The 57,671-nt window shown below is 48.4% G+C and carries 58 protein-coding genes, 5 tRNA genes and 2 riboswitches (1 of these 65 running past the window's edge); of the genes, 38 read left to right on the forward strand and 25 right to left on the reverse strand.

Annotated features, from left to right (window positions below; all coding sequences use genetic code 11):
• The first annotated feature begins 217 nt into the window (after window positions 1-217).
• From L2082_RS00005 to L2082_RS00045, 9 genes are all read left to right on the forward strand, one after another.
• Entirely contained in the window at window positions 218-904 is a 687-nt protein-coding gene (locus tag L2082_RS00005; protein ID WP_446009056.1) for a hypothetical protein, read from the forward strand.
• 266 nt (window positions 905-1,170) lie between these two features.
• Window positions 1,171-2,250 carry a hypothetical protein gene (locus tag L2082_RS00010; RefSeq protein WP_446009057.1) on the forward strand — a complete coding sequence of 360 codons (1,080 nt, stop codon included), beginning with the start codon at window positions 1,171-1,173 and terminating at the stop codon, window positions 2,248-2,250.
• Between the two features lie 69 nt (window positions 2,251-2,319).
• Entirely contained in the window at window positions 2,320-2,607 is a 288-nt protein-coding gene (locus tag L2082_RS00015; protein WP_446009058.1) for a type II toxin-antitoxin system HigB family toxin, read from the forward strand.
• On the forward strand, window positions 2,604-3,011 hold the full coding sequence (locus L2082_RS00020) for a helix-turn-helix domain-containing protein (RefSeq protein ID WP_446009059.1): 408 nt from the start codon (window positions 2,604-2,606) through the stop codon (window positions 3,009-3,011). Before L2082_RS00015 ends, L2082_RS00020 begins: the two co-directional genes overlap by 4 nt.
• A gap of 5 nt (window positions 3,012-3,016) precedes the next feature.
• Entirely contained in the window at window positions 3,017-3,142 is a 126-nt protein-coding gene (locus L2082_RS00025; protein WP_446009060.1) for a hypothetical protein, read from the forward strand.
• 138 nt (window positions 3,143-3,280) lie between these two features.
• Window positions 3,281-4,078, forward strand: a complete 798-nt coding sequence (locus L2082_RS00030; protein ID WP_446009061.1) for a hypothetical protein — start codon at window positions 3,281-3,283, stop codon at window positions 4,076-4,078.
• Between the two features lie 362 nt (window positions 4,079-4,440).
• A complete protein-coding gene (locus L2082_RS00035) occupies window positions 4,441-4,731 on the forward strand; it encodes a UPF0175 family protein (RefSeq protein ID WP_446009062.1) in 291 nt (96 codons plus the stop codon).
• Window positions 4,728-5,312 carry a DUF3368 domain-containing protein gene (locus L2082_RS00040; RefSeq protein ID WP_446009063.1) on the forward strand — a complete coding sequence of 195 codons (585 nt, stop codon included), beginning with the start codon at window positions 4,728-4,730 and terminating at the stop codon, window positions 5,310-5,312. Before L2082_RS00035 ends, L2082_RS00040 begins: the two co-directional genes overlap by 4 nt.
• 101 nt (window positions 5,313-5,413) lie before the next feature.
• A complete protein-coding gene (locus L2082_RS00045; protein ID WP_446009064.1) occupies window positions 5,414-5,578 on the forward strand; it encodes a hypothetical protein in 165 nt (54 codons plus the stop codon).
• 32 nt (window positions 5,579-5,610) lie between these two features.
• On the opposite strand, the gene L2082_RS00050 is transcribed toward L2082_RS00045, so the two are convergent.
• Complete coding sequence (locus L2082_RS00050) at window positions 5,611-5,808, reverse strand: hypothetical protein (protein WP_446009065.1); 198 nt, start codon at window positions 5,806-5,808, stop codon at window positions 5,611-5,613.
• 244 nt (window positions 5,809-6,052) lie between these two features.
• Here L2082_RS00050 and L2082_RS00055 point away from each other — a divergent pair, with 244 nt between their 5' ends.
• From L2082_RS00055 to L2082_RS00065, 3 genes are all read left to right on the forward strand, one after another.
• Entirely contained in the window at window positions 6,053-6,490 is a 438-nt protein-coding gene (locus L2082_RS00055) for an Hsp20/alpha crystallin family protein (RefSeq protein ID WP_446009066.1), read from the forward strand.
• 66 nt (window positions 6,491-6,556) lie between these two features.
• Window positions 6,557-7,114, forward strand: a complete 558-nt coding sequence (locus L2082_RS00060; RefSeq protein ID WP_446009067.1) for an Hsp20/alpha crystallin family protein — start codon at window positions 6,557-6,559, stop codon at window positions 7,112-7,114.
• Between the two features lie 107 nt (window positions 7,115-7,221).
• A complete protein-coding gene (locus L2082_RS00065) occupies window positions 7,222-7,899 on the forward strand; it encodes an Hsp20/alpha crystallin family protein (RefSeq protein WP_446009068.1) in 678 nt (225 codons plus the stop codon).
• Window positions 7,900-8,049: 150 nt separating this feature from the next.
• Here the strand turns inward: L2082_RS00065 and L2082_RS00070 are convergent, their stop codons facing one another.
• From L2082_RS00070 to L2082_RS00090, 5 genes are all read right to left on the reverse strand, one after another.
• A complete protein-coding gene (locus L2082_RS00070) occupies window positions 8,050-8,559 on the reverse strand; it encodes a putative metal-binding motif-containing protein (protein ID WP_446009069.1) in 510 nt (169 codons plus the stop codon).
• Window positions 8,469-9,377 carry a DUF3604 domain-containing protein gene (locus L2082_RS00075; RefSeq protein ID WP_446009070.1) on the reverse strand — a complete coding sequence of 303 codons (909 nt, stop codon included), beginning with the start codon at window positions 9,375-9,377 and terminating at the stop codon, window positions 8,469-8,471. The genes L2082_RS00070 and L2082_RS00075 overlap by 91 nt, the downstream gene beginning before the upstream one ends.
• Window positions 9,378-10,112: 735 nt before the next feature.
• Window positions 10,113-10,346 (reverse strand): hypothetical protein, encoded by a 234-nt coding sequence (locus L2082_RS00080; protein WP_446009071.1) that lies wholly within the window; start codon window positions 10,344-10,346, stop codon window positions 10,113-10,115.
• 179 nt (window positions 10,347-10,525) lie between these two features.
• A complete protein-coding gene (locus tag L2082_RS00085) occupies window positions 10,526-10,870 on the reverse strand; it encodes an element excision factor XisI family protein (protein ID WP_446009072.1) in 345 nt (114 codons plus the stop codon).
• Window positions 10,834-11,271, reverse strand: coding sequence for an element excision factor XisH family protein (locus L2082_RS00090; RefSeq protein ID WP_446009073.1), 438 nt, complete (start codon window positions 11,269-11,271; stop codon window positions 10,834-10,836). The genes L2082_RS00085 and L2082_RS00090 overlap by 37 nt, the downstream gene beginning before the upstream one ends.
• A 618-nt stretch (window positions 11,272-11,889) precedes the next feature.
• On the opposite strand from L2082_RS00090, the gene L2082_RS00095 reads away from it, so the two are divergent.
• From L2082_RS00095 to L2082_RS00145, 11 genes are all read left to right on the forward strand, one after another.
• A complete protein-coding gene (locus L2082_RS00095; RefSeq protein ID WP_446009074.1) occupies window positions 11,890-12,954 on the forward strand; it encodes a hypothetical protein in 1,065 nt (354 codons plus the stop codon).
• Window positions 12,955-13,212: 258 nt separating this feature from the next.
• Window positions 13,213-13,395, forward strand: coding sequence for a YgaP family membrane protein (locus tag L2082_RS00100; RefSeq protein ID WP_446009075.1), 183 nt, complete (start codon window positions 13,213-13,215; stop codon window positions 13,393-13,395).
• Window positions 13,396-13,397: 2 nt separating this feature from the next.
• On the forward strand, window positions 13,398-13,808 hold the full coding sequence (locus L2082_RS00105) for a hypothetical protein (protein ID WP_446009076.1): 411 nt from the start codon (window positions 13,398-13,400) through the stop codon (window positions 13,806-13,808).
• 232 nt (window positions 13,809-14,040) lie between these two features.
• Entirely contained in the window at window positions 14,041-14,376 is a 336-nt protein-coding gene (locus L2082_RS00110) for a two-CW domain-containing protein (protein ID WP_446009077.1), read from the forward strand.
• A 49-nt stretch (window positions 14,377-14,425) separates the two neighbouring features.
• Window positions 14,426-15,862 (forward strand): substrate-binding domain-containing protein, encoded by a 1,437-nt coding sequence (locus L2082_RS00115; RefSeq protein ID WP_446011333.1) that lies wholly within the window; start codon window positions 14,426-14,428, stop codon window positions 15,860-15,862.
• Between the two features lie 515 nt (window positions 15,863-16,377).
• Window positions 16,378-16,456, forward strand: a riboswitch (cyclic di-GMP riboswitch).
• A 23-nt stretch (window positions 16,457-16,479) separates the two neighbouring features.
• Window positions 16,480-17,397: a hypothetical protein gene (locus L2082_RS00120; RefSeq protein ID WP_446009256.1), complete on the forward strand. Its 918-nt coding sequence runs from the start codon at window positions 16,480-16,482 to the stop codon at window positions 17,395-17,397.
• Between the two features lie 134 nt (window positions 17,398-17,531).
• Window positions 17,532-17,610: riboswitch (cyclic di-GMP riboswitch) on the forward strand.
• Window positions 17,611-17,634: 24 nt separating this feature from the next.
• Window positions 17,635-18,291 carry a CAP domain-containing protein gene (locus L2082_RS00125; RefSeq protein ID WP_446009255.1) on the forward strand — a complete coding sequence of 219 codons (657 nt, stop codon included), beginning with the start codon at window positions 17,635-17,637 and terminating at the stop codon, window positions 18,289-18,291.
• 345 nt (window positions 18,292-18,636) lie between these two features.
• Entirely contained in the window at window positions 18,637-19,470 is an 834-nt protein-coding gene (locus L2082_RS00130) for a rhodanese-like domain-containing protein (RefSeq protein ID WP_446009254.1), read from the forward strand.
• Between the two features lie 30 nt (window positions 19,471-19,500).
• On the forward strand, window positions 19,501-20,613 hold the full coding sequence (locus L2082_RS00135) for an NAD(P)/FAD-dependent oxidoreductase (protein ID WP_446009253.1): 1,113 nt from the start codon (window positions 19,501-19,503) through the stop codon (window positions 20,611-20,613).
• Window positions 20,614-20,705: 92 nt separating this feature from the next.
• The gene (locus tag L2082_RS00140) at window positions 20,706-21,305 is read left to right on the forward strand and encodes a class I SAM-dependent methyltransferase (protein WP_446009252.1); all 600 of its coding nucleotides are present in this window, start codon (window positions 20,706-20,708) and stop codon (window positions 21,303-21,305) included.
• 15 nt (window positions 21,306-21,320) lie between these two features.
• Window positions 21,321-21,845 (forward strand): hypothetical protein, encoded by a 525-nt coding sequence (locus L2082_RS00145; RefSeq protein WP_446009251.1) that lies wholly within the window; start codon window positions 21,321-21,323, stop codon window positions 21,843-21,845.
• On the opposite strand, the gene L2082_RS00150 is transcribed toward L2082_RS00145, so the two are convergent.
• Genes L2082_RS00150 through queD form a run of 4 tightly spaced genes read right to left on the reverse strand, consistent with a single transcriptional unit; the run spans window position 21,835 to window position 25,404 of the window.
• Entirely contained in the window at window positions 21,835-22,977 is a 1,143-nt protein-coding gene (locus L2082_RS00150; protein WP_446009250.1) for a spore photoproduct lyase family protein, read from the reverse strand. The two genes, L2082_RS00145 and L2082_RS00150, sit on opposite strands and share 11 nt — an antisense overlap.
• A gap of 50 nt (window positions 22,978-23,027) precedes the next feature.
• Complete coding sequence (locus tag L2082_RS00155; RefSeq protein WP_446009249.1) at window positions 23,028-24,305, reverse strand: nucleotide sugar dehydrogenase; 1,278 nt, start codon at window positions 24,303-24,305, stop codon at window positions 23,028-23,030.
• Window positions 24,306-24,365: 60 nt separating this feature from the next.
• Window positions 24,366-25,040 carry a radical SAM protein gene (locus tag L2082_RS00160; RefSeq protein ID WP_446009248.1) on the reverse strand — a complete coding sequence of 225 codons (675 nt, stop codon included), beginning with the start codon at window positions 25,038-25,040 and terminating at the stop codon, window positions 24,366-24,368.
• Entirely contained in the window at window positions 25,033-25,404 is a 372-nt protein-coding gene (gene queD, locus L2082_RS00165) for a 6-carboxytetrahydropterin synthase QueD (protein WP_446009247.1), read from the reverse strand. Before queD ends, L2082_RS00160 begins: the two co-directional genes overlap by 8 nt.
• 241 nt (window positions 25,405-25,645) lie before the next feature.
• Here queD and L2082_RS00170 point away from each other — a divergent pair.
• From L2082_RS00170 to L2082_RS00230, 13 genes are all read left to right on the forward strand, one after another.
• A tRNA-Leu gene (locus L2082_RS00170) sits at window positions 25,646-25,731 on the forward strand.
• 108 nt (window positions 25,732-25,839) lie between these two features.
• Window positions 25,840-27,174 (forward strand): trigger factor, encoded by a 1,335-nt coding sequence (gene tig / locus L2082_RS00175; RefSeq protein ID WP_446009246.1) that lies wholly within the window; start codon window positions 25,840-25,842, stop codon window positions 27,172-27,174.
• A gap of 80 nt (window positions 27,175-27,254) precedes the next feature.
• Window positions 27,255-27,857: an ATP-dependent Clp endopeptidase proteolytic subunit ClpP gene (gene clpP, locus L2082_RS00180; protein ID WP_446009245.1), complete on the forward strand. Its 603-nt coding sequence runs from the start codon at window positions 27,255-27,257 to the stop codon at window positions 27,855-27,857.
• Window positions 27,857-29,128, forward strand: coding sequence for an ATP-dependent Clp protease ATP-binding subunit ClpX (clpX, locus tag L2082_RS00185; RefSeq protein WP_446011334.1), 1,272 nt, complete (start codon window positions 27,857-27,859; stop codon window positions 29,126-29,128). Before clpP ends, clpX begins: the two co-directional genes overlap by 1 nt.
• 111 nt (window positions 29,129-29,239) lie before the next feature.
• Window positions 29,240-31,642, forward strand: coding sequence for an endopeptidase La (lon, locus tag L2082_RS00190; RefSeq protein ID WP_446011108.1), 2,403 nt, complete (start codon window positions 29,240-29,242; stop codon window positions 31,640-31,642).
• A gap of 124 nt (window positions 31,643-31,766) precedes the next feature.
• A tRNA-Val gene (locus tag L2082_RS00195) sits at window positions 31,767-31,842 on the forward strand.
• 10 nt (window positions 31,843-31,852) lie between these two features.
• Window positions 31,853-31,929 (forward strand) — tRNA-Asp (locus tag L2082_RS00200).
• A 60-nt stretch (window positions 31,930-31,989) separates the two neighbouring features.
• A tRNA-Val gene (locus L2082_RS00205) sits at window positions 31,990-32,065 on the forward strand.
• A 10-nt stretch (window positions 32,066-32,075) separates the two neighbouring features.
• A tRNA-Asp gene (locus L2082_RS00210) sits at window positions 32,076-32,152 on the forward strand.
• Window positions 32,153-32,358: 206 nt separating this feature from the next.
• On the forward strand, window positions 32,359-32,985 hold the full coding sequence (locus L2082_RS00215; protein ID WP_446010671.1) for a YncE family protein: 627 nt from the start codon (window positions 32,359-32,361) through the stop codon (window positions 32,983-32,985).
• A gap of 49 nt (window positions 32,986-33,034) precedes the next feature.
• Window positions 33,035-33,895 (forward strand): thioredoxin domain-containing protein, encoded by an 861-nt coding sequence (locus L2082_RS00220; RefSeq protein WP_446010672.1) that lies wholly within the window; start codon window positions 33,035-33,037, stop codon window positions 33,893-33,895.
• A gap of 57 nt (window positions 33,896-33,952) precedes the next feature.
• Window positions 33,953-34,894, forward strand: coding sequence for a PhoH family protein (locus L2082_RS00225; RefSeq protein ID WP_446011335.1), 942 nt, complete (start codon window positions 33,953-33,955; stop codon window positions 34,892-34,894).
• A gap of 60 nt (window positions 34,895-34,954) precedes the next feature.
• Complete coding sequence (locus L2082_RS00230; protein ID WP_446011336.1) at window positions 34,955-35,731, forward strand: ABC transporter ATP-binding protein; 777 nt, start codon at window positions 34,955-34,957, stop codon at window positions 35,729-35,731.
• A 180-nt stretch (window positions 35,732-35,911) separates the two neighbouring features.
• Here L2082_RS00230 and L2082_RS00235 read toward each other — a convergent pair whose 3' ends face one another.
• From L2082_RS00235 to L2082_RS00305, 15 genes are all read right to left on the reverse strand, one after another.
• Window positions 35,912-36,049: a hypothetical protein gene (locus tag L2082_RS00235; RefSeq protein WP_446010675.1), complete on the reverse strand. Its 138-nt coding sequence runs from the start codon at window positions 36,047-36,049 to the stop codon at window positions 35,912-35,914.
• A gap of 237 nt (window positions 36,050-36,286) precedes the next feature.
• Window positions 36,287-36,553 (reverse strand): RNA recognition motif domain-containing protein, encoded by a 267-nt coding sequence (locus tag L2082_RS00240; RefSeq protein ID WP_446010676.1) that lies wholly within the window; start codon window positions 36,551-36,553, stop codon window positions 36,287-36,289.
• Between the two features lie 292 nt (window positions 36,554-36,845).
• Window positions 36,846-38,684, reverse strand: coding sequence for an ABC transporter ATP-binding protein (locus L2082_RS00245; protein ID WP_446011337.1), 1,839 nt, complete (start codon window positions 38,682-38,684; stop codon window positions 36,846-36,848).
• A complete protein-coding gene (locus tag L2082_RS00250; RefSeq protein WP_446007845.1) occupies window positions 38,677-40,605 on the reverse strand; it encodes an ABC transporter ATP-binding protein in 1,929 nt (642 codons plus the stop codon). The genes L2082_RS00245 and L2082_RS00250 overlap by 8 nt, the downstream gene beginning before the upstream one ends.
• A 133-nt stretch (window positions 40,606-40,738) precedes the next feature.
• Window positions 40,739-41,110 (reverse strand): response regulator, encoded by a 372-nt coding sequence (locus tag L2082_RS00255; protein WP_446007844.1) that lies wholly within the window; start codon window positions 41,108-41,110, stop codon window positions 40,739-40,741.
• A gap of 80 nt (window positions 41,111-41,190) precedes the next feature.
• Entirely contained in the window at window positions 41,191-43,530 is a 2,340-nt protein-coding gene (locus tag L2082_RS00260) for a gluconeogenesis factor YvcK family protein (protein WP_446007843.1), read from the reverse strand.
• A gap of 186 nt (window positions 43,531-43,716) precedes the next feature.
• A complete protein-coding gene (gene mdh, locus L2082_RS00265) occupies window positions 43,717-44,643 on the reverse strand; it encodes a malate dehydrogenase (protein ID WP_446007842.1) in 927 nt (308 codons plus the stop codon).
• A gap of 107 nt (window positions 44,644-44,750) precedes the next feature.
• Window positions 44,751-45,515, reverse strand: a complete 765-nt coding sequence (gene kdsB, locus L2082_RS00270) for a 3-deoxy-manno-octulosonate cytidylyltransferase (RefSeq protein WP_446011338.1) — start codon at window positions 45,513-45,515, stop codon at window positions 44,751-44,753.
• A 231-nt stretch (window positions 45,516-45,746) separates the two neighbouring features.
• On the reverse strand, window positions 45,747-48,338 hold the full coding sequence (gene clpB / locus L2082_RS00275; RefSeq protein WP_446007840.1) for an ATP-dependent chaperone ClpB: 2,592 nt from the start codon (window positions 48,336-48,338) through the stop codon (window positions 45,747-45,749).
• Window positions 48,339-48,436: 98 nt separating this feature from the next.
• On the reverse strand, window positions 48,437-48,808 hold the full coding sequence (locus L2082_RS00280) for a hypothetical protein (RefSeq protein ID WP_446007839.1): 372 nt from the start codon (window positions 48,806-48,808) through the stop codon (window positions 48,437-48,439).
• Window positions 48,809-48,810: 2 nt separating this feature from the next.
• Window positions 48,811-49,962: an AAA family ATPase gene (locus L2082_RS00285; RefSeq protein ID WP_446007838.1), complete on the reverse strand. Its 1,152-nt coding sequence runs from the start codon at window positions 49,960-49,962 to the stop codon at window positions 48,811-48,813.
• 39 nt (window positions 49,963-50,001) lie between these two features.
• Window positions 50,002-50,874 carry a hypothetical protein gene (locus L2082_RS00290; protein ID WP_446007837.1) on the reverse strand — a complete coding sequence of 291 codons (873 nt, stop codon included), beginning with the start codon at window positions 50,872-50,874 and terminating at the stop codon, window positions 50,002-50,004.
• 239 nt (window positions 50,875-51,113) lie between these two features.
• Window positions 51,114-51,728, reverse strand: a complete 615-nt coding sequence (locus tag L2082_RS00295; RefSeq protein WP_446007836.1) for a hypothetical protein — start codon at window positions 51,726-51,728, stop codon at window positions 51,114-51,116.
• A 2-nt stretch (window positions 51,729-51,730) separates the two neighbouring features.
• A complete protein-coding gene (locus L2082_RS00300; RefSeq protein ID WP_446007835.1) occupies window positions 51,731-52,879 on the reverse strand; it encodes an AAA family ATPase in 1,149 nt (382 codons plus the stop codon).
• A 113-nt stretch (window positions 52,880-52,992) separates the two neighbouring features.
• Window positions 52,993-57,015: a DUF3418 domain-containing protein gene (locus L2082_RS00305; RefSeq protein ID WP_446007834.1), complete on the reverse strand. Its 4,023-nt coding sequence runs from the start codon at window positions 57,013-57,015 to the stop codon at window positions 52,993-52,995.
• Between the two features lie 103 nt (window positions 57,016-57,118).
• On the opposite strand from L2082_RS00305, the gene L2082_RS00310 reads away from it, so the two are divergent.
• Together L2082_RS00310 and L2082_RS00315 are read left to right on the forward strand one after the other, a co-directional pair.
• Entirely contained in the window at window positions 57,119-57,511 is a 393-nt protein-coding gene (locus tag L2082_RS00310) for a hypothetical protein (RefSeq protein ID WP_446007833.1), read from the forward strand.
• Between the two features lie 20 nt (window positions 57,512-57,531).
• Window positions 57,532-57,671 carry the 5' portion of a hypothetical protein gene (locus L2082_RS00315; RefSeq protein ID WP_446007832.1) on the forward strand. Its footprint extends 139 nt past the window's final position, so the window shows 140 of its 279 coding nt (coding positions 1-140); its start codon is at window positions 57,532-57,534; its stop codon lies off the right edge, out of view.

Below are 57,671 nucleotides of genomic sequence, written 5' to 3' on the forward strand. Positions count from 1 at the left end.
GATTGACAGAAGCGGGCTTTTAGCTTGTTAATTTGGTGACCGATTTTTTTGATTGGTTTTGAAAATGTCATATGTCTCTCTGTAGCTTATTGATGTGAAAATTTCATTATTACAAGAAATCAATAGCCGTGTCAATATGTTATGACATCTGTGGCTAAATTAATTTTCTGAATTCTCAATAAATACAACTCGTTCATAAAGGCCAAGCCTTAAAGTCGTGCCATTAGGATATAGAGGTCATCGCATCGGCTCTTGGCCTGCATCAAAACGGACAAACTGTACTCCCTTTGATCCTTATGTTCATGCAGCTGAACATGCCTATTTTGAGAAATATTATGATGAATTGAATGCCTCAAATGAGCTTGTCCTTAAACAGGAAAAAACCCATGAAAAGTTTTTGATGCCGGTTTCAGCCAATGACATTGCAACGGCTATCAATTCCTTGCCATCTTCTTTTTTTACCGGATTAAAGGGAGTTGTTCTTCTATCCGGCTCAAACAAACAGTTGAAGGTTTCCCGTGGCAATCTTTTTTGCTTTGGAATGTACTATGCACATTGCATTTTTCTCTTTCCGTACCCCAAGGATCAAATGGTTGTTTCTTCACAATCATTACCAGCTCCCCATATTCAAAGGGAATACGAACGAGCAGGTGCATTATATTCGCAAAAAGATAATCAATGGTTGAGGACGTTCACAAAAGAATCATTGAGAACATTCTATGTAAGGGATGTGTTTGTTCATGAGCTGGGGCATCATGTGGACAGACACAAGGACAGGTCAGGAGAAAAATCCGAGATATTTGCGGATTGGTTTGCAACTGAGTATGGTTTTACCCGTGTAAGGGGTGATTACGAACAATCCATTCATGAAGTGAGATCGTCTCAAGCATCGTTATACATATAACGACAGGTTCGTCATACTCGATACGGCAGAATCACATAGTGTATAACGACAGGTTCGTATTGAGTATAACAAAAAAATCGCATCGGGTATCACGACGAATTCGCATTGCGTAGCAAGGAAAAATCGTATCGGGTATCCTTCTCCTGCCTGCTCACCATCCCGCCGCTCTAAAAAACTTCTTGACAAGGCAACAGGCTGGAATTACTCTGCGCAAAGTCGCCATTCTCCTCTCGGCGCAACATCCCACCTCAACATAGGAGTCTCTTATGCAATCAATCCCATGGCGTGTCGAACCCAATTATCTTACTGTTCCCCCGTCCTGGAAAATTCGCTTCGTGCCCCGCGACTCAGCCGGGACAGATGATCTGGCAATCGCAATGAACGAAGAAAACCCAAACTACAGCGTGGAAGATGCCAAAACCGCACTGGCCCTGCTGGATCAGGTCGTTCTGAAAAAAATGCTCAACGGCGAGCAAGTTACCATCAATGGCATGATCTCTTTTGGCTTCTCCTTTACCGGCAGATTGGAATCGCCGGATGACCCGCTACCGCCAGTGGACGAGTGCCTGCATGTCAGCGTTCGGGTGCTCAATCCTTTTCTCAAGGAGATCAGGCAGCAGGCCCATTTCGAGAAACTGCCCATGATTGAAAAGGTGCCGGTGATCGACAGTGTCGAGGATACCCGCCTCCATCTGGCCGATGTGCTGTACAGCAAGGGGGTGCTTCATCTCACCGGTACCAACCTGGCCTTTGACCCGGAGGCCGAGGGGTGTGAATGCGTGCTTGAGGGTACCCGAAGCGGTCAGGCCGTGCAGTACCAGTTCGGACCGATCTCGGATTCCAGTATTGTCCTGGTCCCGGATATCCCTGCTCAGGATGAGCCGTTCAATAACGAATACACGCTCACTGTCTCGACCCGGCCCACTGGCCACGGCAGCCCTCGTGTTGGCACCTACCGCCGCAGACTGCGCTCGCCCCTGCTGCTGACCGGTTTCGGGCAACCCGAGTTCTCTGAGTTCGGCATCCTGACCAACAATGCGACCAGCCCTCTGGTCAGCGTAACCGGCGGTACGGTAAGCGCGGATGAAATGTTGCGCATTCAGGCGGTCTTCGACATCAGAAACAGCGTCCTGCTCCTCAGCCTGCTCGGCATGACCGAGGACGGCCCTGCTGGTGAGACCGTGACCGTCACGGGGCACGGCGAATACACCCTACCGGGCTTTGCCGAATCAGCGGTCACCAGCCTGAGCGTCCGGGTGAATGACTATGCCGCCTTGCTGGACTTGGTGCGGGATCAGTATTACGGACGGCTGGCGGATGTGCTGGATGTGAGGGTTGGGGCGTGAGGAAGCGGGTATATCTTCCGCAGCTCGGAACTGTTTGCCTGAATTATGGAATTCAGGTACCATGAGAATATGCATGTAATTTCCCGTAAACCTTTGCTTGAATTTTCCGGGCAACATCCTGACAGCAAGACAGCTTTGGATGCGTGGTTCAAGATCATGAAGTCAAACCGGTTCGTCAGCTTTGCTGCCCTGCGCAAAGTTTTTCCAAGTGCGGATAAAGTCGGAGACCTTTACGTGTTCAACATCGGGGGCAATAAATATCGACTGGTTGCGGCACTTCATTTCAACCGGCAGAAAGCGTATGTCCGGCAGGTGCTGACGCATGCCGAATACGACCGTGGGAGGTGGAAACAATGACTCTTGCTGTACAACCGCTTACAGCGGCATGGGGGAATCTGCATACGCTTATTCCCTTTTTCCCGATTCGGGATGAGCAGCAGTATGAACAGGCTGCGGAAGCCCTGAACAGTCTGCTGGATATTGTCGGAGAGGACGAAAATCATCCCTTATATGATCTGACAGACACTTTGGGTATGCTGCTTTTTGCCTACGAAGAGCAGCACTTTGCAACGCCTGATGCATCCGGTGCGGATATTCTCCGCTTCCTGATGGACGAACATGGCCTGACTGCCGCAGATCTCCCGGAGATAGGCGACGAATCCCTGCTGACCGACATCCTGGCCGGAACCCGGTCGCTCACAGTGGATCATGTAAAGGCACTGTCCCGCCGGTTCCATGTGGCTGCGGCAACGTTTGTCTGATTGCGGTGCAAAGTATACTGTCCGGCAGCCTTACGGTTAATGTGGCCGACTATGCCGCCCTAGTGAATCTGGTTCGGGATCAGTATTACGGACGGTTGGCGGATGTGCTGGATGTGAGGGTGGGGGATTAAGAAAGGTGGTGGGAGCTTTTCCTCTTCTTGTTCTCAAGATCAGAATAAGAGTGGAAAGGTGATGAGGGGAAGGTTTCTCGCTTTTTGTCTCAATATATAAGCAATAGCGATTAATCATCAAAAGTAGGATCAACATCTATGGGAAAGCAACTTGCCGTTCTTGGGAGCATTGCTTCAATCGTTGGCTTGGCATTTGCTGTTATTCAGTTTTGGCCTTTAAATGATACGACAGAGAATATCTCGAAAACTAGAGCAGCGAATAAGCCGTCACAGTCTGTAAACGTTACCGGAAACTCTGGAAATGTTATTCAAAGCTCTGGAGATAACGCTGTTATAAATACTGGAAGAGTAGAAACAACTATCAGGGTAGGTGATCCTAGAGCGGAATATATTGAGTTTATTGATTTGTTAACACTTTTTACAATTCCTAATTTCGAATCATATAACGTACTCGCATGGGATGCTGGGACGGGGAAAAATAGCCCTATTTCATGGGAGTTTGATGGGATACGAGAAGCCCCTGATTGGGAGAAAGAAAAAGGAGCATATTATCGGGAAGGAAAGGTAGTTATAACAGTCAACGGAAAGATAACTCATCATCAGCTAAAAAAGACACCAGAACCTGTCCCATGGCGAATTATTCTTCACGGTCCTAGGATGGGAGTAACCGGAGTCACGATTGATACAAATATTCTGTCTCGGGAGATGGGGCCTCTCTTGCATGATTCAAAAAGTTTGTTAGCCGTTTCTAGAAAAGTAAAGTGCGAGCCGACTTTCGCTAGTTTCGGATTAGAAATTTATGAAGTAAATATAGCAGGGAGAAATCCTATTTGGCTAGAATTTAGTTGGTCCTGTGGAAGCGCAGGATGTTCATCAGATTTTTTTATAATGTATTCTGAAGCTCAGGCATTTGCTAGAGATTGCGAAGATTATTAACGATCTAATTTCTACGCACCAAAGGGATAGCCATAGAGTGCAATTCCGTATTCATGAAGGCATGATACATGAAACGCACCCTGCATGTGACTGGTAAGTACCTGAAGGACGCTTACGCAAACAATCCCCATCCCTGATTTCGGCATTTCGGCCCCCTAACCCTTACCACCATTGCCTGTGATGACAAGGGTACCCTGGCATGAGACGGTGTTCTCTTACCCGGAGGATAAATATTTCTCAAGAAAGAACTTGCATATTTCCCATCATCCTCCCATGATGACCTTATGATGAGGAAGGATCATAACGCTGTGCCCTGTTCACCGTTGCACAATACTTACTTCAGGATATGAGGCAGGAACACGATGCTTACTGAAATACGATTACAACTTGATGATTCAATATTGCTTTCGCTGAAAGAAGAGAAAGAGCAGTTTGCCAAGGATATGCTCTTCCATCATGCCCTGCGGCTCTATCGTCGGCATAAACTCAGCCTGGGCAAAGCAGCTGAATTGGCCGGATATACGCGCATGGAATTTATTCAGCAGCTCCAGGCGGCACATGAACCGATTTTTGATTATGATGACACCCTGATTGCGGAGATGATCAAGAGTGCGCAACATACCCCGTCTCTTCAGGAGGAGCAGGGGCGATGATTGTCGTCTCCAACAGCACACCGATCATTTCGCTCGCAACGGTCGGGCATATCCCGCTTCTGGGTGCTCTCTTCGGCAGGGTCATGATTCCAAGAGAGGTTGAGCATGAATTGAAATCAAACAGATATCCGGGATATAAAGATATCGACCAGCCGTGGTGTGAGATGAGGGATGTGCAGGGCACGCTGTATGTGGGGTTTCTGTGTCATGACCTTGATCGCGGGGAAGCCGAAGCCATCACCCTTGCGAAAGAACTTCGGGCTGACGTCCTAATTCTTGATGAGCGGACTGGATATCAGGTCGCCAAACAACAGGGGCTTCATGTTATCGGCACATTGACCGTCTTGTTGATGGCTAAACAGCAGGGATTTATCCCATCTGTTCGACCGATACTTGATGAGATGATTCGGAAAGGACGCTGGTACAGTCAATCTGTTTATCACAGCTTTTTGCGCCAGATTGGAGGAGTAAATCGCCACAGACCGTACAGGATACGCTCCCGCACCAACCGAAAAGTACGCTACGCAATCACCATCCCTGATTTTGGCACCTTACCCCTTTGCAACCATTGTATGCGATAACAATGATTCCCGACCTACTGAACTGAACGGTGAATCCCGGCGCACATCATATTCAAGATTAAGGGCTTGTTCAGAAGCAACACGAAGGGAACGAAGATATTATGAAGAGGGATAAAACAGAATCGGATGATGAACTTCGTCCAGAGTACGATTTAAAGAGCTTAAAACTGAGAAAAGTCGGACCGAAAAGAAAGAGTTTCGGTGGCCCGACAGTGCGTATAGAAACAGACGTGGCTGAAATCTTCCCCTACTCTGTGCCGGTTTAGCCTGGCGCTTTCGACCTGCCCGTTTTTTTTACCTACAAACCCGCAATTCCGACCTGTAACCAATCCAGATAAAGCAGCATATAGATAGTGCTCTGCTTTGCCATAGTATCTCTGACATCGGTTCCACTCGTTTCCCCTCCTTTTTCACCTTGTTCCATATCCTTCCTAAAAAACCTCATATCATTTACCATATGACCTGTCATGGTTCCATTATGTATTTTTTTCTTCATTCCCCCTTGACGAGACTATTCACCGTACTTATTTATTCAATCAGAAACGGAAACGAATAGACTTTACATACAAGATACATTGAATTTTATGTTATTGCATAATCAAAAAATAAACAACATCTCTTGACATAAACAATACTTGAACTTACATTTTGATTAAACAATAACACTAGATCATCAATAGTGATGATAAAGAAAACTCATGCAAAGCATTATTTATCATTAAACAAACAAGGAGGGCATTATGAACGTAAGTATTTGGGATCCTTTCCGTGAGATGGAGGCATTGTTTAATAATTACACAATGCCTGCAAGGAAGAAATCAACTGCAGATGGAAACGGAGCTGTTGAAACAAGAGAATGGGCACCTGTTGTTGATATACTTGAATCAGAAAATGACTTTGTTTTAAAAGTCGAACTCCCCGGTGTGGAAAAAGATGATGTGGAGGTCTCCATTGATGATCGCATCCTGACCATTAAGGGAGAAAAGAAGAACGACACAACGGACAAGAAGGTTCACAGAACCGAATGCAGATACGGCACTTTTATCAGAAACTTCACCCTGCCCCAGGATGTGGATGTGGATAAGGTGGAAGCGGCCTGCAAAAATGGCGTACTCAGCTTGACACTGGCTAAAATGGAGCAGGCCAAGCCCAAGCAGATTGAAGTGAAAGTCAACTGATCTGTTGTAGATATGAACTGAAAGTGGGTGCTTTTTTCGTTAACCAAGGATATGACGAGGTGTGTTATGGATATGGATATCAAAAAATGGGTTCCCTGGAATTGGTTCAGAAAAGAGGAAGAGAACACCGGTGCCACGGTGCCGGTGCAACAAAAAACCGCACAGGAGGGTATAGGGGCTTTTCCCCAGCTGTTCAGTCAGTTGCATAATGAAATGGATCAGCGATTTGAGCAGATGTTCCGAGAATTCGGAATGGGTCCACCCCGCCTCTCGAACATGGCCAACGGTATGCTTAAACCGACCTTGGATCTGAGCGCAAGCGAGAACGAATATATCGTTAACGTGGAGATACCCGGCGTAGATGAAAAGAATCTCAAGATTGAAGTTGAGAAGAATACCATGATCATTCGCGGGGAAAAGAAACAGGAAAAAGAGGAGAAGGAGAAAAGTTATTATAGGCAGGAACGTTTTTACGGTTCGTTCCAGCGCATACTCTCTCTGCCGGAAGATGCGGATCAAGACGGTATTAAGGCAACCTTTAAACAAGGTGTGCTTAATATAACCATGCCGAGAAAGGCCTTACCAAAAGCTGATGTCCGGCAGATCGCCATCAAAACCGTTTAATATATAACAGTGCTTGCGCACAGGAGGCATTGGTAAGGGACTTACGAGTTCCTTACCTCCCTTATTTTTCTTTGATTTTAATTCGTTTTTATTCTGGAGGTTCAGCAATGAATGGCCGAATGCAGACAAAGGGATTGGTATTTACAGGAATTATAGCACTTCATCTCATCTTGCCAATTACACCGATGAGTTATGCAGCAAGTTCGGCTGACTCACCCGATGTAATGACCCAGAAGCTGAAGAGCAGTAAACCGAACCAGGAGGCAGGGGAGAAGAGCAGTAACAACGTGCCGATACAAGGGAACGACAGCAAGAAAGATCAGGATGAACTTGCTGGTCCGCTAAGGGATTTTCACCGCAATATTAATCGGCTCTTTGATCAGACCTTCCGCGATTTCGGATTTTCTGCGTTTGATATGGGCCGACCCTTTTTCCAAACTTCCGGGGGAATATTCCGACCCATGACAGATCTCGCTGCAAATGATAAGGAATATACCATCACTGTTGAGGTACCCGGTGCCAAGAAAGACGATATTAAGATCGAAGTTGCCAATAACGTGATGACTATCAGCGGAGAGAAAAAGCAGGAAAAGGAGGAAAAGCAGCAAGACTTCTATCGGCAGGAACGCTATTACGGCTCGTTTCAGCGTGTACTCCCGCTTCCGCAAGACACTGATCAGGATCATATCAAGGCAGACTTTAACCAGGGTGTGTTGACCGTGACTATGCCGAGAAAGGATATGCCAAAACCTACGGTGAAAGAGATAGAGATACAATCCAACTAACAAGCCGCAAGCTGTTTGAAAAGACAAAAAGGGCGGACCAATGGCCCGCCCCACCGTTTTGCTTATATCGGAGATGGGTTGAATATAAGCGTAACAGCCTCTAACCTTTGCTCAGAACAAGCAAAGCGTATTTGTATAATGCTAACTTTATTAATGACCTAGACAGGTCTTGCTTGACTTATCCCAATAACAATATGATTCCTTATCACAGGTACCTTTATTGGTGTATACTGAGCAATCGACCTGGCAGCTCGGAGCAGAGCTACAGTCAGAGTCGTTGCAGTCTACGGTCTGGTCACAGTCGTTATCTATACCATCTGTGCAGGATTCGGTTGCACCTGGATAGATAAGATCATCATTATCGTTACAATCCACATCTGAGTAGTAGCTATCCCCATCGTTATCAACAGGCGCGCCGCCAGCAATGTAAATTGGAGAGGAAATGGCCTCATCACCGTCCGCCTGCATAATACGGCAATAGAAGTAATCGCCATCAGCACTGGTTACCGTGTCGGTAATAACCGGGGCAGAGGAGTTCGGATACCAGGTGTTGATTACGACGCCATTCTTCAGGAGTTCAACAGTATCAACGATCTCGTTCCCTCCATCGTTTGCCTTGATGGTGACGCTGTTGCTGCCGCCTTCAATCTCTGAACCCATAACCTGGCCGTCCATAGCAAAAGGTTTTTATCAGCAGTAGAATAGAACCGACGGGCCTTCATGGCACTGTACAGATCAGTACGTGTCTGATTGTCTGCCAGAATAGCCATGGCATAGGTGGAATCGGTTCCAAAGTCTGTGCCGTGATTATCCTCAGCACCGCCTGCACCGATGCTCCAACCACGAAGCAAGGCTTCGTCATAATGGCCCATACCGCCATCATTGGTATGGAAGCCATCGTTATAGTAGTAGACATCAAAGAAGTCCTGCTTGTTCCACAGTTCCATACCAACGAATTTGTCACTCACTGCACCATCATAATGCTCAAAGGCCTGGGACTCACGGCCTGGATGGTTGAAGATAGCAACAGTTTCACGGGTTGAGAGCCAGGCCATTAATTCGCTGAAGGTATTTGTTGCTGATTCTGTTGCCCGACAGATATCATCAGCATAAACTATGGTGACATGACCGTGGGTGCCGCTTGACCACTCAAAGGCCCAGAATGCTGTGAATATGCCGTCTTCGTTGTACGTATCCGCTGTATTTTTTACCGTAGTATACTCACTGTCTGTTGTAGACTCCGCATGATCAGCGGTGCTGAAAAAGTCCAGCCCCGCAGCCTTGGCTGTACTGTAGGCCTGATCCGGTGAACCGCTTCCGTCAGAAACTGTGGTGTGGTTATGCAGGTGACCGTAGTAAATGTTCCAGGTGTCGATGGACGATGCAGCTATTGCTCCTGATGCGGCAAGCCCCAGTCCGGCAATCATACATGATCCAGCCAGGGCAATTTTGCCCAGCTTCTTCGATACGTCTTCCATTGTTTTTCCCTCCTAAAAATGAGATGTCAGGCTGAAGCCTTACCATTTATCGGACAGGCAACAGCCGCTAAGGTGCCATTTTGTCCAGGCACCCAGACAATAAAGAGGGAAGATTATGGTTTAATGAGAAAAGGGTTTGTTTTTTATAACAAAATGAATAGAGATGGGTGAATTTTTTGTTAGTGTGAGCTGTAAGGTGCAGCTCATCCGTACTTCCTGTGCAAGGCCATGACCACAACGGTCAATTTCCTGGCTCTGGAAATCATGTTAGGTGATCTTTCTCTGATTTGGATATATCTGACAGCACCTGTTTTGAGGATGTAGGTATACCCGATCTGTCGTTGGATACAGGGGGGGCAGGCATGTTGTGAATTGAATGAGAAGGAATGATCTACGGGGTGAGATCAGAGCGTATGTCTACTTTGGTGGCAGGATAACATGCAGGGGCGACCGACCGGTCGCCCCTACGGGTCTTTGCGCCCTCTTCTCAGGGCAGGCACTCAGATATCAATTATTCTATATCGAATACTCAATAAAGAGTCCGGGGTGTTACCCCGGCCTGGTTATATATTGCCCTTTCAGGGCATTGCCCCGAAGGGGCTATATCTATTCAGCTCAGGGTAACACCCTGAGTATTCTTGTCCTGTTGCGGTGGTGCAAGCTTTGGCCACAGCAGCAATCAGAAGATCATTCTCTTAAAAAAACCTATACAGACATTCGTATCCAGAAGGTAGTTCACGTCCATTCCTCACGTTCCTGCAATGGACCGGGAGATTCCGGTTCTGGGAAATCCGGGATGGAGCCTGCGAAACGTTTAATAAATTCCTTTGTGGAGAGCGTTTTGCTGTTATTGCTGGGTTCTACGGGCAGGATAATAATTTCCACTTCTCTGTAGGCAGCAAACTCCGGTGGAAGGCGAATCAGAAGCTCATGATTCCTGTTCGCATGAACCTGACGTAAAGCTAACATGTTCGGGCCTCCTTGGGAAATAGTCTTCAGGGGTGTGCTCAAGCTGAATGCGGGGAGACTGGTCGCCTGACGCTTTCCTTTATGCTACCTGATGCGCTGGGACAGGGCAAGAGGTTTCAAATCATAGGGTAGGTACTCAAACTGAGGGAAAGCGCACGTGGGTTATGGCGGGAACAAACTCAATCCACTGTTTCACACCCTCCTTCTTCAAAACAGAACCGGGCTTCCGGAGGAATAATCTCTGAGCGTATGCGTGATTTTGGAATACCCATTTTTACCAGTTCTTCGTCCGGCATATCTTCTGTGTCATTCCGCTGAATGACTACGTCTCCGTTGTATATATCAATATGGATGGCGCATTCGTGAATCCGTCTGTGTTTTCGCCATCCGACCCAGACGACCATATACCGCATCCGTTCATCATCAAAGACAAGTTCTATATGCGAATCATCTGTTTTCAGAGATTCGTATGATGCCAGAAATTTCTTTACGCACTCTCTGTAGAACTCTTCGGAAGTTTCCATATCAGAGGCTCCTCCCCGGTTAATGAATAGACGATGACAGGAATCTTCATTGTTTCGAGCGTGACCCGTCCCACCTCCCGACTGAGTATGTTCTCAGCTGCGTGAAGTGGAACTGCCAGCCATAGTGTCCTGTCTGGTTCCTGCTGTTTCAGAAAAATATTATACACACTGTACTTGCCGACAGCATCCTCCAGATCGACAACTTGGGATGTACGTAAAAAGCTCTTGATCTCGACAACAATCTTTTCACATCTACGTTCAGCCGCTATCACTCTCTCCGCTCCCAGGTCGGCTATCAGCCTAGGGTCAGTTCCGAATATGTAGGGATCATGAGTGACTGTCCACCCTTCTTGTGTAAGCAGGTGTTTTACAACATCATGATATGTGTCTTTTCGTGACATTATCAGAAGTTTGAATGAATATACCAGAGTTGATGCCGGGCTGCCCAGCTTATCCCAAGGTACCTTGCTGCCTATTTAATATATACCGCATGGAATTGTTGAGGGCAACACAAGGTTTTGTGTTTGGTTAACGGTGAACACCGTAGGGGCGACCGGCTGGTCGCCCTTGTGGGTTGTAATACCCTCTTCATAGGGTAGGTACTCAAACCCCGCCTGTTTCTTAAAGCTTAACAGATTCACCGGATTAAGCAAGTAAAAAAACGACATGAAAACACGTTTTAAAAGTTGTGAAATTTGAACTGGCATTACAAGCACCAAAACAAGCAGATGTCACACATCGTGACTAGCATCCTTCCTAAGAGCACACCTGCATCCTCTTCAAGAGCATAGTAGTATCCTCCTCAAGAGCATAGTAGTATCCTCTTCAGGAGCATAGTAGTATCCTCCCCATAAGCATGCCTGCATCCTCCTGCCGGGAATCACCGCACCCTCCTCCTTTTTCTCCCCATTTCCAGAGAATAGACAATAATTCCATTGACAAAGCTGAAAGAGTACCGTAATCTGCCACAAATAGCTCTGTCCCACCTCATTTACCCATCACTTTAAAGGAGGATCCTCATGTCAAACGTTCAATGGAAACCAGTAGAAAACGCCCTGACCACCCCCCGATCCCACCGCGCCCAGGTTGTGCCCCATAATACTCCTGGCTACGATGAAATGGCTGCTGACATCTCGGCCCTGAATCCCAACTACAACGCAGAGCTGGTTCGCTCTCTTGCCCCCCTGATGATGGAGTGGGTTCAGACACAGCTGATCAACGGCAACCGGGTAACTTTGGAAGATGCCTTCAGCTTTCATCTCACCATCAGCGGCAGGCTGGACAGCCCGGATTCTCCCCTGCCTGATGACGAGGATCTGATCAATGTCAACATCTATGCCACCCGGCCCTTTGTGGAAAAGGTGCGCAAAGAGGCCCGGCTGGAACGGCTGCCCATGAGCAAAAAACAGCCGCTGATCACCTCGGCAGAAGACACCAAACTCAAGCTGACCGATGTGCTCAACCCGGACGGCGTGCTGCACCTGACCGGCAATAATCTCTTTTTTAACGAAGATGACCCGGACTGCTCCTGCGTTCTCCAGGGCACCCGGAGTGGTCAGACCAAGCAGACCACCTTTGCCTCCATCTCTAACAGTGAAATCCTGCTGGTGCCTGACATCCCGGCCCAGCCTAACCCGTGGAACAATGAGTACACAGTATCCATCAGCACCCAGTACACCGAGCACGGTACGGTCCGCACCGGTACTTTTGGCCGCAAACTGCGCACTCCGCTCAGCATCACCCTGGGCAATGGCGACGGCATCCTAACCAATAGCGCCAATACGCCTTATGTCACAGTGGACGGTGGCAATCTGGCTGCGGAAGAGATGGTGCGTATTCAGGTTGTTCAGGATCTGCACGAAGGACTGCTCTTCTTCAATCTGCTGGATATGCGCGAGAACGGGGAACAGGGCGAGCCTGTCCGGGTGAGCAGCAACAGCCCCTGTACTCTGCCCGGCTTTACTGGCTCCGGCCTGACCAGCCTGGATCTGACCGTGCAGAAGTACAGCAAGCTGATGGAGATGATCCGTAATGATTACGGCGGAAGACTGGTGGACGTGCTCAAGGTGGAGAGCGGGGCCTGATCCCGGTCAAGAGTTTAACCAGAGCCTTGCAGGGTGCATTTCATACACCCTTTATCTGGTTCCCGAGCTCCGGCTTGGGAACTGCTTTTTCTGAAGCTCCGCTTCATTTCCCGGATACCCAAGCAGAGTTTGGGTACCAGTTAATATCGGAATACGTCAATAGCATGGAAAGTGTCCGCTTATTAAGCGCTGTTAGCGCAATTGAACGCAACGCCAATGCTTAACGAAAATTTAAATCTCGCATAAAAGGAGAATCAAATGAAATGTAATGTAGGAAAATCAGATCGTATTGTACGAGTAATTCTTGGAATTGGAATTATTGCCGTTGGCTTCTATTTTCAATCATGGTGGGGAGCAATCGGTGCTCTTCCAATTTTTACAGCAGCAATAGGTTGGTGCCCAGCTTACTTACCCTTTGGTCTTTCAACTTGCAAGAAATAATCTTGCCTGGCAAGGCTAATGTAGCCGCCGCAAAAAGCCGTGCTGCTGATGAGCAACATTCTCAAAAGGAGATTGAAATTATGCATCCAGGGATCATAGGAGGAATCATTGGCGGAATTGCCGGAATTGCTGGAGGGATGATCGGAACCTATTGGAGCATCAAGAACACCAACGGTCCGCGAGAGCGTGCATTCATGACCAAGTCAGCAGTCGTGTGCTGGGTCGCGATCTTCATTTTTCTTGGGCTGTTGTTTGCCTTGCCCAATTCATACCGATGGTACATGTGGATTCCCTACGGCATCCTGTTGCCTTTGGGCATCATCTCCTTGAATCGAAAGCAACAAAGAATCAGGCAAGAGGAATCGCAGAACAATTCCATGCAGGCGGCGCCATCAGACACGCCTGATGGATGACGTTGGACAGTAACTCATGCGTCATCCTCTCCTGAAGAGCGGATCTGCTCGGGCCTGTTATCATCAGTATCGGTCACGGTCTGGCCTGAGTCTTTTTCAGGCAACATCACCTCCTCCTCTTGCTCTCTTTATCCAAAGGAAATAACAGAATGCTAACAAGAGGCTAACAGAGAGGTGTTATAAACCCTTAAGATAGATAAGGAATAAAGTGAGTTATGATTGAGGTGAAGAAATGTCGAGAAGAAATGTAAATTGCTGGGAGTTTACAAACTGTGGTCGTGAGCCAGGCGGTTCAAACACTGCTGAGGGTATCTGTCCTGTTGCGGTCGAGCAACGAGTTGACGGTGTGCATAATGGTATAAATGGAGGGCGTTGTTGCTGGATTATAACGGGGAATATATATACTAACACAGAGCAGGTACTCTATAAACTCAGAAGTATTGCCTGCCTGGACTGTGCATTCTATCAGCAGGTGAAAAAAGAAGAGGGATCTCAACTGAGAGTAGTAGCAGGCACTGAGCTGGATTCTATGAAGAGTGAACCTGCTCCTGCTGGCTCGACTCCATGAGAGTCACCCGGCACTTCAATTTATTGAATACGATAGCATAAGGAAGAGTATGTTAAAAAGATTGGGAACAGAAGGCGTAATCCCCTTACAGCAACAAAATCGAAACCTATGTGCAATACACACAGTATATACTGCAATATTGGCAGGATTGGCAGTTGTCGTGTTTTGGGGTATAACCTTGGATGCCTGTAGTGCAGCCACACAAACCAAGAAAACTATACTCCGTCTTCATGGTTCAAATACCATTGGTGCTAAACTTGCTCCTGATCTGGCAAAGGCCTTTTTAATCAAGATGGGGGCGGTCTCTGTGGAACAGGTGAATCTTGCAGCCAATACAGAGATGAATATTGAGGGAACCTTTCCAGAACAGAATCTGGTGCAGGTTATAGAGATCAAGGCGCATGGTTCAACAACGGGATTCCAAGGGCTTGAGCAAGGACAATGTGACATAGGCATGGCTTCCAGAAAAATCAAAGAGAAAGAGGTCAAAAAGCTTTCCTTTCTCGGTGATATGACAGGCCTTGCCTCAGAGCATGTCCTGGCTCTGGATGGGGTGGCTGTTATTGTTAATGCAGCCAATCCAGTGGCCTCGAATATTGATGTTGACACGCTTCGGGATATCTTCTGTGGCAAAATCACAGACTGGAGTGAACTGAACGGTACGCCAGGAAAGATCAATCTCTATGCACGAGATGAGGCATCTGGCACTCATGACACCTTTAAAAGCCTTGTCTTTGGCAAAAAATGTTCCTTAAGCAGCTCAGCAGCACGTTTTGATGCCAACACAGAACTCTCGCAGGCTGTGGATCGGGATGTCAATGGCATCGGATATACAGGCCTGCCCTATGTAGCTTCCAATAAAGTGCTTGGTGTCTCTGACGGCGGCATGGCGATCCGGCCAAATGTCTTTACTGTTTCCACAGAGGATTATCCGCTGACACGTCGTCTGCATTTTTATACACCTGCCAATCCGGATAACCAATATACCCGCCGCTTTGTTTCTTTTGCCTTGCAAAAAGAAGGACAGGAGTATGTTAAAAAACATCATTTTGTGGAACTCACGGTTTCGACACAAGGAGGAAATCCTGGAGACTTCGACCAATCACAGAATCGAGCTGTCCTTGAGAGATATCTGAATGCTATTCAACGTGCGGAGCGGCTTTCCAGTAATATCCGCTTCAAAAACGCACAAAATGAGCTGGACAGCAAGGCCTTTTATGATCTGGAGCATAGAATTGTGGATTTTCTTTGGGAGAACAAACTACCTCAGATTATCCTGGCAGGTTTTGCAGACAACAAGGGGGATTACTGGCAAAATCATAAGCTGTCCTGTGAGCGGGCAAAGAGTGTACAGAGAGAATTTACCTCCCGCGGGATACGGGTCCATGAGATTGTGTGTGCTGGTGAAGAGGCACCTGTTGCGTCTAATGAAACAGCTCTTGGGCGGGAAAAGAATCGCCGGGTTGAGATTTGGATTCGGCGGTAATTCTGCTGCTGCTCAATGCAGGCCCGACTGATTGCTTACCTGACAAAAAAGCAAAGCCTTTAGAACGCTGCCCCCCTTGTATAACTTTCCTTGTTTTCCACCGTGCCCTCCTCACTGGCTTTATATGCAACATAAGATGAAGCACTGTAAAAAAATTATACAGCCACAAGATCATAATTGTTCAATTATGAATAAAAATCAAGCCAAACTGTTTACAAAATATCCAGGCATGCCCTCGTTTGCTCTTGACTGACATTTTTTGTCAGCCTTTAATCAACTTTTGCAAAAAAAATATATACCCTTCAAGACTAAAAAGGATATAGATTCACAGTAAAGAATAACTACTCCTTGCTAATCAGATACAAACAGCAGAAATAGCACAAAATCGAGAAACACGATCCATATCCCTGTCTTTGGCATGCATTATGCTTTTTATAAGTAAAGCAATACTGCTCTTTAACAGCGGGTACAAAGCATTCTGGTCAGAGCTGAACTCTGGTGTTCAGCTCAGGAAACTTGAACCAAGCCACAGCCGTCGTGAGGCGGTGTCGGAAAGCCACGGGTCTCCAGAGGGGAGACAGCCGGGCCGCCTGCTTCTGCAATACCAGGAGGACACCATGAAAACCACAGGAGATTTTTATGAACACAGAGGACTGATCGCATTTACAGGTGCCTTTCTTGCTGCTATCGCCCTTACAGGCTGCGGGAGTGAGAAGCTGACTGATCTGCAGGTACAGTACGAGAACCTGCCAAACAGCCAAACCGAAATCGCACTTCAGGAGGAAAAAACCCTTACCATCGGAGAACATTCTGGTACTCCACTCATGGAACAGGTCACAGATCCTGCCATAAAAGATCTTGTCTGGGCCATCCCTTTTGAACAACCCACCACCATATCAGAACCACGGGTCATGGTAGAGTCACTAACAACGACTCTGCCGGAAAGCACTTATCCAGAAACCACTTATGGAGAACAGTCAACACAATGCTGGCTGAATGATGTCTCCGGTCCACTCCATGAAGTTGTTAATACACTGGAAAAGAAATCACTCTTATACGCTACCCAACCCTTAACAGACTGCTCTGGCATTTTTCACCGTGTTGTACAGGGGCTGAAAGACCAATGCCCGGCAAAGAAATTCCCCTCTCTTGAAAAATACCGTGACTCCAGAGATATTGCTCGTTGGTATCATGAGCAGGGAAAATTGCAGCTGGTCAAAAATGCTGTTGACAGCACTGACCTGCTTCAGCCAGGAGCTGTGCTCTTTTTTGGAAAAAACGGATCTCAATACAGAGAATTCTCTGTAGAGGAACTGCTCAACCCTCAAAAAGGCATTGCTCACCTTGGGATCGTCGTTAATGTCCATAAAGATGCATCCGGACAGGTAGTGCATTATGAACTCTTTCACGGATACGGCAGAAAGGGAAAAACACCGGCTTCTGTAACTGACTGGCATAAACGGACACCGACCAGAGCGAGTTATCCTCCCTTTGGCAATGGACGGCAGCAATGGGTCGCTGTGGCCCGTCTTTGATTTCCATCCCCAGCCCTTCCCCTTATCAAGGGAGAGGAAAAAGAGAGAAGAGATGAGAAAAACGAACAAAGCTCTTTAATAGCGGGTACAAAGCATTCTGGTCAGAGCCGAACTCTGGTGTTCGGCTCGGGAAACTTGAACACAGCCACAGCCGTCGTGAGGCGGTGTCGGAAAGCCACGGGTCTCCAGAGGGGAGACAGCCGGGCCGCCTGCTTCTGCAATACCAGGAGGAGTCTCATGAAAACACAAGGAGATCTACACCAACACAAAAGACAGACGACATTAACCATTATCCTTTTTGCTGTCATCCTGGCAGGATGCGCTACAACGCAAGCCCAAAGACCTCTAACAGGTTCTGAGATCCAGCCTGGTCCAGCCAGTGAATCTTCACAAGAACAGGAGCCTGGCCAGAACAGGCCAAACAATGAAGAACAGCCCAATGAAAAAGCCCCTGTTGATCCAACTGCCATGACAGCGGCCCATAATCATTGGCGTTCCCAGGTCGGTGTCCCGCAACTCACATGGTCAGAAAAACTGGTTAATGTGGCACAGGACTGGGCTGATACACTGAAGGAGGATGGTTGTGGATTCCACCACAGTCATAATGGCTACGGTGAAAACCTGTTCAAGGCCAGCCCGCTTATCTGGTCTGACGGGCAGAAAGAGTTACAAGATACCAGCCCGGAAGAAGTGACCAATAGTTGGGGCAATGAAATCAAATACTACGAGTACTCTGATAATAGTTGCTCTGGTGTCTGCGGCCATTACACCCAGGTGGTCTGGAAAGAGACAACCGAGGTAGGCTGTGCCAGATCAGTCTGTGATGATAAATCCCAGATATGGGTATGCAGCTACTCACCTGCGGGCAATATGGCTGGTAAGAGACCGTATTAAATGCACGTAAAAAGATAAAGTCCATAACGACAAGGCCTTCTGTTACCATGAGGTTCCAGAGGGCCAATGAAAGAACGGAAGAATGGAAGAATGAAAGTTATCGCAACAAAGAAATAAAGATAACCTTGACAAAGCCTGTATCGGGTTATAGGATTAAATATCGTTACAGTTAACTGGATTTATTCATGAAGGAGGGGGTAGCATATCCTGCTGTTTTTTTCTCCCCCAGCATTTCCAGCAGGCAAGCCCACTTCATTTCAAGAAATTTGCACAACGATTTACACAACGCATAGCTTGTGCTTTGTGCAACCATTCGTCCTTCTCATCCTTAAAAAATGGTAACATATGCGCTGGAAACAATTCCTCACCCCGGTACAATCACTCAATGCACCAGAAAGTAAAAAATATCTCAAAGATCTTTCCCCGGATCAGTACAATATCGTTGATGTTCGCCAACCTGGTGAATATAACAACGGGCATATTCCCGGAGCCAAGCTCATACCAGTAGCGGAGCTGGCAGAACGGAGCCAGGAACTGGACCCTGAAAAACCCACCCTGGTCTACTGCGCCATTGGCGGACGCAGCCGGGTTGCTGCACAGATGTTGGCAGGTAAAGGATTTACCGAAGTCATCAATATGACAGGTGGCATCAAGGCCTGGGACAGCAATACTGCTGTCGGAACTGCGGAAACCGGCCTGTACCTGTTTTCAGGCAAAGAAAAAACCGAGGATGTGCTGCTGGTTGCCTATGCTCTGGAGGCCGGACTTCAGGACTTTTATACCTCAGTGCAGGAACGGATCAGTCAGGAGGAAGTACAGGCCCTGTTTAATAAGCTCAGCGCAATAGAGAAGAAACATCAGGATCAAATTTATTCTGAATATGAAAAAATCGCTGCATCGCCGCTGAACAGAGATGCCTTTGAGCGCCGCACCGAAACCCAGGCAATGGAAGGCGGACTGACAACAGAAGAATACCTTACCCTTTATCCGACAAATTTTTCTGTTGCTGCCGAAGTTATTTCCCTGGCAATGGGGATTGAAGCCCAGGCCCTTGACCTCTATCTCCGAGCTGCTGATAACTGCCCCTGGAAAGAAGCAAGCCAGGCTCTTCTCCGTATTGCTGAAGAAGAACGAACGCATCTCAAACTGCTGGGCGACCTGTTGGACGAAACTGCATAAACGCAAAAAGACGTTAAACAAGGACATTTCATGAGCAAAAAACTGGTGATTGCTGGCGGTGGTCATGCCCATATGCTGACCTTGGTCCATTTGGATGAATTTGTGACCAAGGGCTTTGAGGTCACTGTTGTTGCCCCGGATATCCATCATTATTATTCAGGTATGGGACCAGGAATGCTGGGCGGCATCTATACTCCTGAAAAAATCCGTTTTGCCACCCGTCATATAGTGGAGAAAAAAGGCGGGGTTTTCAAACAGGCTAAGGTGACTGACATTCAGCCTGTTGAACATACCATAACACTGAGTTCTGGAGAAATTATCCCCTTTGATGTTCTTTCCTGTAATCTTGGCAGCCAGGTTCCAGACACCTTGGTTCAAGGACCACTTGATGATGTTTTCCTGGTAAAACCCATTGAACGACTCTACAGGGCGAAAAAACGGATCTTAGAACTAGGCACGCAAAAAAAAATCAAGATCGCAGTGGTGGGTGGTGGCCCATCCGCAGTTGAAATAGCAGGTAATATCTGGCGGCTTGGCCAAAAGCCTGATATGCAGGAACCAGAAATTACGGTGTTTGCAGGCCGTTCCCTCCTGCCCTCTCACCCAACAAAGGTTCGTCAACGGGCCACAGATTCTCTTATTTCCCGCTCAATAAAGGTTCTAAAAAACAGCCGCATCAAAAATATAGAAACAGGTCAGCTGACAGATACTGAAGGTACAACCCATGATTTTGATATCATCTTTGTTGCAGTTGGGGTAAAACCAAATAAGATTATTGCTGGATCTGGCCTTCCCACTGGCCCTCAGGGCGGGATGCTGGTGAATCGCTATCTTCAAAGTACCAAGTATGAAGGCATCTTTGGCGGTGGTGATTGTATTGATTATGAGGAAACACCTCTGGACAAGGTGGGAGTCTATGCTGTCCGCCAGAATCCTGTGCTCAAACATAACCTGATGGCCTCGCTCAGCGGGGAACCCTTACGCCCCTTTGAACCAGGAGGGCAATACCTGCTTATCTTCAATCTGGGGGATGGCACAGGTATCCTGAGCAAGTGGTCTATTGTCCTTGGTGGACGACTGGCCTTTTTTATTAAGGACTGGATTGACCGCCGCTTCATGCAGACCTTTCACGCCTTTGAGTAGGGAGGTCTTCTGAGGCAGAAAGAGAAATAACTCTATGGCTGGTACCTAAACCCCAGCCTGGAAAATATGTACCAGTAAAAAAAAGGAGTACCATGACAGAACAAAAAGAATGGGACAAACGCTACAACGAAGATGACCTCCCCTGGGACAGCGGCATGCCAGAGACAGCTCTGATCAACATGATCACCAGCTGGCCCAAAACGCCGAACAAGGCCCTGGATATTGGTTGCGGCACCGGAACCAATGCTGTCTGGCTGGCAGAACAGGGTGTGGAGGTGACAGCGATGGATATTTCGGAAAAGGCTGTTGCCCTGGCGGAAAAACGGTGCTCGGAACATGGGGTGCTGTGTCGCCTGATAAAGACTGATTTCCTGACCTGTACCCCGGCAGGCCAGTACGACCTGCTCTTTGACCGAGGCTGTTTTCATTGTACAGAGGGAGAAGAGGAGCGCAGGAGCTTTGTCCGCCAGGCTGCAATTCATCTGAAACCGGGCGGCTTCTGGTTGAGTCTGATCGGCAACAAAGACCAAATGTCACAGGAAGGAAAGGGACCTCCCAGACTGTCAGCCACAGAGATATGCTCTGCAGTGGAACCCGCTTTTGAGATCCTGTCTCTGGAATCCGTGCTCAAGACCTCCCCAAAGCAACCTCAGCCACTGAGGTTCTGGCACTGCCTGATGCGAAAGAGGTAAGGGCCACCACCAGGCATGTCCACAAGAAAATCGACCACTTTACCCAAGGGGTGGGAGAAACGTATAAAGAAGGCAGGCGAACGCTACCGTGTGCTCTCTTTTGAAGACGAATGGCCCCGCAGGATGTCGATAACTGTAAGGGTCAGAGAAGATGGCATTATTTTTACCCGGACAATAGCAGTATCCATGCCCATTACTGACGGGAGTGAACAGGAAACTGTCTTTAATGCCTGCGTCATCAGAGAGAAACGAAAAACGGATTGTCTGATGAACAGAAAAGGATATCAGAAGGTGCTGGAAGCACTTTCCTCAATCACTCTTCCTGTTATCCAGCCTTCGCAGTCACCGTTCTGTACCATGAGCAGAGAAATCCTGTTTATCATTGAAATCGGGGATCCCTATTCTCCCCAACGGTCACGGTTCCAATGGAAAAATCCAGGCAGGGAGGCATCACACTGCCTGGAATACCTATGGGACCTTTTTGGACGTGTTATCCAGGAACGTAATCCCGATATCCGAATTGATGACCTTATAGGTTGAGAGCAACAGCATGAGGTTGTTCCTGCATATCGCACACCGAGCGATCCAACATGGCTGGTAAACTGCCTCGTTCTGTGGGGGTGTAGCCAAACACCTCCTTCCAGATATTCTCGCTTTCCATGCAGAAATAGATACAGGTACGAGGATCAGCAAAGCGGGCCAGCTCATCAACTATTAGCTTATACATCTCCACCCGCTGGCTCCTGAAGTAGCGAGATTTACCGTCCAGACCTTCAACAAATTCCTCATAAAAGAAATTCGACTGCGGGAAACGTTCCGCAGCAATAGGCTGCAGGGCAGGCAGGTAACGCAGGGCTCCCAGACTGATCCAGGCAATGCAATCAGCAGGCACTTTTGCAAACAGTCGTTGAATGGTTGTCCGGTAGCCTTCCTGCCAACCCTTATGCCAGATAATCGGATCAAAATGAAAGGCAAGTCTATAGCCCCATTCAGCACAACGGACAGCAGCAGCCAGGCGTTCTTCCAGACTGGCTGTCCGGATCTCTTCCTGCTCCATAATCAAAGGACTGTTGAGAGACCAGGCCACAATGGTACGACCACCATGTTCCAATCCTTCCAGATTATCAATTACCACGGATTTTGATTTCAGCTCCAGCACAGCATTCTGCTTATCCCGCATATACTTAACCAACAACGGACTGAAATGGGTCAGGCTATCCAAAGCCAGGCTATCTGTAAATTCACCTGTCCCGATTCGAAGAAAGGTTTGCGGTTTCGCAGCAAAGGCCGCATCCAGCTCAGTAAAGAGTTCATTAATATTAACAAAAAAACTGATCCAGGGATTATTGAGATAGGCCTGGAGGATACAGTACACGCAGTCCATAGGGCAGCCCATGCCGATATTCAGAACCTGATATTCGCAGCAGGTATATTCCCATGTTGCAGGACAAGGCTTAAAAAACTTCCCCCGATTTCGACAGAGCAGAAGGTGGTGTTTGCCTTGGGTCAGATTTTCTGGATAGGTCCCGGATATATCAGGATGTTGCCGATCTCCAATAACCCTGACCGGTAATTTGCTCCGTTGAATAATTTCCTGAGCATAGGTATCCTGTTGGCACTCTTCAGTGACATAAAGCTGGGTGATATATTTTGCCGGATCTCCGTAGGACATTACAATGTTAGCCTGTTACTCCTCCCTCTCTTTGGGGGAGGGGGGGGGATTTATAAGGTCCCATGAGCCAGCCCCTTTGCCAGGGCATTTTTGACATCATAAACCACAAAACGCGAACAGGTAATCCGCTCTATTTCTTCCTCATCAAATTGGAGAAAATCCTGGTGAGCAACAGCCAAGATCAGAGCATCATAGCTGTTTTCAACCAGAGTTCTGGTCATGGTGACCCCGTAATACTGTTGTGCTTCATCGGGATCAACCCAAGGATCGTACACCTCAACACAGGCCCCATACGAACTGAGTTCATCAATGATATCAGTGACCCGTGTATTGCGAAGATCTGGGCAATTTTCTTTAAAGCTCAAGCCCAGAACAAGAATTTTGGCATCAGCCACCTGAATACGCTGCGTAAGCATCAACTTAACCACTTCCGAAGCAATATAGCGACCCATGCCATCATTGAGACGCCGTCCAGCAAGGATCATCTCAGGATGATAGCCCACCTGCTGGGCCTTATGCGTCAGATAATAGGGATCAACCCCAATACAATGACCACCAACCAGGCCAGGCCGAAAGGGCAGGAAATTCCACTTGGTGCCAGCAGCTTCCAATACCTCCAGCGTATTAATGTCCAGGCGATTAAAAATCAAAGCCAACTCATTAATCAGGGCGATATTAACATCACGCTGGGTATTCTCAATGACCTTGGCTGCCTCAGCAACCTGAATACTGCTGGCCTGAAAAGTACCTGCCGTGATAATGGTCTGATACAGCGCATCGACAAAATCCGCAATTTTCGGAGTGGAGCCAGACGTCACCTTGACGATTGTGGGCAACCGGTGCTCACGATCACCAGGGTTGACCCGCTCAGGGCTGTAGCCTACAAAAAAATCCTGATTATACACTAAGCCTGATGCCTTCTCTAAAAGAGGAACACAGACCTCTTCCGTGGCTCCGGGATAGACGGTTGACTCATAGATCACCACATCATCAGGTTTCAGCACCTGAGCAACAGTATGTGAAGCCCCTTCCAAAGGACGCAGGTCAGGCCGTCTGCTGTCATCAACAGGTGTGGGCACAGAAACAACAAAGACATTACAGTCCTGGAGATCCTCTATGCGGGTGGTAAAAGAGAGGCCCTTTGCCTGGCCCAACTCTTCAGCTCTGACCTCACGAGTAACATCTATTCCCTGTTGCAACTCAGCGATTCGTTCTTCGTTCAGGTCAAAACCAATACAAGGGAATTTTTTACTGAACTCTACAGCCAACGGTAAACCAACATAACCAAGGCCAATAACAGCTAATCTGGTTGAATCAATATCAGACATATTTTAATACAGCAAGAAAAGGTTTAAAGAATATAATTAAACAAAACAAACTGCTATCGTCTACACACCTCTAGCGATATCTGGCCAGATACGGGTGTGTAGTTGCATCTGCAATCTAATTGGTAGCTGCTCTTGCAAAATTACATCTGCAAGCAACGCCGGAGAAAGTTGATCAATAACCGGAGAAAAAAGAACCGGCACCAATTCTGTCAGCCTATACTGATGCACAATATCCAAAGCCCAGTCAACATCTTTGAGAGATGAAAGAACAAATTTCACCTCATCACGACTCCCTGCCTGCTGACGTTGCTTCAACAGGGTCAGGTTCTCCCAATCATTCTGCTCCGCCATCCTGGAATCTGGTGTCTTCACATCAAGAATGATACCGACTTCCGTCGGAACCCGCTCAATAGCTACCCCACCTCCAGTCTCCAGAAGAACTTCCCGTTTCACTCCAAGAAGTTGATGCATGAGAGGATACACGGCCTCTTGCAAAAGCGGTTCACCACCGGTGATTTCCACTAGAGCGCCTGGAAAATCTGTAAGCCAGGCATGAACCTGGTCAAGGTGCATCACCCTGCCCGCTTCATCCCAGGTATAGCGAGAATCACAATACGAACAACGTAAATTACAACCAGATAAACGAAGAAAGGCGCAAGGAAGCCCTGCCCTGGTTGATTCGCCCTGGATAGAATAAAAAAGCTCTGAAACGAGTAACGTAGTAAAATCAGGCACCGTAATAAATCACACCGCTGGTATCAGTCTCCCGAACTTCCACTGAATAGAGAACGTATTGATCTGTCTGTAGCTTTTCTCCAATCTGGTCAAAAAGAAAGGCTGCAATATGCTCAGAGGAAGGGTTACGATCCTGAAACGCCGGATGTTCATTCAGATCACAATGATCCAGTCCATCAACCACACTGTTAACTTTATCTTTTAATACTTTAAAATCGATCCCCATCCCCAACTCATCCAATTCATGAACCCGCACAGAAACTTTAACCTTCCAGTTATGACCATGAGGTTTTTCACAGTTACCAGGATAATTACGTAAGTGATGGCCACCGGAAAAATGATTTTTTATAAAAATATCATACATATCAACAATAATCCAATAACAATTTTTTTATTTTTTCTTACCCCGGCCCATTGAGCCAGGAAAGGGCGTTATCAGACAATATACTCTAATGAAGACTCAAGGGGAAGCCTGCTTTTATCTTCCAACAAAGTTGCGGCCAGCAAACTGAAAAAATGAGAAAAACAAACTAAGCTGTTCTTTTTTATACAAGCCTCCCTTGACGAAGCGCCTTGCATTGATTATTACTATAAACTTACTGCATGCGAGAGTGGCGGAACTGGTAGACGCACTGGATTTAGAATCCAGCGCACTATGTGCGTGGGGGTTCGACTCCCCCCTTTCGCACCATATTTAGACTTAATGGCTAGAAGACCCTGTAGACTACAGTGAACGTTCATGCCGCGACAAAATAAAACTGCCCAAAGCAGGCACAAAGGATAAAAGGAACTTGATTCGATGGATGTTGCGATTGAAGAAGTAAGCGAGCTGGCCCGGAAGGTAACCGTTACCCTGCCTGCTGAGGATGTACAGAAAGAGCTTGATAAAAAATATACTGAGCTGAGAAAAGAAGTGAACCTGAAAGGCTTTCGGCGGGGTAAAGCCCCCATATCCATGCTTAAGAAAAGCTTTAAAGATAAGGTTGAGCCGGAAGTCGCAGAAAAAATGGTGCAAGACACCTATTTTGACGCGATTGAAGAAAAAAAAGTCGATGTCATTGTTCATCCCGAAATTCAGGAAACCATCTTTTCTGATGACGGGAGCTTTCGCTACGTTGCCATGGTTGAAGTCAAGCCTGAATTTGACCTTCAAAACTATAAAGGCCTGGAAATTGAAAAACCCAACTGTGATGTGACCGAGGCTGAAGTTGATGAAAAACTTGAGTCCCTGCGACGGAGCAAAGCTGTCCTTCGCACCGCAGAAAATGACCATGAAATCGTTATGGACGATATCGTCACCATTGATTTCCAAGGATTCCATAACGAAACAGCTCTAAAGGAAGTACGCAACGAGAATTTTTCCGTTGATATGGGGACCGGTTATTTAGGAAAAGATTTTGAAGAACGACTGCTCGGCGTAAAAAAAGGCGAATCCATACTGTACGAAACTGATTTCCCAGCTGATTTCCAGAACCCTGTCATGGCAGGCAAAACCATTGAGTTCAAGGTCGATGTAAAAGACATCAAGGAACGGATCAAACCTGAACTGGATGATGAATTTGCCAAAGATATTGATCAAAAATATGCGTCGTTGACTGAGCTGCGCACAGCTATCACCGCTGAGTTGAAACAAGAAAAAGAGGCCGCTTTTGTTGGCGATCTGAATGACCGTATCATGCATAAGTTGCTCGAACTCAACCATGAATTCCCTCTTCCGCAACGAACTGTTGCTTATGAGATTCAGGAGAAGATCAAGCAGACAGAAGAAAATCTCAAAAAAGCTGGTCAGACCTTGGAATCTGCTGGAATCAACAAGGAACAACTGGTTGAACATCATCGCGAAAGCGCTGAAAAACGGGTTCGTGGCGATTTTATCCTGAAAAAAGTTGCCGAGCTTGAAAAGATCACCTTAGACGACAAAGATATTGAGCAAGGGTATAACCGCATTGCGGAACAGTATAACATGTCGGTTAAAGAGGTGAAGAGCTACTTCAAACGCCGTGAAGAGCTGATGCCCTTTATGGCAGAGCTGCTCAACGAAAAAGTCCTGAATTTTCTGCGAAAGGCAGCTGACCTTGTCCATGCAGAAGAGACCGAAGAAGCCAGCAAGTCAGAAACACCTCAGGACGCGTAACTGAAGTTTTTTTTTATATGCACAAGAAATCCGGACAGACACCCGTTCTGTTCGGTTTTTTCTTTTGAGGAGGAGAGAGTATGAACTTGGTTCCAATGGTTGTTGAACAAAGCCCTCGTGGTGAGCGGGCTTTTGATATCTATTCGCGCCTGCTCAGGGAACGGATAGTTTTTCTCGGTACCCCAGTGAGTGATGAAATTGCCAGTGTTATCGTGGCTCAGCTGCTGTTCCTTGAAGCTGAGGATCCTGACAAAGATATTACTTTTTATATCAATTCACCAGGGGGAGTAGTCACAGCCGGAATGGCTATTTACGACACCATGCAGTATATTAACTGCGATGTGGCAACACTTTGTATGGGACAAGCCGCCTCTATGGGAGCTTTCCTGTTAGCTACCGGGGCACCAGGAAAACGTTTTACCCTGCCCAACTCACGTATCATGATCCACCAGCCCTTGGGGGGATTTCAGGGACAGGCCACAGATATCGACATCCATGCCAAAGAGATTCTGCGCATGCGGAGCGATCTGAACAAACTCTTATCCCAGCATACCGGCAAATCAATAAAGAAAATTGAGCATGATACAGAGCGGGATAATTTTATGAGTGCTACAGAGGCTGTTAAGTACGGTTTGATTGACAAAGTATTAGAACGCCGTGAGGATGCTAAGGAGGATGCATAATGAGTGACGATGTTTCAGACGACTCTGCTGAAGTCTGTGTCTGCTCGTTTTGTGGGCTAACCCAGAACGAAGTAAAAAACCTGATCGCTGGTCCAGATGCCTATATCTGTGATAAATGTATAGAGCTCTGTAACGGCATGGTCAAGGAACAGAGCCAGGAAGAAGGTGACATTACTGATACTCCTTCTCCTGCTGTACTGAAACCAAAAGAAATTCATGCACATCTGGATGACTATGTCATTGGTCAGGACTTTGCAAAACGGGTTTTATCAGTGGCAGTACATAATCATTACAAAAGAACAGAATCCCGGCCGGAAGGGGTTCTTGATGATGTGGAAATCCAGAAATCAAATATCATTCTTATTGGTCCCACTGGAAGCGGCAAGACCTTACTGGCCCAGACCTTAGCCAGGGTTCTCAATGTGCCCTTTACCATTGCTGATGCCACCACCTTAACCGAGGCAGGGTATGTTGGTGATGATACAGAAAACATCCTTGTTAATCTGATTCAGGCAGCAGATGATGATATTGAACGGGCACAACACGGGATTATCTATATTGACGAAATTGATAAAATCGCCCGAAAATCCGATTCTGCCTCATTAACCCGTGATGTTTCCGGCGAGGGTGTGCAGCAGGCTCTGCTTAAAATTATTGAGGGTACGATTGCCTCTATTCCTCCCAAGGGCGGGCGAAAACATCCCCAGCAGGAACTGACCAAGATTGATACCACCAATATTCTTTTCATTGTTGGTGGTGCCTTTGTCGGCCTGGATCGGGTGATCAAACGCCGGGCCGGAACCAAGGCTATCGGTTTTGGCGCTGAGATTGAGACTGGTCCTGAAAAAAGCGTGGGTGAACTGTTAACAGAAGTGCAACCGGAAGACCTGCTCAAATTCGGTCTGATTCCTGAACTGCTGGGGCGGCTGCCAGTTATCGCTCCGATGAAGGAATTGGATGAAGAGGATCTGGTTCGCATCCTCAAGGAACCTAAGAATGCTTTGACCAAGCAGTATATAAAGTTATTTGAGCTGGAGGAAATTACCCTACGCTTTACTGAGGGGGCATTGCGAGAGGCTGCCCGCAAAGCAATGTCCCGCAACTCTGGCGCACGCGGTTTACGTTCGGTTATGGAAGCAGCCATGCTTGATGTGATGTATGAGCTTCCTTCGGATGAACATGCTGTTGAATGTGTGATTAACGAACAGGTGATTGCTGATGGCGAATATCCTGTTATCCTTTATGATGCGGAAGATAAAAAAACCGCCTGATTGACTCATTGACCTGTAGCTGGGTGCAAAAAGAACAGGGAGAAGGCCGCTTCTCCCCTTTACACCTCTTTTCTCGCCATTCTCCTCCGTTGATTTTCTTTAATTATAATTATGCTTGATTCTGACATACAAAAATATCCAGCCATGCCTCTGAGAGATGTGGTAATTTTCCCTGGTATGGTTGCTCCACTTGTTGTGGGACGAAAAAAATCTGCCCGTGCCCTGGAATATGCCATGAAGGAGCGCTCGTTGATTTTTCTGGTCACCCAGCAGGATGCCAGCATTGAGCATCCCAAGCCAAAGGATTTATACCAATGCGGTGTTCTCACCTCTGTTATGCAACTCCTGCGCCTGCCAGACGGCACCATTAAGGCCCTGATTGAAGGCAAACGCAGAGCGATTGTGCAGACATACCGAGAAGATGACGAATTCTTCCATGCCGAGGTGCGAGAAGCTCATAATGAGCATACTGACAGTGCTGATCTGCCCGTATACAATCGTGAACTGGAACAGGTTTTTGAGCGCTATGCCAAGATTGAAAAAAACATCCCTGTTGAAGTGCTGAAATCGGTCCGTGCTCTGAACAACCCCGCATTGCGGGTTGATCTCATTTGTTCCCATCTCCGCCTGGGGACTGCAACAAAACAGGAAATCCTGGAGATTTTTCATGTTCCGAATCGAATCCGCCGGGTACTGGAAATCCTATACCGAGAACTGGAACTCCATGAGCTTGAAAAGCAGATTGATATCCGGGTCAAGAAAAAAATGAATGAGAGTCAGCGCCATTATTATCTCAACGAAAAGGTCAAAGAGATTCAGAACGAAATGGGACAGGCTGGCGATGATTTTCAAGAACTTCAGGAGGCCCTGCAAGAAAAAGATCTCCCTGAATCAGTACGGAAAAAGGCTGAAAGGGAATTAAGCAAGCTTCGCGCTATGCCGCCGATGTCAGCGGAAACCACGGTGGTGCGCAATTACCTTGAAACGATTATCAGCTTACCCTGGGTAGAAAAAGATGAGGCAAACATTGATATTGAAAAAGCTGAAAGCATTCTGAACCAGGATCATTACGGTCTGAAAAAGCCCAAAGAACGTATTCTGGAATATCTTGCTGTACAAACTCAGGTTAACAAACTCAAAGGCCCTATTCTCTGCCTGGTTGGTCCTCCTGGCGTGGGGAAAACCTCAGTGTGTAAATCCATTGCCCGTGCTATGAATCGTAAGTTTATCCGCCTGTCCCTGGGTGGAGTTCGTGACGAGGCTGAGATTCGAGGACATCGGCGCACCTATATCGGTGCAATGCCTGGTAAGATAATCCATTCCATGCAAAAGGCTGAGGTGGTAAACCCGGTTTTTTGCCTTGATGAAGTGGATAAAATGAGCGTTGATTTTCGTGGTGACCCCTCATCTGCACTGTTGGAGGTATTGGATCCTGAGCAGAACTATGCTTTTAATGATCATTATCTTGATCTTGATTACGACTTATCCCAGGTTTTTTTTATCGCCACAGCCAATAATCTCCACGGTATTCCTTTGCCTTTGCAGGATCGAATGGAGATCATCCGCTTAAATGGCTACACAGAAGAAGATAAGCTTGAGATTGCTGAACGTTTTCTTCTTCCCAAGCAACTGGACCTGAGTGGCTTTGCAAAGGATGATATTCAACTGAGCAAGGAAGCTGTGCTGGAAATTGTCCGCCGCTACACCCGTGAAGCTGGTGTGCGTAATCTGGAGCGGACTATTGCAGCTGTCTGCCGTAAGGTGGCCCGTGATCGCCTGAAAAATAAAAAACCCAAACAGACCTACCTGCTTTCTTATCAATCTATGAGCGAATACCTTGGAGTTCCCAAATACAGATTCGGACTTGCCGAAGCACATGATGCTGTTGGCTTGGTTACAGGTTTGGCCTGGACAGAAGTCGGAGGAGAGTTGCTCCAGATAGAGTCTGTCTTGATGCCTGGGAACGGCAAAATGACTGTTACCGGAAAACTGGGGGATGTTATGCAGGAATCGGCCCAAGCTGCCCTTTCCTATGTCCGGTCCCGCTCAATGCGCCTTGGCCTGGATGTGGATTTTTATCAGAAACTCGATATACATGTTCACATTCCAGAAGGAGCTATTCCCAAGGATGGTCCCTCTGCCGGGATAACCATTGCCACCTCAATTGTTTCTGCGCTCTTAAAACACCCTGTTGATCGCCAACTGGCAATGACAGGTGAGGTTACCCTGCGCGGCAGAGTGCTCCCCATTGGCGGCTTAACAGAAAAATTACTGGCTGCAAAACGAGGTAATATAACCCGTATTCTTCTACCTGCTGAAAATGAAAAAGATGTGGAAGAAGTACCAGCGAAAATCCGTGATCACCTGGATATCACCTTTGTTGATCATGTCGATGACGTACTTACCAAGGCCTTAATACTCCCAGAGGAAGAACAGCTTTTTAAAAACGTTCCACTGGAAAATATATTAAAGAATGTAGCCTTGTCTGCCCATAATACAACGGTACACCAATAAAAGATAGCAACAAAAAATATCTTTTCTTCCTGATAAAAGGCACTTCTCTTTTTTTGCTATTTTAAAAGCTTTTTTTATACTTGACGAAGATTTCAGAAAATGATATAAACGCTCCAATGATTTGGGGCGAATAGCTCAGCTGGGAGAGCATCGGCCTTACAAGCCGGGGGTCACAGGTTCGAGCCCTGTTTCGCCCACCAAATTACTCAAGGGGTCGTAGTTCAGCTGGTTAGAATGCCGGCCTGTCACGCCGGAGGTTGCGAGTTCGAGTCTCGTCGGCCCCGCCAGTAATTGCAGGGAGTGAGTGGACTGCCACGAACTCCTTTTTAAATGACCGAATGAATTTCGGGCGAATAGCTCAGTTGGGAGAGCATCGGCCTTACAAGCCGAGGGTCACAGGTTCGAGCCCTGTTTCGCCCACCAAATTACTCAAGGGGTCGTAGTTCAGCTGGTTAGAATGCTGGCCTGTCACGCCGGAGGTCGCGAGTTCGAGTCTCGTCGGCCCCGCCAAGTAATTATAGGGAGTTAACGGATTTTCCGTTGATTCCCTTTTTTTATTGTTGAACTACACCAATAATCACCCCAAACCCGCCCTTTCTCATATACCGCATCAATTCTCTTTTACTTGCCTTGACGGAATACCACAAAGAAGAGTATACTTGATATACTTGAGTCTGAATTGAGTCTGAAAATTTCATATTTAATATTTGCACCTAATGAAAAAAAACATCGCCCTCTCACTCTGCCTTTCTTTGTTCCTCTTTGCTCCCCAGCTGCCAACACCTGTCTATGGGGAAAACGTCAGCAAAATTATTGACTGGTCAAAGAAAAAAGAATGGGAAACCTCAGCAGCTCCTCGCGATTTTGCAGTCTCCTTTGACAAAGAGAAAATATTTATCCTTGAACAGGACAATAAAGTGCGCGTCTATGCAAACTCGTACAATGGCAATCGCCTTGGTATAATTAAGGTTGCCCCAACAACTGTTGCTCTGGATATCGCCCCGCGTGGCGGCATGCTCTACCTCATAGGAAGCGATAAAAGTTACACAGCCATAGAAATTATCTATCAGAAAAAAGACGAGAGCATTGCAAACTGGTCAGTCAAGCATACCTGGAAAACCGACAACCAACCCCTTGATATTGCACAATCATTTGACAAGAAATATGCTTTTATCCTGGAAAACGACAATAAAGTGCATATTTATTCCATTAAGGGGAAAAAATACCGGACAGTCCCTGTTTTTCCTGGAACGGTTGCCATCACCATCCCTTCCCGCAAAAGAACCTTCAGCCTGGTCAACCGAAACAGTACCTACAAATCTATCGAAATTCCTTTACTATAAAAATAACCTAACCCACTTTTACTTGAACACCCAAAATAAAGGAGAAAAAATGAAAAAGACGTTAACCTTGGGCGCTCTGCTGCTCTTATCATCAAGCCAGGTTTTGGCGCAGAATGCGCCTGCAAAATCCACAACCACTCTGCTCACCTCACCGCTGGCTACGTGGCAAATGACTGTTAAGCCAGTTGACTTTGCCCAATCATTGGACAATAAGCTGGTCTTTGTTCTGGGTGATGACAGCAAAGTGCATATTTATTCCACAGCAGACGGTACCGAATTAGGCTCTGTTCCGGTTGCAAAAGAAACCATTGCTCTTGATATTGCTCCCCGTGGCGAGATGCTCTTTTTAGTGGACACTAATAAAAAATATACTGCTCTGGATATTTCCTTTGCTCAGGATATTGACACTGCTGGCTCACCGTTTCTCGGTAACGAAGATGCTCCTGTTACCTTGGTGGTGTTCTCTGATTTTCAATGCCCGTTCTGCAGCAAAGTGCAACCACTTATGGATGAAACCCTGAAAAACAACAAAGATAAGGTGAAGATTGTTTTTAAGCATCTTCCCCTGCAAATGCATAAACAGGCCAAACCAGCTGCCCTTGCTGCTATTGCTGCCCATGAACAGGGCAAGTTCTGGCAGATGCATGACGCCCTTTTTGCACTTGGCAAAAAACTCAACAAAGCAACCATTGAAAAGGCGGCTCAGGATATTGGCCTGGATATGGATAAATTCAAGAAAGACCTTGCCAGCTCAGCTACTCAGGATAAACTGAAAAAGGATATGATTGATGCAGGCCAGGCCGGTGTGAGCGGCACCCCGACCCTGTTTATCAATGGGCGCCAAGTCAAAGGTCGAGACACCGATGTTCTCCAGAAGATGATTGATCAGGAATTATCCACAACCAAGTAAACCAAACCGTAAGCGTTGCGTACTTCTCAAAAACTCACCGGAGAAACCGAACAGAACTTGGAGTTTACCGACATTGCCTTTGCTCAAGTTCTGTTTGGTGTGCATAATCATAACCTTAATACGGTTGAACAGACTGTTGGGGTTCATATCCATGATCGGGGCAACAGCCTCAGTATCAAAGGTAAAGGCCATGCTGTTGAATTGGCCGTATCCCTTCTTAGCCAACTCTATGAGCTGGTTCGCAAAGGGTACCCTGTATTTAGTCAGGACATTGCCTTTGGTATCAAAATCCTGGAGTCCTCTCCTTCAACCTCTTTAGCTGAAATCTTTCTTGATAAGGTCTGCATTACTGCACAGAAACGGGTTATTTCCCCGAAAAGCCTTCATCAAAAAAATTATATCGAATCTATCCGAAAAAAAGATATTGTTTTTGGTATCGGACCGGCAGGAACAGGAAAAACCTATTTAGCAGTGGGTATGGCTGTAGCAGCCCTCACCTCTGAACAGGTCCAGCGCATCATTCTCACCCGCCCGGCTGTGGAGGCTGGAGAAAAGCTGGGTTTCCTGCCTGGCGATATGGCCCAAAAGGTGGACCCGTATCTCCGCCCTTTAACTGATGCCCTGAATGATATGATGGGCAGTGAAAAGGTTACTGAGTTGATTGAACGGAGCGTAATCGAAATCGCACCACTGGCCTTTATGCGGGGCAGGACTCTGAATAACGGTTTTGTTATTTTAGATGAGGCCCAGAACACCACCAGTGAGCAGATGAAGATGTTCCTGACCCGAATCGGCTTTGATGCCAAGGCGGTCATCACTGGAGATATCACTCAGGTTGACCTGCCAGGCAAACAGGCATCAGGCCTGTCAGAGGCAAGTAAGATTCTCCACGGGATTGATGGTATTGGATTCAGCTATTTTGATCATAGTGATGTTGTTCGTCATCCCTTGGTACAAAAAATCATTCAGGCCTATGGCAAGCAGTCTGCTGCAACGTAACCTGATCCCACCAAATCTCCTGGTGGAAGAAAGATACACATCCTGCGTTATCAATCCGCCATGAAAACCATCCTTGAAATAAACAAGCTCCGCAAGACCTTTGCCGATTTCACCGCAGTCAACGATATTAGCCTGGAGGCCAAGGCTGGTGAAATTTTTGGTTTTCTTGGGCCTAATGGGGCCGGAAAAACCACTACCATCAAAATTCTGGCAGGTCTGCTGCAACCAGACAGCGGTTCTGTGACCATCAACGGCAACACTCTTGCTGAACATCCCCTGATCTGCAAGCAGGACACTGGCTATGTCCCGGACCGTCCTTGGCTTTTTGAAAAACTTACTGGTGGAGAATACCTTAAATTTGTAGCCAGCCTCTATAACCTGCCAGAAGATCGTTTTCATGCAAAGGCTCCCCAATATCTGGAGATGTTTGATCTCAGTAAATGGGAAAATCACCTCATTGAAAGCTATTCCCATGGTATGCGACAAAAGCTCATCATGACTTCAGTGTTTATGCTTGATCAGCCCCTGATGATTATTGACGAACCCATGGTGGGCCTGGATCCCAAATCAGCCCGTATCGTCAAAGACCTCTTCAAAAAAAAAGCTGAGCAGGGGAGCACGATCCTGCTCTCCACCCATTCTCTGGAAATCGCTGAAGAACTCTGTCACCGTATCGCCATTATCACCAATGGTACCTTGCGTATTATCGGAACAATGGAGGAGTTGCGAAAAACAGCGGGTAAAGAGCAGCAGGATCTTGATCTGGAAGAGATCTTTCTTGAACTCACTGGGGCTTGGGAAGTACAGCAGGTTGTTGCTGCGCTTAAGGAGGAGTGAAAGGAGCGTGGCCCGTGGCACCCCCTCTTACTTATTCTACATGTTTTCCTGAGTCGTTCCTCCCTGCATCCTGAAAATTAATGGTTACTTTCATTGTACATGAGGAACGGCTCAACTTTTACGATCATTGCGTTGCAAACGATGAGCCTGCGTTAGTAATATCAATTATTAACAAAAGAATTACTCGTCGTCTTCCCCTACCTTTCCTTCCTGTTGACCTTTTTTTCGCTCCAGCTTACGCAACCTTTTTTCTTCTTTCTTTTTTTTCTTTGCTAACTCTTTTTTACGCTTATCAAATGAATAGTAATTCTTTGCCAAGATGATCTCCTGTTCGAGAAGCGGCTATTCTAAAGTGAAACTCGAATAATTTAATTCTGTACTAAAAAATTGTTTTCGCTTCTATAGAGTAACAACAACCCTCATTTTAACATTACTGGGGAACGACATTATTCGCTGCCAGCCCTTTGGGACCATCAACTTTATCAATGTTGCCCCGTTGGCCTTCAGCCATTTTCTTAACCTCCTGCCCTGTATGATGATTTATTTTAAAATTACTTATCGCCAGCGATGCTTCCTCTTCTTCGCAGGCTTAGACTCGTTACAAACAAGGTGCCGATGCTTATATATTTTCCCGTTCAAATCTTCCATTGCCTTATGACCTTCACTTCTGTTTGACATTTCCACAAATGCAAAGCCCTTTGACTGGCCAGTAAACTGATCTGTGACAAGCTTTGTGCTCACAACAGTTCCGTAATAGCCGAACAGCTCGGTTACTTCGTTTTCAGTAATATTGTAGGGAAGACTGCCGATAAAAAGTTTCATACTCATTCTCCTGAAAGTGTGACATCGCATTAAACCATCCCAACGTATTGGACGATTACAAGAGGACAACAACGCATCATTCAACACTTATAAAGCATCATCTATGAAATAGATCAAAAGGAAACTTTAAAGAGACCCAAATAGGATAAATTCACCGTAAGGACACAACGACGAAAAGAAAATGCTAGAAATTTTCATTTATTATGAATAAATGCATCATACTCTTATTGCAGGTAATTGCAATCTAAAAAAATAAGTTAGAGCTAATCCACAAACAGAGCGATAACACACTTCACCCCTCCTGCAAATCAAGAGCAATAAGATTGGCATAAAGCCCTTCCTGAGCCATCAATTCCTCATGACTCCCCTGCTCCGCAATCCGTCCCTGATCCATAACCACAATCCGGTCAGCCCGTCGCACAGTGGAGAGACGATGGGCAATAATAATAGAGGTACGGCCTGCAAAACTGGCCTCCACAGCCAGCTCCAGCAGGTTTTCCGCCTCTGTATCCACGGAAGAAGTGGCTTCATCCAGGATAAGCACAGCCGGGTTCCGACATAAAATCCGGGCAAAGGCCAGTAGCTGCTTTTCTCCAGCTGAAAGATCAATTCCACCCTCTCCTATTCGGGTATCCAGGCCCTGGGGGAGCCGTTGAACAAAGGCATCCATACCAGTCTCAGTAAGCATTGTTTCGATCTCGGCCCGCTCCTTTCCTGTTTCCAACCTGATATTTGCCAGCACAGTATCTGGTTCGATCAACACATCCTGCAAAACCAGGCCAACCTGCTGACGAAGGTCATCAACAGCACACGTTCGCAGATCATTACCATCAAGAAGAATCCTACCCTGAGTAGGATCATAAAACCGGACCAACAGGCTGATAAGGGTGGATTTGCCAGCACCGGTGGAACCAACCAGGGCAAGGGTTTCTCCAGCTCTGATCTGCAAATCAATATTCTGAAGTACTGCCTGTTCGTCCTGCTCACCCTGCTCTTTTTCCCCCTCGACTCCCTCAGTCTTTTTATTTTGATACGAAAAAACAACCTGTTCAAAACGAATTTCACCTTTCACTGTGCTGATATCAACAGGATCTGTGGGAGAATGGATGGAATTGCCTGTATCGAGGAGCTGAAAAATCCGCTCAGCTGAAGCCAAGGCAGACTGGACAATGGAATACTTTTGGGAAAGCTCACGCATGGGCTGAAAGAACAGACGCATATAGGAAAAAAAAGCAACTAATTCCCCTATGGTCAGTTGACGATGCAAGACAAGACTTCCACCGTACCAGAGAATCACCACCATAGCAAGAGAGGCAAGAAACTCTGTGAACGGCATAAAAAAGGCAAACAGGCGCACCTGGGCCAGAGTTCGTTGCATGAATTCATTATTCAACAGATCAAAACGCTTTCTGCTTGCCCCCTCTCTTCCATAGAGTTGGACCAGATTTACCGCAGAGATGTTCTCCTGAAGAAAAGAATTCACAACCGCCAGTTGGCTCCGCACCGCCCGAAATTGCTCACGGGCAAGGCGGGAGAAAAGCAGGGTCACGACCAGGGAAAGGGGCAAAAAAAGTCCCATCACCAGTGCAAGGCGGAGGTTAATCAACGCCAGTACCACCAGAATCCCCAATAGCTTCAGAAAATCATTGAAAAGAGTCATCATCACCGAGGTAAACATCTCATGCATATTATGAATATCATTGGTCAACCTGGTCACAAGTCGTCCCACAGGATTCCCATGAAAAAAGGCCAGGTCAAGCCCCAGGAGGTGCTGATACAGATTATTACGCAGGCGATGCATAATGGACTGACCAATGTATTCCAGCAAAACCACCTGGATAAAACCAGCCACAAAGGCCAGGAGTACGGCCCCGCCGTAAATAAGAGCCAAACGGGCCAGCCCGGTCAGGCGCAGTGCTGCTTCCTGATCACTGGTAGCAATAAAATTATCAATACCCAGCTGCATCAGGCGAGGAAGTGCAAGGGTGGCAAAGGTGATCAGCAGGGAAAGCAGAATACTGGAAATAAGGCCCAGGGTATGAGGACGGAAATAGCCTGAAATCCGTTGCCAGGTCTGAAGGTCAGAGATCTTTCCAACTCTGCCCTCTTCAAAATAACCAAAATTATGCACCAGTTGTCCCTCCCTGCTGCTTCTGAGCCATTGCCTGATAAAAATCATGATGGCGCAACAGATTCTCATGGACATCCAGAGCCACAACCCGCCCCTGATCAAGCAGAAGGATCTGATCTGTTTCAGCTAAGAGTTTGAGACGATGAGAGACAATCAGGACAATCTTGTCTGCGGCAAAGGCACGAAGACCGGCAAAGACCTGCTGCTCTGTTTCCACATCCAGGGCAGATAAGGCATCATCAATAACCAAAACCGGTCGGTCAGCCAACAGTGCCCGGGCAATGGCCAGCCGCTGTTTCTGGCCCCCGGAAAGACGTAGGCCCCGCTCACCTACCCTGGTCTGATACCCTTTGTCCATGGCAAGTATTTCTGCATGAAAGGCTGCTTGTTCAGCAACATTCTCAATCTCTTGCTGCGATGCCTCCGGGGCAGCAAGACTGATATTTTCTGCTATAGTACCTGAAAAAAGTACTGGATTCTGGCTCACATAGCTAATTTGCTGCCGAATCAGAGCAGGAGCAATGGTGTTCACATCCTGATCAGCAAAGAAAAGCATCCCGTCCTGAAGCGGATACTGCCTGGTCAGCAAGCGACAGATAGTTGATTTCCCAGAGCCTGTCCTCCCTGCAATGCCAAGAATACCGGGCTTCAAGTCCAACGCAAGCCCTGTTAAGGAGGAAGTATTGGCCTGGGCATAGGAAAAATGCAAGCCTCTTAGCGAAATAACAGGGTTTACATGAAATTGAGCTGAAAAATCACGATGTCTCCCCTCATCTCCCTCTTGTTTTCGGTATAAAGTCGTTGTTGGGGCAGGGCCCTGTGCCTGTCCGTTACGAGAAGGCTCAGGAGACCCAGGGCAACCACGGGGAGTTGCCCCTAGGATCTGAATACTGTTTTCAAGCTGGGACTGCGCAGTCAGCAAAGTATGGATCCTGGCAAGAGAGGTAACACCCCGTTGGGCTATGTTGGTAACCCAGCCCACAGCCATCATGGGCCAGATCAACATATAGAGATACTGGATAAAAGCAACAAACTCTCCAAGGGTTACAGCCCCATTGATCACCAGCTTGCCCCCGTAATAGAGAATTATCAGCATGCCCAGATTACCAACAAGAATTGCTACAGGAAAAAGCAGGCCCAGGACCACAGCGACCTTGAGATTAGCAGCAACATATTGTTTTCCCAGTTCTGTAAACCTGCTCTGCTGTTGTTCTTCCCTGGTATAGCTTTTGATCAAACGGATAGAGATCATACTGTTACGGACAAACTCCGTAATCAGGCCAAAGGAATGCTGGACCTGGTCAAAACGGGTATGCAGACGCCCAGAGAGAAACCAGGCACTGAACCCCAAAAGAGGCATGGGAAGAAGCACCATAAGCGTCAAAACAGGGCTGATAGAAAACATCAACAGCAAGGCTGCCCCGGAAATAATCAAGGCATCAGTTGCCGCAACAATCCCCATGCCACAAGCCATTTGGACCGCTGTAAGATCATTGGAGGCATGGGCCATGATATCGCCCGGTGGATGTTGGTCAAAAAAAGACCGGTCCATAGCAAGGGTGTGAGCAAACAAACGGGCCCGAAGGTTTGCTTCCACTCGTCGGGAAAAACCAATAATCAGGATCCGCCAGACAAAACGAAAGACCAGGATACAGGCAGCTGTGAGCAGAAGAAATCCACCAAGACGGAGAAGTTGCTGGGAACTTGCAGTGTTATTTTTCAGAAGATCAACGGCATTTTTCAGATACAGTGGGATGGTCAGCTGAAGAAAATCCACCCCCAGCAGAGCAAGAAAGCCGAGCAGCAAACGGGAGCGATATGTTACAAAATCGGGCCGTAACAGAGCAAGTAGATGGGTAAGAGAGGGTTTGGCCTGAGCTGTGGGTTCCAGTTGTTCTGAATCTGTGTCTGTTGCTGTCACCCGGATTTCCTCTTTAACAGTGCATTATGAGCCGTTGTCAGGGCATAGACGATCATGCTCACCGCCTTTGTCGGGATGCATTACGGAAGCTGCGAAAAAAAATACATGAATAAGCAACAAGATAGGTAACAAATCAGTTTACATCAAGTAATTTCTTCACAGCATTGATCAGGTCATCAATGGGAAAGGGTTTGGCAAAAGCACGATCAGCACCAAGCTCCAAGGCAGCTGGCAGATACGTTTCCGGACCAATCCGGCCTCCTCCTGAAATGGCAATAATCTTTACCTCTGGATAATTTTTCCGGAGAAAAGTTATTGTTTCCATCCCTTCCTGCTCTGGCATAATCAAGTCTGTAATCACCAGATCATAGGAATCCTCCTCGAAAAAACGCAATCCCTTTCGTCCGTCAGCAGCAGCTTCCACCTCAAAGCCAGCATACTCCATAGCCCGACAAAGCAGATTACGCATTTGTTCATCATCATCTATAATCAGTATCTTTCGCATAGAGCATATACCTCAAAAAAATCAGCAATCAGCTGTGTCGACAGACCTTTCCCTTTGTCAATATACCACACAATAGTTTTTTAGAAAAACTGATCTCGAAAAATACGCTCTCTGAAAAAACGAATCAGTTCTTCACGCCTGTGCAGAAGCCTCAATTGCTCTGGAATTAGGTCAGAAAGAGTATTTTTCATCACAGACATTTTATATTCCACATTAGAGGCAAAACGATTATCAAGATACCATGCAAAAACTAAGCCAAAGAGAAGACCAGGCGGGGTAAAACCTTCTTCGCCATTAACCAGTCTGGTATAGCATCGTGGTTCACCTTCTGTCGGACACATCCGGCTGAGCTGTAAATAGATGTCCAGATCCTCTGATGACAGGAAGGCATTCAGCTCCTGGTGCTTTTTAATTACCAGACGATACAAGCTACCAACCCGGCGTTCCTGAACAAACACCTCTTCCACACTCTTTTTCAGGCAATAATTGCCTAATAATGACTGGCCCAAGGCAATCAACAAAGCTGTCTCCAAACGTTCAGGAGAGCTGAGTTGATCCTGACGAATTTTAATGCAACTGTCTTCAGGATCGTAAAAAGAAAAGACATTATCCCATTGCTGGCAGCGCTTCCAGGAACCGGTTTCCACGGAACAGATTCCTTTCAGATATTGGAGGTGATCCGGGTGAATATCAGGATGACGCCAAAGAATATCAAGAACAGCTTTCGTAATATCTTGGCGCACCGAGGAAGACATGCTTTCAGGAAGATCTGCCTCAAGGGTCAAAAATCTGAATTCCAACCCCTTAATGATCCGGGATATCCGCTCATAACGAATACAAGGAATCAGCTTATCCGGGGCAACGCGTACAGGAAGTTGCTGATGTGGCAGACTGGATGCTGCCAGGGATGGCTGGGCAAGAAAACCATTTTCCCGCAGCCCCCACATGCAGCGGACAACATGGGTGAGACTATCAGGATCATGCTGAATAACCCGCTGCCGTTGCAAAAAATTTCTGGAAAAAATATTGGCCCGGACCGGTTCTAAGCCCAGTTCCCTGACCTTGTCACGGTCAACGTAAATCGGTTCTTTTTTCTCCAGAATATAGTTCTGCAAAACCGAGCCTGGGATATCTGTCAGATCCAGGGTAAGCACATGGGAAAACAGACCATGAATCCCGCCGGAAATGTTATATCCATAGGCCCGGATCAGGTCAGAAACATAAAAACGCTTTTCCGGGGCCTCTCTGGTGGCATCAGTCTCGCCCTTTTGTACCCAGATATTGGCGACCAGAAGTTTCAGGGCCTTTTCATTTCGGCGGATAACATCAGCTAATCCTGGTACCTGAAGAATAGGAATAATAGAAGAGTAGAGACTCCCTGGTGCCAGGATAATAATATCAGCCTCAGCAATACACTGACTCACTGCATCCGGTAATAAAGGATCGTCTGCAAAACGAACCATGGCCCGTTCCACAGGATAGCCTCGTCGGGCTTCACCAGCCTTACTTTCCCCGGTCACCAATACTCCGTTCACATAGAGCATCTGCAATTGAGACGGAGTCGCTGTACAGGGGAGTACAGCCTGGGTGCCGGCACCAACAGCCTGGGAAAGATCTGCCAGGCCATCCATGATGGCGGTCTGCATCCGCTTTTGATTAGCAGCCAGCTCTGTTGTTCGAAAAAAAGCCGGTAGCTTACGATAGACAGCAGCAACAAGGAGAAGGTTACCCAGACATTGAGGGCGATCCAAGGCAGCGAACATGCGTTCATCTGTGAACAGTCTTTTGACCAGATCAACAAGGTATCTTGCCAGGGCTTTGGGAAACATCTCCGGGCTCACCCCGGTCTCGGCCCAGAGCTGTTCTGCTGACTCAAGGGGGGTATTAAAACGGAAATTAAAAAAACCATGCAAGGCTGCTGCGGTTGCCAAGGCCCCTTCATCATTAAGCTGATACTGCTCTTTCAGGTTAATACTACGAATGGAGGAAAGCAAAACATGACGCAGATCTCCCAGGCCAATCAGAGGAAAATCCTTAAGCATTTCCCCTGTTGACCCGCCGTCATCTGTGACACAGACAATAGAATGCAAATGGGGAAAAACCTCTTTTAACCCGGTAAACGGGGTTTCCTTCCAACCCGCACGTCGGGAGTCGCCACCCACCACATTGGAAAGCCCGGTTCCACCACCCAACACCACCACCCGTACCTTTTCCACGTCAACATGGCGGAGGGCCTCAGCCAGACTACGCCAATCCTCCTGGGTACAGCCAGGAACACCGCTGGGCGGTTCTTCCCCCAAGGCAAAGGCAAGCACCTGTTCAGCCAGACTCCCCTTGCCCATAAAATCAAGAGGAGAAAAGACTTTTTTTGTCACTCCTGCTAAGAGATCCGCCAAGGGTTTCTTTCTCGTTTTTTCCACCTGCAACTCTATTCCTTATTCCTTACGTCCTTCACTTGTGCAACACAGGAGGGGCATACCTTTTTAAGACGATACGGGCAGCCACACAGGCTGCCTCTACAGCTTCCACCCCTTCCCCTTCTTGGGGGAGGGAGACAATAACACATGAAAATTGATTGGAAAACTCCAAAGAATCATCCGACCCCTTTATAATCCGGTCGCTTCCATCTGCCTGGACACAGCATTCACAGATTCCTGTAAAGCAGCTTTTTCTTCCTCAGTTAAGGCAAACTCAAGAATACGCTCCACCCCCTTATCGCCCAACACGACCGGAACTCCGAGGAAATACCCGGAGATGCCAAACTCTCCCTCAAGATAAGCTGCACAGGGCAAGACCCGTTTACTATCCTTGAGCACAACCTCAGCCATTTCCACAGCTGCCAGACCAGGTGTATAAAAGGCACTTCCTGTTTTGAGGTGATTAACAATCTCAATACCACCCTGCTGGGTTCGCTCAACAATTTCTGCAATCTTTTCTTCAGGGAGTAACTCTGTAATCGGCACCCCACCCACATTGGCTAACCTGACCATGGGCAGCATCTTATCACCATGAATTCCCATAACCAGGGCATTGACATCAGCAGGCGCAACCCCCAGGGCCTCGGCAAGAAAAGTCCGATAACGAGCTGAGTCAAGCACACCGGCCATTCCGATAATCCGGCTCTTATCCAGGCCAGTGACCTTAAAAGCGGTATGCACCATGGCGTCAATGGGATTGGTAACCACGATCATAAAGCAGTCAGGGGAATGCTTCACTGCCTCTTCTGCGCAGGATTTCACAATAGCTACGTTTTTAGCCAGTAAATCATCACGGGACATTCCCGGCTTCCGGGCCAGACCCGCAGTAATGATCACCACATCAGAGTTGGCAGAATCTGCATAATCATTGGTACCAGTTACAGTGCCGGCATAGGAATCCAGGGGACCAGACTGCCAAAGATCCAAAGCCTTGCCCTGGGGAATGCCTTCCATAACATCCAACAAAACAATATCGCCCAGATTGCGGGTCAATGCCCAATGCGCAGCTGTGGCTCCAACATTGCCAGCACCGATTATTGTAATTTTCTTCTTCATGACTTTTCCTTGTTGTCATTACCCTTGTAAGAGCAACGGCGCGCCGTGCCCCTACATCATATTTTCTCAACCGATTATCGGGCAGACACGCAGGTCTCCCCCTACAATTATATTTCGTTGCTCTGGATCATTTTTTCCACCCGCTGGGCATCCCTGGCCGTGTCCACCTCAATGGAATCATGGTCAGTTAAAACCACACGAACCCGATAGCCGTATTCCAAAGCCCGTAACTGTTCCAGCTTTTCAAAGCGTTCCCATTCCCCTTCTGGCAGGGCCACAAAGGTCAGCAGAAAGCCTTTGCGATAGGCATAAAAACCAAGGTGTTTATAATACGTTGGCTGTACTTTTTCTTCCGGATTGCGCTGAAAAGGAACCGGAGACCGGGAAAAATACAGGGCATTTTTATCGCAATCAAAGACCGTTTTGACATGATTGGGATCAGAAATCTCTTCTGGTCTGACAATCTTATAAATCAAGGTTGACATGGGCAGGGCTGGGTCTTCCAACAGAGGATCTGCCACCTGCTCAATAACCTCGGGTGGAAAAAGGGGTTGATCGCCCTGAATATTGACCACCACGCTATGCTCTTCAATATGGAGCAGTTCTGCTGCTTCTGCCAGTCGATCTGTGCCGGAAACATGGTCTGAGCGGGTCATCACCACTTCGCCACCGAATCCTGTCACGACCTCAGCAATCCGCTCATCATCGGTTGCCACAACAACCCGAGAGAGTATTTTGGCCTGCCAGGCCCTTTCAACCACATGTTGAATCATAGACTTGCCTGCTATCAAGGCCAGTGGTTTTCCTTCATAGCGGTTGGAGTGATAGCGGGCAGGAATAATTGCCACCACCTTGGCTGGTGTTTCGTTCATTGTATATATGCGTTCATATATAAGCACCTATCCGGCCCCTCTGGGGCCGGATAAAGGTATCTTTACGTACAGGTAAACTTTTTGCAAGCCACCTGACCTATTGACATCGTATGCTGTTCCAGACTGAAGAGCCAAAAATGAGCCCTTGCAAAAAGACGACCCTATGATACCTTGCACTCAACGAAATATCAACGTGCAAACTGTGTTAAAGAAATATGGGCCTGTTGCTTATTATTTTCCAAACACCAACCGGTTCTCCTCACCCCGATCAATCCGCACCGAATCACCCTCACTAAACCGTCCTTCCAGAATTTCCAAGGCCAAGGGATCTTCAATATACCGTTGGATGGCTCGCTTCAGAGGGCGGGCACCAAAGGCAGGATCATAACCGATATCGACAAGAAAAAGTTTTGCTGCATCTGTCAACTCGACAGAGAACTTGCGGTCAGCCAAGCGCTGGGCCATTCTGGCAATCTGGATATCCACAATCTGGAGTAAATCATCACGGGTCAAACCATGAAAGGTAATAATCTCATCCACCCGGTTCAGGAACTCCGGTCGAAACTGACGATGCATCAGTTCATCCACCTGCTGACGCATGGCCTCGGGATCTTTTTGTCCCTGCTCCATAATGATATGACTGCCCAGGTTTGAGGTCATAATAATGATGGTATTTTTAAAGGATACAGTCCGTCCTTTGCCGTCGGTCATCCGACCGTCATCCAGGGCCTGGAGCAGGACATTGAACACATCCGGATGGGCCTTTTCAATTTCATCAAGCAAGACAACAGAGTATGGTCTCCGTCGAACCACCTCAGTGAGCATTCCACCTTCATCATAGCCTACATAGCCCGGAGGGGCACCGATCAGCCGGGCCACCGAGTGCTTCTCCATGTACTCGGACATATCAATACGGATCATAGCCTGTTCCGAGTCAAAGAGGAAGTCGGCCAGACTGCGTGCCAGCTCGGTCTTGCCCACACCGGTGGGGCCGAGGAAGATAAAAGAACCCAGCGGTCGATCCGGGTCTTGGAGACCGGCCCTGGCCCGGCGCACCGCATTCGCCACCGAGGTAATGGCCTCTTTTTGGCCCACCACCCGCCGCGCTAACTCGGACTCCGCCTGCACCAGCTTCTCCTTTTCCCCTTCCAGGAGCTTATCCACCGGGATACCGGTCCACTTGGCAACTACAGCAGCCACATCCTCGGCACCGACCTCTTCCTTGAGCATCTGGCTGTCCGCCTGGATCTCGGCCAGCTTCGTGTTTTCCGCCTCCAGTTCCTTTTCCAGCTCCACAATCCTGCCGTAGCGGATCTCGGCCACCTTGCTCAACTCACCGGCCCGTTCAGCACGCTGCTCTTCAACATGGGCCTCATCAATCCTGGCCTTAATATCGCGGATGCGCTGGATCACATCTTTTTCCAGCTGCCATTGTCCCTTCATGGCGTCGAGCTGCTCGTTCAGTTCGGCCAGATCTTTTTTCAGCCGATCCAGCTGCTCTTTGGATGCCTTGTCTTTTTCCTTCTTTAATGCCTCCTGCTCAATCTCCATCTTGATCCGCCTGCGATCCAGCTCATCAATCTCTGTAGGCATGGAATCAATTTCAATGCGTAGTCGAGAGGCGGCCTCATCAATCAGGTCAATGGCCTTGTCCGGCAGAAAACGATCAGAGATGTAGCGGTTGGACAAGGTGACCGCAGCCACAGTGGCACTGTCCTGAATCCGCACCCCGTGATGGACCTCGTACTTCTCCTTAATCCCGCGCAGGATTGCCACGGTATCCTCTTCACTGGGTTGCTGAATAATAACTGGTTGGAAACGTCGTTCCAGGGCAGCATCCTTTTCAATGTACTTGCGATATTCATCCAGAGTGGTTGCGCCCACGCAATGCAGCTCACCCCGGGCCAGGGCTGGCTTCAGCATATTGGAGGCATCCATAGACCCTTCCGATGCTCCGGCACCCACCAAGGTATGAATCTCATCAATAAAGAGGATGATCTCTCCTGCTTTCTTCTCTACCTCCTTGAGCACGGCCTTGAGCCGATCCTCGAACTCACCCCGGTATTTTGCGCCAGCGATGAGCAGTCCCAAGTCCAGAGCAATGACCTGTTTTCCTTCCAGAGTGGCCGGAATATCGCCGTTGACAATGCGCTGGGCCAACCCCTCGACAATGGCGGTCTTGCCCACGCCTGGCTCACCGATAAGCACCGGGTTGTTCTTGGTACGACGACTGAGCACCTGAATGATCCGGCGCACCTCTTCATCCCGGCCAATAACCGGGTCCAGCTTGCCGCGTCGGGCCACATCGGTAAGGTTGCGGGCGTATTTTTCCAGGGCCTGGTACTTATCCTCCGGGTAGGGATCCGTGACCCGCTGATTGCCGCGAATACCGGTCAGGGCCTGGAGAAAGGTCACCGGATTGATGCCCATGCGCTGGAGCATCTGAGCAACCGGAGCCAAGGTGTCGCTTTTCAGGATACCGAGAAAGAGATGCTCCTGACTGACATACTCATCCTGCATGGAAGAGGCTTCCTTGGCCGCCTGATCTACCACCTTTGTGAAGGTCTTGGACATATAGGACTGCCCTGCCCCGGAACCCGAGACCTTGGGCAGTTTAGCGATCAGCTGATCTGTTTCACTGAGCACTACCGCCGGGGTGACACCGAGCTTCTGAAGGATCGGCACCACCACGCCTTCGGGCTGCTCCAGCAGGGCCTTGAGCAGGTGCTCCGGCTGCATTTCCGGGTTGCCGAACTGCTCGGCCAGACTGTGCGCGGTTTGGATTGCTTCCTGGGATTTAACGGTGAATTTATCAAGCTGCATAGCATCTCCTCTTTTCTTATATTTTCGTCCCTTTGACAGAGGACAGGGGTTGTCTTCTTTATTCCTGATATAAAAAGATAAGAATGATTTGCAAGCTGTCAAGAAGAAGGATGGAAGCGAAAGAGCAACTCATACTCGGGATGTAGCAGAACGTATGGTCTTGGAAAAGGAAGATTGAGTGTCCGCAATTGCCGTGCGATCTGCGGCGCAAGATCCCTGGGACATTGATCGTCTTCGTCACGAAGAATCAACAATGCCCCAGCATCCGGCTTTGTGCGAATAAACTCAGCACCTGCCATTACTCCTCCTGATTTACCCCCTTGCCATTGATGCAGATTTGTCCAACGCAAAGGTTTACTCCAGGGGATATTATATATTCCAATGTCGTGACTCAGGCGGGTAATAAGATTCTGAGCAGCCTCCACTTCTCCGTGCCCTTCCACAAGCAGATATCCCTTTTTGCCAGCCACAATCATTCTCCGCAGAGGGTATCATCGTCAAAAAGAGAAAGCTGTAAGTCACCTGACATAAAAAGATCCCCTAATCGCAACAGACTCTTGCGAACAGGTTCTAGCTGCGTATCCGCCATCTTTTTTACATCTGTTTTTCCATCCACCTTATTGACGACAAAAACAACATCGTTTTCAACATCAACAACATCAAGGATTACCGGACTATGGGTAGTTACAAAAACCTGTGAAACTTCACTGGCCTGCCGCAAATAGTCATAGAGCATGGGCAAGGCTCCGGGATGCACAGTGAGTTCTGGTTCTTCAACCCCGATCACCGGAAGAGCCGGAGTTTGTACCAAGGCCGTTAGTAATCCTGCAACCCTGAGCGTTCCATCCGACTGTTGAGCCGCATCAAACCAACGTTTCGCCTTCTGTCCCTTGACCTGCTGCTTAAACTCGGCTATCAGATATCCCGCCGCGCTCGCCACCCGGACATCCTCAATATCCCCGGTAAGCTTCCTCAATCCTGTAACAATATCATCTTTAGCGTACTTTTCTTTCACCAATTCCCGCAAAATAGACACCCAGTTTTCTCCATGCTCTTTCAGCGGATGACTGGAATCAAAACGTTGGGGAATGCGAAGAGTATCCGGGAAAATTGAATAAACTGTAAGCCCAGAGAGAAAGTCAACTAAGGGCTTAAACTGCTTCGTCCCTCCTAACGCAGTCAAGGCCAAGGACTGTTCGTCCATAAAGGGTGCCACACCTTCCGGCCCATCCCATTCGTGACCATTTCTGATAAATGACACCTTCTCCTCGCCATTCGGCCCGTACATAATGGCCTTTTCCCTCTTTACTCTATATTCTTCGAGGCGATCTCCTGTGATAATAAATTCATACGTGACATGCTGCTGATCAATGAGAAGCTGAAATTCTATATACACATCAAAAGGACGACCATGACTGCGTCTCCGAACACTGTCGATTCCCCCTCTATGGGTGATAGCGGCAGGTAAGCCCTGCATAACCGAATCCCTGACAAATGAGAGCACATCAAGGATGTTTGACTTTCCTGACCCGTTCAGTCCTATAAAAAAGGAAAGCCTGCCCGGTTCAAAATGAATGTCAGGCCCAAGACTGCGGAAATTGGAAACAACGAGTTTTTTGATCATGATAGGTTTAATCGTTGATGAGATTATGCACGGGGTGAGTTACTTCATCGGTAGATCAGGATAGTTTATTCGCATTTCCGTTTCATCATCAGCCGACAAAGATGAAGTGACAGTAACAATGATTCTTGATTTCATGTCCTTGAATGATGTCGAATCTTCCTGAATCATGCCGCCCAACTTGATCGGTTGAACATGCCGCGTTGTGCTTCCGTCGCATTTTTTAGTGATGATGACCGCATAAAGAGGAGCATCGGTATACTTCCTCCATTCCACAGCTCGCAACGCATCGGCTGTGCTGATCACAGAGGTTGATTCCGGTATACGAGTACCGTCAGGACCACTCACATATTTACCTGAGTGTCCTATCGGATCATAAGAGCTTACAATATACCGCACATCCAGCTGTTCCGGATTTTTTAAAACGATCTCCAGTGCATTGCAGAAACCGGATGTTTCACTGTGCCTTGCATCATACTCTTCATCAAACTTTTTCAGATTTTCAAAAAGATCCTTCAATGGATTGCCGGAATCTGCTGCCTTGCGATCCTTGGAGGCATACTTGACAGTCACTGTTTTATTGGAAAGCATCTTAACCGTGCATGTTCTTCCGAACATAAAGTCACATCCAGTCCAAGATACAAGTTTCTCCTTCCCGAGCCAACTGCCCGCAGTTGCAGGCGCAGTCAAATAAATGAGTGTACCATTCTCAATATCACCCACAGAATAATCAGTTGTACCGGTGTATTTTTTCGGCTTACCAACAATTTCTACATCATGGTCGGCAAGCCCCGATGACTGCACTGTAAGCTTCCGTGCAATCTCTTTGTGTTCGACCTCTTCTGCCGAGGCGGGAACTATTTGGGTATGCAGAAAAAACAGCAGCAGGATAGTCTTGACAAAGAAACGGCTCATGCTCTTTCTCCTTAGTAAACAATCGAATACAGGTTACGGGATCGACTCATCATAAATTATAAAATATTTCTACAAACTACACTGACGCAACAGCCGGTTCAATGCAAAACGGCGTGCAGAGCAAAACAGCAATCCCCCCTCCTCACTCCACCCGCCTGCAACTCTCATCCACCTGCTGCCATTGCTCCTTCAGCCGTTTCTCGGAGACCGGCATGGCTAAGACATGGCAAGAAAGATACTTACTCAGCCGGGTACACTTTACCGGCTTGATCTGAATAATCTGACAGAAAGCGCAGTCCTCTTTCCAAGCTGCCGAAGCTGGGGACATTTGCCGAACGTAAAGTCGGAAAGTCAAGCTGCCGGGTCATGGCAAACTGCTGCACAGTGGGTTTGTACGAACGCCCTTTGGGTAATTGTCCAGAAAGCCATTCTTTGATTCCCCGTCGAGCTTCCCATGAATCGCGATCCCAAGCTGGAAACCCCATCCGCTCTAAACAGGGAAGAAAAAGCACCTCATATTCCGGATGCAACAGCACGTAAGCTGTCGGAAAGGGAAGCTTGAGTGTTCTTAATTGCTGTGCAATCTGCGGCGCAAGATCCTTGGGACATTGATCATCCTCATCTCGGAGGATTAACAGTGCTCCCGCATCAGACTTAGTGCGAATGAACTCGGCCCCTGACATTACGCCGCCGGATTTATGCCCCTGCCATTGATGCAGGTTCGGCCAGCGCAACGGCTTACTCCAAGGAATATTGTATAGACCGATATCGTGACTCAGGCGGGTAATAAGATTCTGGGCTGCCTCCACTTCCCCGTGTCCTTCCACAAGCAGGTAGCCCTTTTGACCGCTCAAAATCATTTCCTCCAGGACGTATCATCAAAAAGAGAAAGCTGCAAGTCACCAGACATAAAAAGGTCACCCAATCGTAACAGACTCTTGCGGACAGGTTCCAGCTGCTGACCTGTTATTTTTTGCACATCTGTCTTCCCTTCAACCCGGTTGACCACAAAAATAACGTCGTTCTCAATGTCAACAACATCAAGAATAATCGGACTGTGCGTGGTGACAAAAACCTGGGAGACCTCACTGGCCTGCCGCAGATAATCGTAAAGCATGGGCAGAGCACCCGGATGAACGGTCAGTTCAGGTTCCTCCACACCGATCACCGGAAGAGCGGGGGATTGAACCAAGGCTGTCAACAGTCCGGCGACTCTCAATGTCCCGTCCGACTGCTGGGCCGCATCAAACCATCGTTTCGCTTTCTGCCCCTTGACCTGCTGCTTAAACTCGGCTATCAGATATCCCGCCGCGCTCGCCACCCGGACATCCTCAATATCTCCGGTGAGCTTTCTCAATCCTGTAACAATATCATCTTTGGCGTACTTTTCTTTCACCAGTTCCCGTAAAATGGATACCCAATTTTCTCCATGTTCTTTGAGCGGATGGCTTGAATCAAAACGCTGCGGAACCCGAAGAGTGTCCGGGAAGATAGAATAGACAGTGAGACCGGACAAGAAGTCAACCAAAGGCTTAAACTGTTTCGTCCCTCCCAAGGGGGTCAGGGCAAGGGACTGTTCATCCATAAAGGGTGCCACCCCTTCCGGCCCGTCCCAGTCGTGCCCGTTTCTGACAAATGACACTTTTTCCTCGCCGTTCGACCCGTACATAATTGCTTTTTCTGTCTTTACCCTGTACTCTTCAAGACGATCACCGGTAATAATAAATTCATATGTTACATGCTGCTGATCAATAAGAAGCTGCAATTCTATGTGTACATCAAAAGGGCGCCCATGACTGCGTCTCCGTACAGTGTCAATACCGCCTCTCTGAGTAATAGCGGCAGGTAAGCCCTGCATAACCGAATCCCTGACAAAGGAAAGCACATCAAGAATGTTTGACTTTCCCGATCCGTTCGGTCCTATAAAGAAGGAAAGTTTACCCGGTTCAAAATGAATGTCAGGACCAAGACTGCGGAAATTGGAAACAACGAGTTTTTTAATCATGATGGATTGAATCGTTGATAAGGTTATGTACGGGCTGAACATTGGCTGACAGTATACTTCAAGAAACAAATCAACATCTACACGTTCCTGAACATTTTTTCAAGCAGACAACATCACTCCACCCTCCTGCAACTCTCCTCCACCTCCTGCCATTGCTGCTTGAGCCGCTTTTCCGAAATTGGCAGAGCCGTACCTATCTCCGGGGCAAAGACCGATATGCGGAACTCCTCCACCATGCGGCGATACCGGGCAACCGCCTCCCGGCAGGGAGCGGCAATACTCCCGCCTGCTTTCTGCTCGGCCTCTTTTCTTTCCAGCTGACGCAGATGTTCGGCAAAGGGCTGCACCCGTTTGGCCTTGTCCGTATCTTTAAGGGGACTATGTTCGGCCCGCTCTATCCGCTTGGCCAGAGCCTGAAGATACCGCTTCCGGTCAAGTGCTTCTGCCGGAGACAGACGGGTAAGGAAATCCGAAGGAACAAGCCCTGCCAAAAGATCCTCATACTCGGCAAAACGGGCCTGATCCGCACTCCGGCTCTTCCCGGCCCGTTGTTTACTTTGCGTCAGAGCGACCTGGGTCTTGCGACGTTCCGTCAGCAGATCCAGCACCTGATTAAGCTGTTCCCTTGCCAGCCGGGTTATCCCCTGGCTGCGAAGATCCTGCACAATCTGTTCAAAGCTGGCCTTGCTGGGCAGATCCCCATCAATCTGAAAGAGATCATCCAGGATACAGTGCAGCAGCAAGGTCTTGGTTTCTCCGGCCCCGGCCTTGAGGCCCAGGGCAAGCCAGGAGGCTGTATGACCGGACACGGCTGCCTTGCATTCCTTGGTGATCACCTTGACCTCCTTGCTGAACTCCCTGGTATAGAGGAAGCGCAGGCCCTTCTTATTCTGCGCTCGGGCCTGGGCCGCATCAGCGATATATTTCAGACTGAGGAGTTGCTCCGGCCCCTTGCCCTGTTCCAGGAATAAAGCCGGATAGTAGAGTCCCGTGACCCGGTTCTGCTGATCCCGAACCGGCAGGGGCTGTGGTGCCTCACTAAAATCCCAGGACTGGATATCCTTTCTCACAGGCAGGTCTTCGGCCTTACTCCCCTGCCCTCCTTGGATTGCCTGCTGCATTGGCCCGCAATGTCGGGCAAGTTCATGGAAATCACGCGTATAATGCAGGGCCTTTCCTTGCTCATCACAGAGACGAAAACGCATGCGAAGATGGAGGGAGAGATTCTCCAACTGCCAGTCCGCCCGTGTCACTCTGACCTGAAAATGCCGCAGGAGAAGACGCTCCAAGGCCGGGTACAGGGAACCTTGGTAGAGATCCATACCGTCCATGAGCAGGGCCGCCGTGTCCGGCAAAGGGACAAAGAGCTTGCGCAGGCGTTTGGGCAGCCCCTTGAGCAGGGCCGCCACCTTGTCTTCCAGCAGGCCGGGCACCAGCCACTCAAAGAGATTCGGCGACAGGGCCGGGCAGCAGGAGACCGGGATATCCACAGTCACCCCGTCGTCCTCCTGACCGGGATGGAAGGTATAAGAAAGCCGCAGCTCGCCTTGAGGCGTGGTCAGGGTTTTCGGGAAGCGGTACAGCTCATCGCTTTCCGGTTGGCTTTGGCAAAGATCCTCCTCTGTCATCCTGAGAAAGCCGTCCGCTTCCTCACCGGGCTTGCTCTGTTTTCGCTTCCTGCTCAAAAAGCGGTTCAGGGTGAAGCGGTCATAGACCTCACCGAGCCGCTGATCGTAAAACTCGTACAAAACCTGCTCATCAATCATGATGCCCCGCCTGCGCAGGCGTTCCTCCAGCTCTTCCTGTTGCCGGGCCAGGGCCAGATTATGCTCAAGAAATGGATACTTGCCGCTGAGTTCGCCGGGGATCAGGGCTTGGCGGATAAAGATCTCCTTGGCTTCCGCTGCTGTCTTCTTGCTGATGCGTCCGTAGTTCACCCGCCGGTCCGCAGCAATGACCAGGCCGAATAAGGTGACCTTTTCCAGGGCAATGACCTGGCCAGACTTTTTCTGCCAATGCGGGTCCGAGTAGGAACGTTTGCAGAGGTCACCGCCCAGGCGTTCCAGCCAGTCCACTTCAATGGTGGCGGCCATGCGGGCAAAGAGCTGCGAGGTATGGACAAAATCCGCTGCCACGATCCACTGCCCTCCCTTATTATACAGGCCGGAACCGGGAAAGAGCATGGCCTCCCGGTTGCCGGAGATCTGGTAGGTATTCTTCTCCTTGCGCAGGGCAATATTGCGGAGAAAACCTGCGGTCAGGGCCTGATGTACCAGGGCCGGGGCTGTAGGGGCAGATGTTTTGACCGAAGAATCTTGCGATTCCGGTAGGGGCACGGCATGCCGTGCCCCTACTTCGTCCTTGTGCGAATCACCAATGCGATCAAGGGCACCGGCAAACTCCTTATGCTGCTGGAGGATACGGAGAATCTGATCATGGATATCAAACCACTCCCGCATCCGTTGCCAGGAGCAGAAATTAGCCTCGCAAAAACGGCGCAGCTGCCCGGCGGACGGCGTAGGGGCAGACCTGCGTGTCTGCTCTTTATCATCCCGGCGGCCCTGCCCGTCATCAGACGAACCGGGCGAAGACAGGGCTTCACCTCGACAGGCATCCCACATATTAACCAGGGTCAGGACATCCGAGCCAGGATAATGAAAGGCGCGGTGGGCCTGCCGGGCCTTTTCCAGCTTATCCGGCGGTTGGACACGGGGATCCTGAATCGCCAGGGCCGCAGCAATGATCGCGGTTTCCCGGAGCACGCCCAGCTCCGCACCCTCAATGATCATCCGGGAAATACGCGGGTCCAGAGGCAGGCGGGCCATGATCCTGCCTTGCCGGGTGAGCCGCTGCTCGCTGTCAAGGGCACCCAGTTCCCGAAGAATACGGAAGCCGTCATTGACCGCTCTGGGGGCAGGCGGATCGATAAAAGGGAAGTTGCGCGGTTCGGGCAGACGCAGGCTGAGCATCTGCAGGATAACCTCGGCCAGATTGGAACGCTGGATCTCAGGCAGAGTGAATTCATCACGGGCAAGGTAATCCTCCTCGCTGTACAAGCGGATGCAACGCCCCGGCCCGACCCGACCGCAACGGCCTGCCCGCTGATCACAACTGGCCCTGGAAATCCGGGCCACCGGCAGATGGGTGGTCCCGGCCCGCACATTATAATGGGCGATCCGCGCCAGGCCGGTATCCACCACGCATTCTATGCCCGGCACCGTGATGGAGGTCTCTGCCACATTGGTGGCCACGATGATCTTGCGCTGCCGGGCAGAACGGAAGATACGCCGCTGCTCCCCGCCCTGGAGCCGTCCGAACAGGGGCAGGATCAGGGCGCGATCTGCCAGTTCCCTGCGCAGCAGTTCCACAGTGTCCAGGATGTCCCGCTCCGTGGGGAGAAAGGTCAGGATATCCCCGCCGGGCCGAGCCATAAGCCTGACAATCTGATCAGCGACCAACCGGTCAATATCCTGACTGCTTTCATCGTCCTCGTTGTCCGGGGGGCAGTATTCCACCGTGACCGGATAGGTGCGTCCTTCCACCTGGATAATCGGGGCATCATGGAAATGCTTACTGAATTTTTCAGTATCAATGGTGGCCGAGGCAATGATCAGCTTGAGGTCATGGCGGCGGGCCAGCAATTGATGCAGGTAGCCGAGCAGAAAGTCGATGTTCAGGCTGCGCTCATGGGCCTCGTCAATGATCAGGGTGTCGTAGGCCCGCAGATCGCGGTCGCCCCGGGTCTCGGCCAGCAGAATCCCGTCGGTCATGAACTTGATCCGGGTTTTCGGGCCGGTGCGATCCTGAAAGCGAATCTTGGACCCCACCGTCCGGGCCTGCCCCAGCTCCTCCTGAACCCGCTCGGTCACCGACAGGGCGGCAATACGGCGGGGCTGGGTACAGCCGATCATGGCCCCCTCCCCTGCCCGACCTGCTTCCAGGCACATCTTGGGGAGCTGGGTTGTCTTGCCGGAGCCGGTATCACCTGCAATAACGATGACCTGATTATCCCGAACGGCCTGGACGATCTCGTCCTTGCGGTCGGTGATGGGGAGGTTGCCTGGGTAGTTGAGCTGCATGGGAAAGCGTGCCATTGCGTCCGGTTGTTTTTCTTGAGAAACGTTTCTGGTTGCCACTTTACCCGATTCATGGGGAGGATGCAAAGCCCCTTTTCGCTCGCCCTTTCTCGCATAATAGACTATATGTTCAGGATAATACCATGATACTGGGAGGGAACATATGAGCGGCAACAAAATCATCCTTGGGGATAACTTCGAGACGGACGGCGGCAAGCAATACATAGCCAAAGACAGTGCCACGCTTACTGTCAATGAAGGTCAGCAGGTGCCTGTTGAGGAACTGCTTACCCTGTTGAATGAAGTAAAGCAAAAATTGGCTAACCTGCCTGTGCCGCAGGAGGTCAGGGAGGATGTCGAGCACGAAGTCAACGGTGCGCTGCGGCAGGCGCAACGAAATCCGCCGGATCGTAAGAAGATCGTGCAGAGTCTCCGGGATGCAACTGCTGTTCTTCTGGAAAGCTCCAAGACCATCAAGGCGGCAGTGGTGGTAGGGAATATGCTGGGACAAGGCTTGAAGTATTGCGGCGAGCAGTGGACGAACTGGATCGGATGAAATAAGGGCAGGGAACTCGCATGGGCGAACAAGATGAAATTCATGGAGATAATTTTTCCGCCAAGGGGCCTCAGTCTGTTGCCAAAGATCGGGGAAGTGTCGTTTATCAGGGTGTTCCGTTAGAAGATTATACACGGGCAATTCGAGAAGAGGAAAGAGC

The organism is Candidatus Electrothrix sp. (assembly GCF_052785085.1).

What these genes read in the sequence shown, in the direction of transcription:
- L2082_RS00030 (WP_446009061.1), top strand. Translation starts at nt 3,281, where the DNA reads ATGGGAAAGCAACTTGCCGTTCTTGGGAGCATTGCTTCAATCGTTGGC.
- L2082_RS00050 (WP_446009065.1), bottom strand. Translation starts at nt 5,808, where the DNA reads ATGAAGAAAAAAATACATAATGGAACCATGACAGGTCATATGGTAAAT.
- clpP (WP_446009245.1), top strand. Translation starts at nt 27,255, where the DNA reads ATGAACTTGGTTCCAATGGTTGTTGAACAAAGCCCTCGTGGTGAGCGG.
- L2082_RS00155 (WP_446009249.1), bottom strand. Translation starts at nt 24,305, where the DNA reads ATGTCTGATATTGATTCAACCAGATTAGCTGTTATTGGCCTTGGTTAT.
- L2082_RS00240 (WP_446010676.1), bottom strand. Translation starts at nt 36,553, where the DNA reads ATGAAACTTTTTATCGGCAGTCTTCCCTACAATATTACTGAAAACGAA.
- L2082_RS00065 (WP_446009068.1), top strand. Translation starts at nt 7,222, where the DNA reads ATGAATGGCCGAATGCAGACAAAGGGATTGGTATTTACAGGAATTATA.
- L2082_RS00080 (WP_446009071.1), bottom strand. Translation starts at nt 10,346, where the DNA reads ATGTTAGCTTTACGTCAGGTTCATGCGAACAGGAATCATGAGCTTCTG.
- L2082_RS00220 (WP_446010672.1), top strand. Translation starts at nt 33,035, where the DNA reads ATGAAAAAGACGTTAACCTTGGGCGCTCTGCTGCTCTTATCATCAAGC.
- L2082_RS00095 (WP_446009074.1), top strand. Translation starts at nt 11,890, where the DNA reads ATGTCAAACGTTCAATGGAAACCAGTAGAAAACGCCCTGACCACCCCC.
- L2082_RS00020 (WP_446009059.1), top strand. Translation starts at nt 2,604, where the DNA reads ATGACTCTTGCTGTACAACCGCTTACAGCGGCATGGGGGAATCTGCAT.
- L2082_RS00145 (WP_446009251.1), top strand. Translation starts at nt 21,321, where the DNA reads ATGTCCACAAGAAAATCGACCACTTTACCCAAGGGGTGGGAGAAACGT.
- mdh (WP_446007842.1), bottom strand. Translation starts at nt 44,643, where the DNA reads ATGAAGAAGAAAATTACAATAATCGGTGCTGGCAATGTTGGAGCCACA.
- L2082_RS00230 (WP_446011336.1), top strand. Translation starts at nt 34,955, where the DNA reads ATGAAAACCATCCTTGAAATAAACAAGCTCCGCAAGACCTTTGCCGAT.
- L2082_RS00085 (WP_446009072.1), bottom strand. Translation starts at nt 10,870, where the DNA reads ATGGAAACTTCCGAAGAGTTCTACAGAGAGTGCGTAAAGAAATTTCTG.
- L2082_RS00100 (WP_446009075.1), top strand. Translation starts at nt 13,213, where the DNA reads ATGAAATGTAATGTAGGAAAATCAGATCGTATTGTACGAGTAATTCTT.
- L2082_RS00135 (WP_446009253.1), top strand. Translation starts at nt 19,501, where the DNA reads ATGAGCAAAAAACTGGTGATTGCTGGCGGTGGTCATGCCCATATGCTG.
- L2082_RS00140 (WP_446009252.1), top strand. Translation starts at nt 20,706, where the DNA reads ATGACAGAACAAAAAGAATGGGACAAACGCTACAACGAAGATGACCTC.
- L2082_RS00215 (WP_446010671.1), top strand. Translation starts at nt 32,359, where the DNA reads ATGAAAAAAAACATCGCCCTCTCACTCTGCCTTTCTTTGTTCCTCTTT.
- L2082_RS00310 (WP_446007833.1), top strand. Translation starts at nt 57,119, where the DNA reads ATGAGCGGCAACAAAATCATCCTTGGGGATAACTTCGAGACGGACGGC.
- L2082_RS00285 (WP_446007838.1), bottom strand. Translation starts at nt 49,962, where the DNA reads ATGATCAAAAAACTCGTTGTTTCCAATTTCCGCAGTCTTGGGCCTGAC.
- L2082_RS00015 (WP_446009058.1), top strand. Translation starts at nt 2,320, where the DNA reads ATGCATGTAATTTCCCGTAAACCTTTGCTTGAATTTTCCGGGCAACAT.
- L2082_RS00010 (WP_446009057.1), top strand. Translation starts at nt 1,171, where the DNA reads ATGCAATCAATCCCATGGCGTGTCGAACCCAATTATCTTACTGTTCCC.
- L2082_RS00255 (WP_446007844.1), bottom strand. Translation starts at nt 41,110, where the DNA reads ATGCGAAAGATACTGATTATAGATGATGATGAACAAATGCGTAATCTG.
- L2082_RS00150 (WP_446009250.1), bottom strand. Translation starts at nt 22,977, where the DNA reads ATGTCCTACGGAGATCCGGCAAAATATATCACCCAGCTTTATGTCACT.
- queD (WP_446009247.1), bottom strand. Translation starts at nt 25,404, where the DNA reads ATGTATGATATTTTTATAAAAAATCATTTTTCCGGTGGCCATCACTTA.
- L2082_RS00075 (WP_446009070.1), bottom strand. Translation starts at nt 9,377, where the DNA reads ATGGAAGACGTATCGAAGAAGCTGGGCAAAATTGCCCTGGCTGGATCA.
- L2082_RS00040 (WP_446009063.1), top strand. Translation starts at nt 4,728, where the DNA reads ATGATTGTCGTCTCCAACAGCACACCGATCATTTCGCTCGCAACGGTC.
- L2082_RS00120 (WP_446009256.1), top strand. Translation starts at nt 16,480, where the DNA reads ATGAAAACCACAGGAGATTTTTATGAACACAGAGGACTGATCGCATTT.
- L2082_RS00300 (WP_446007835.1), bottom strand. Translation starts at nt 52,879, where the DNA reads ATGATTAAAAAACTCGTTGTTTCCAATTTCCGCAGTCTTGGTCCTGAC.
- L2082_RS00035 (WP_446009062.1), top strand. Translation starts at nt 4,441, where the DNA reads ATGCTTACTGAAATACGATTACAACTTGATGATTCAATATTGCTTTCG.
- L2082_RS00115 (WP_446011333.1), top strand. Translation starts at nt 14,426, where the DNA reads ATGTTAAAAAGATTGGGAACAGAAGGCGTAATCCCCTTACAGCAACAA.
- clpB (WP_446007840.1), bottom strand. Translation starts at nt 48,338, where the DNA reads ATGCAGCTTGATAAATTCACCGTTAAATCCCAGGAAGCAATCCAAACC.
- L2082_RS00070 (WP_446009069.1), bottom strand. Translation starts at nt 8,559, where the DNA reads ATGGGTTCAGAGATTGAAGGCGGCAGCAACAGCGTCACCATCAAGGCA.
- tig (WP_446009246.1), top strand. Translation starts at nt 25,840, where the DNA reads ATGGATGTTGCGATTGAAGAAGTAAGCGAGCTGGCCCGGAAGGTAACC.
- L2082_RS00130 (WP_446009254.1), top strand. Translation starts at nt 18,637, where the DNA reads ATGCGCTGGAAACAATTCCTCACCCCGGTACAATCACTCAATGCACCA.
- L2082_RS00290 (WP_446007837.1), bottom strand. Translation starts at nt 50,874, where the DNA reads ATGAGCCGTTTCTTTGTCAAGACTATCCTGCTGCTGTTTTTTCTGCAT.
- L2082_RS00090 (WP_446009073.1), bottom strand. Translation starts at nt 11,271, where the DNA reads ATGTCACGAAAAGACACATATCATGATGTTGTAAAACACCTGCTTACA.
- L2082_RS00060 (WP_446009067.1), top strand. Translation starts at nt 6,557, where the DNA reads ATGGATATGGATATCAAAAAATGGGTTCCCTGGAATTGGTTCAGAAAA.
- L2082_RS00055 (WP_446009066.1), top strand. Translation starts at nt 6,053, where the DNA reads ATGAACGTAAGTATTTGGGATCCTTTCCGTGAGATGGAGGCATTGTTT.
- lon (WP_446011108.1), top strand. Translation starts at nt 29,240, where the DNA reads ATGCTTGATTCTGACATACAAAAATATCCAGCCATGCCTCTGAGAGAT.
- clpX (WP_446011334.1), top strand. Translation starts at nt 27,857, where the DNA reads ATGAGTGACGATGTTTCAGACGACTCTGCTGAAGTCTGTGTCTGCTCG.
- L2082_RS00125 (WP_446009255.1), top strand. Translation starts at nt 17,635, where the DNA reads ATGAAAACACAAGGAGATCTACACCAACACAAAAGACAGACGACATTA.
- L2082_RS00110 (WP_446009077.1), top strand. Translation starts at nt 14,041, where the DNA reads ATGTCGAGAAGAAATGTAAATTGCTGGGAGTTTACAAACTGTGGTCGT.
- kdsB (WP_446011338.1), bottom strand. Translation starts at nt 45,515, where the DNA reads ATGAACGAAACACCAGCCAAGGTGGTGGCAATTATTCCTGCCCGCTAT.
- L2082_RS00045 (WP_446009064.1), top strand. Translation starts at nt 5,414, where the DNA reads ATGAAGAGGGATAAAACAGAATCGGATGATGAACTTCGTCCAGAGTAC.